57 protein-coding genes and 1 pseudogene (2 of these 58 only partly in view) are annotated in these 54503 nt (G+C 70.7%); 21 read left to right on the top strand and 37 right to left on the bottom strand.

Translation table 11 applies throughout. From position 1 onward, the window contains the following. Positions 1–4086 carry the 3' portion of a DNA repair ATPase gene (locus tag N4G70_RS13530; RefSeq protein ID WP_261712841.1) on the top strand. 792 nt of this gene lie to the left of the window's left edge, so only the last 4086 of its 4878 coding nucleotides appear in the window; its start codon lies beyond the left edge, outside the window; the stop codon is at positions 4084–4086. Here N4G70_RS13530 and N4G70_RS13535 read toward each other — a convergent pair. Further along, positions 4043–4357 carry a hypothetical protein gene (locus N4G70_RS13535; protein WP_261712842.1) on the bottom strand — a complete coding sequence of 105 codons (315 nt, stop codon included), beginning with the start codon at positions 4355–4357 and terminating at the stop codon, positions 4043–4045. The two genes, N4G70_RS13530 and N4G70_RS13535, sit on opposite strands and share 44 nt — an antisense overlap. A gap of 274 nt (positions 4358–4631) precedes the next feature. Between N4G70_RS13535 and N4G70_RS13540 the strand changes: the two genes are divergently transcribed. Continuing rightward, a complete protein-coding gene (locus N4G70_RS13540; RefSeq protein WP_261712843.1) occupies positions 4632–5462 on the top strand; it encodes an SGNH/GDSL hydrolase family protein in 831 nt (276 codons plus the stop codon). 350 nt (positions 5463–5812) lie between these two features. Further along, a complete protein-coding gene (locus N4G70_RS13545; RefSeq protein WP_261712844.1) occupies positions 5813–6064 on the top strand; it encodes a DUF5133 domain-containing protein in 252 nt (83 codons plus the stop codon). A 104-nt stretch (positions 6065–6168) separates the two neighbouring features. Here the strand turns inward: N4G70_RS13545 and N4G70_RS13550 are convergent, their stop codons facing one another. From N4G70_RS13550 to N4G70_RS13565, 4 genes are all read right to left on the bottom strand, one after another. Then, positions 6169–6438, bottom strand: coding sequence for a hypothetical protein (locus N4G70_RS13550; protein ID WP_261712845.1), 270 nt, complete (start codon positions 6436–6438; stop codon positions 6169–6171). Between the two features lie 206 nt (positions 6439–6644). Beyond that, complete coding sequence (locus tag N4G70_RS13555) at positions 6645–7676, bottom strand: NAD(P)/FAD-dependent oxidoreductase (RefSeq protein ID WP_261712846.1); 1032 nt, start codon at positions 7674–7676, stop codon at positions 6645–6647. After that, positions 7673–8188 (bottom strand): isoprenylcysteine carboxyl methyltransferase family protein, encoded by a 516-nt coding sequence (locus tag N4G70_RS13560; protein ID WP_261712847.1) that lies wholly within the window; start codon positions 8186–8188, stop codon positions 7673–7675. Before N4G70_RS13560 ends, N4G70_RS13555 begins: the two co-directional genes overlap by 4 nt. 8 nt (positions 8189–8196) lie before the next feature. Beyond that, the gene (locus N4G70_RS13565) at positions 8197–9336 is read right to left on the bottom strand and encodes a type III polyketide synthase (RefSeq protein WP_261712848.1); all 1140 of its coding nucleotides are present in this window, start codon (positions 9334–9336) and stop codon (positions 8197–8199) included. A 45-nt stretch (positions 9337–9381) separates the two neighbouring features. Between N4G70_RS13565 and N4G70_RS13570 the strand changes: the two genes are divergently transcribed. Next, on the top strand, positions 9382–10242 hold the full coding sequence (locus N4G70_RS13570) for a UbiA family prenyltransferase (RefSeq protein ID WP_261712849.1): 861 nt from the start codon (positions 9382–9384) through the stop codon (positions 10240–10242). 106 nt (positions 10243–10348) lie between these two features. On the opposite strand, the pseudogene N4G70_RS37015 reads toward N4G70_RS13570, so the two are convergent. Both N4G70_RS37015 and N4G70_RS13575 read right to left on the bottom strand, forming a co-directional pair. Continuing rightward, a pseudogene (locus tag N4G70_RS37015) lies at positions 10349–10423 on the bottom strand (cupin); the annotation flags it as partial. A 106-nt stretch (positions 10424–10529) separates the two neighbouring features. Next, entirely contained in the window at positions 10530–11051 is a 522-nt protein-coding gene (locus N4G70_RS13575; RefSeq protein ID WP_261712932.1) for a hypothetical protein, read from the bottom strand. A gap of 255 nt (positions 11052–11306) precedes the next feature. Here N4G70_RS13575 and N4G70_RS13580 point away from each other — a divergent pair, with 255 nt between their 5' ends. From N4G70_RS13580 to N4G70_RS13590, 3 genes are all read left to right on the top strand, one after another. Further along, positions 11307–11975, top strand: coding sequence for a DUF4097 domain-containing protein (locus N4G70_RS13580; protein WP_261712850.1), 669 nt, complete (start codon positions 11307–11309; stop codon positions 11973–11975). Between the two features lie 237 nt (positions 11976–12212). Further along, complete coding sequence (locus N4G70_RS13585) at positions 12213–13154, top strand: RimK family alpha-L-glutamate ligase (RefSeq protein ID WP_261712851.1); 942 nt, start codon at positions 12213–12215, stop codon at positions 13152–13154. Then, complete coding sequence (locus tag N4G70_RS13590) at positions 13151–14473, top strand: MFS transporter (protein ID WP_261712852.1); 1323 nt, start codon at positions 13151–13153, stop codon at positions 14471–14473. Before N4G70_RS13585 ends, N4G70_RS13590 begins: the two co-directional genes overlap by 4 nt. Before the next feature lie 64 nt (positions 14474–14537). On the opposite strand, the gene N4G70_RS13595 is transcribed toward N4G70_RS13590, so the two are convergent. The 4 genes from N4G70_RS13595 to N4G70_RS13610 all read right to left on the bottom strand — a co-directional run bounded on the left by N4G70_RS13595 (position 14538) and on the right by N4G70_RS13610 (position 17907). Next, positions 14538–15071 (bottom strand): hypothetical protein, encoded by a 534-nt coding sequence (locus N4G70_RS13595; protein ID WP_261712853.1) that lies wholly within the window; start codon positions 15069–15071, stop codon positions 14538–14540. Between the two features lie 112 nt (positions 15072–15183). Further along, complete coding sequence (locus tag N4G70_RS13600) at positions 15184–15741, bottom strand: hypothetical protein (RefSeq protein WP_261712854.1); 558 nt, start codon at positions 15739–15741, stop codon at positions 15184–15186. Between the two features lie 447 nt (positions 15742–16188). After that, positions 16189–16812, bottom strand: a complete 624-nt coding sequence (locus N4G70_RS13605; protein WP_261712855.1) for a GNAT family N-acetyltransferase — start codon at positions 16810–16812, stop codon at positions 16189–16191. 264 nt (positions 16813–17076) lie between these two features. Next, entirely contained in the window at positions 17077–17907 is an 831-nt protein-coding gene (locus tag N4G70_RS13610) for a hypothetical protein (RefSeq protein ID WP_261712856.1), read from the bottom strand. 596 nt (positions 17908–18503) lie between these two features. On the opposite strand from N4G70_RS13610, the gene N4G70_RS13615 reads away from it, so the two are divergent. Next, a complete protein-coding gene (locus N4G70_RS13615) occupies positions 18504–18665 on the top strand; it encodes a hydrophobic protein (RefSeq protein ID WP_261712857.1) in 162 nt (53 codons plus the stop codon). 220 nt (positions 18666–18885) lie between these two features. Then, complete coding sequence (locus N4G70_RS13620) at positions 18886–19413, top strand: DUF4396 domain-containing protein (protein ID WP_261712858.1); 528 nt, start codon at positions 18886–18888, stop codon at positions 19411–19413. 161 nt (positions 19414–19574) lie between these two features. Here the strand turns inward: N4G70_RS13620 and N4G70_RS13625 are convergent, their stop codons facing one another. Beyond that, the gene (locus tag N4G70_RS13625) at positions 19575–20288 is read right to left on the bottom strand and encodes a LysE family translocator (protein ID WP_261712859.1); all 714 of its coding nucleotides are present in this window, start codon (positions 20286–20288) and stop codon (positions 19575–19577) included. A 322-nt stretch (positions 20289–20610) separates the two neighbouring features. Here N4G70_RS13625 and N4G70_RS13630 point away from each other — a divergent pair, with 322 nt between their 5' ends. Next, positions 20611–21042: an Hsp20/alpha crystallin family protein gene (locus N4G70_RS13630; protein WP_261712860.1), complete on the top strand. Its 432-nt coding sequence runs from the start codon at positions 20611–20613 to the stop codon at positions 21040–21042. A 181-nt stretch (positions 21043–21223) separates the two neighbouring features. Then, complete coding sequence (locus N4G70_RS13635; RefSeq protein ID WP_261712933.1) at positions 21224–21619, top strand: DUF2267 domain-containing protein; 396 nt, start codon at positions 21224–21226, stop codon at positions 21617–21619. 45 nt (positions 21620–21664) lie between these two features. Here the strand turns inward: N4G70_RS13635 and N4G70_RS13640 are convergent, their stop codons facing one another. The 4 genes from N4G70_RS13640 to N4G70_RS13655 form a co-directional block, all read right to left on the bottom strand. Beyond that, the gene (locus N4G70_RS13640; protein ID WP_261712861.1) at positions 21665–22840 is read right to left on the bottom strand and encodes a PP2C family protein-serine/threonine phosphatase; all 1176 of its coding nucleotides are present in this window, start codon (positions 22838–22840) and stop codon (positions 21665–21667) included. A gap of 334 nt (positions 22841–23174) precedes the next feature. Continuing rightward, the gene (locus N4G70_RS13645) at positions 23175–23579 is read right to left on the bottom strand and encodes an arsenate reductase ArsC (protein WP_399035317.1); all 405 of its coding nucleotides are present in this window, start codon (positions 23577–23579) and stop codon (positions 23175–23177) included. Positions 23580–23882: 303 nt separating this feature from the next. After that, positions 23883–24656 (bottom strand): aquaporin, encoded by a 774-nt coding sequence (locus N4G70_RS13650; RefSeq protein ID WP_261712862.1) that lies wholly within the window; start codon positions 24654–24656, stop codon positions 23883–23885. Then, positions 24653–24985, bottom strand: a complete 333-nt coding sequence (locus N4G70_RS13655) for an ArsR/SmtB family transcription factor (RefSeq protein WP_399035367.1) — start codon at positions 24983–24985, stop codon at positions 24653–24655. The genes N4G70_RS13650 and N4G70_RS13655 overlap by 4 nt, the downstream gene beginning before the upstream one ends. A gap of 394 nt (positions 24986–25379) precedes the next feature. Between N4G70_RS13655 and chrA the strand changes: the two genes are divergently transcribed. Beyond that, on the top strand, positions 25380–26579 hold the full coding sequence (chrA, locus tag N4G70_RS13660; RefSeq protein ID WP_261712864.1) for a chromate efflux transporter: 1200 nt from the start codon (positions 25380–25382) through the stop codon (positions 26577–26579). A gap of 92 nt (positions 26580–26671) precedes the next feature. On the opposite strand, the gene N4G70_RS13665 is transcribed toward chrA, so the two are convergent. Together N4G70_RS13665 and N4G70_RS13670 are read right to left on the bottom strand one after the other, a co-directional pair. Further along, complete coding sequence (locus tag N4G70_RS13665; RefSeq protein WP_261712865.1) at positions 26672–27301, bottom strand: hypothetical protein; 630 nt, start codon at positions 27299–27301, stop codon at positions 26672–26674. A gap of 113 nt (positions 27302–27414) precedes the next feature. After that, entirely contained in the window at positions 27415–28281 is an 867-nt protein-coding gene (locus N4G70_RS13670) for an SGNH/GDSL hydrolase family protein (RefSeq protein WP_261712866.1), read from the bottom strand. Positions 28282–28779: 498 nt separating this feature from the next. Here N4G70_RS13670 and N4G70_RS13675 point away from each other — a divergent pair, with 498 nt between their 5' ends. Further along, positions 28780–28956: a hypothetical protein gene (locus N4G70_RS13675; RefSeq protein ID WP_261712867.1), complete on the top strand. Its 177-nt coding sequence runs from the start codon at positions 28780–28782 to the stop codon at positions 28954–28956. A gap of 511 nt (positions 28957–29467) precedes the next feature. On the opposite strand, the gene N4G70_RS13685 is transcribed toward N4G70_RS13675, so the two are convergent. From N4G70_RS13685 to N4G70_RS13695, 3 genes are all read right to left on the bottom strand, one after another. Next, entirely contained in the window at positions 29468–29929 is a 462-nt protein-coding gene (locus N4G70_RS13685; RefSeq protein ID WP_261712868.1) for a hypothetical protein, read from the bottom strand. A gap of 206 nt (positions 29930–30135) precedes the next feature. Beyond that, a complete protein-coding gene (locus N4G70_RS13690; RefSeq protein ID WP_261712869.1) occupies positions 30136–30663 on the bottom strand; it encodes a GNAT family N-acetyltransferase in 528 nt (175 codons plus the stop codon). Between the two features lie 363 nt (positions 30664–31026). Continuing rightward, positions 31027–31242, bottom strand: a complete 216-nt coding sequence (locus tag N4G70_RS13695) for a hypothetical protein (RefSeq protein ID WP_261712870.1) — start codon at positions 31240–31242, stop codon at positions 31027–31029. Between the two features lie 380 nt (positions 31243–31622). Here N4G70_RS13695 and N4G70_RS13700 point away from each other — a divergent pair, with 380 nt between their 5' ends. After that, entirely contained in the window at positions 31623–32105 is a 483-nt protein-coding gene (locus N4G70_RS13700; protein ID WP_261712935.1) for a hypothetical protein, read from the top strand. A 12-nt stretch (positions 32106–32117) separates the two neighbouring features. Here N4G70_RS13700 and N4G70_RS13705 read toward each other — a convergent pair whose 3' ends face one another. Continuing rightward, positions 32118–33137: an NAD(P)-dependent alcohol dehydrogenase gene (locus N4G70_RS13705; RefSeq protein ID WP_261712871.1), complete on the bottom strand. Its 1020-nt coding sequence runs from the start codon at positions 33135–33137 to the stop codon at positions 32118–32120. Positions 33138–33203: 66 nt separating this feature from the next. Continuing rightward, positions 33204–33650, bottom strand: coding sequence for a nuclear transport factor 2 family protein (locus N4G70_RS13710; RefSeq protein WP_261712872.1), 447 nt, complete (start codon positions 33648–33650; stop codon positions 33204–33206). Positions 33651–33798: 148 nt separating this feature from the next. Here N4G70_RS13710 and N4G70_RS13715 point away from each other — a divergent pair, with 148 nt between their 5' ends. Next, positions 33799–34368 (top strand): TetR/AcrR family transcriptional regulator, encoded by a 570-nt coding sequence (locus N4G70_RS13715; protein WP_261712873.1) that lies wholly within the window; start codon positions 33799–33801, stop codon positions 34366–34368. Positions 34369–34423: 55 nt separating this feature from the next. Here N4G70_RS13715 and N4G70_RS13720 read toward each other — a convergent pair whose 3' ends face one another. The 3 genes from N4G70_RS13720 to N4G70_RS13730 all read right to left on the bottom strand — a co-directional run bounded on the left by N4G70_RS13720 (position 34424) and on the right by N4G70_RS13730 (position 37335). Further along, on the bottom strand, positions 34424–34987 hold the full coding sequence (locus N4G70_RS13720; RefSeq protein ID WP_261712874.1) for a dihydrofolate reductase family protein: 564 nt from the start codon (positions 34985–34987) through the stop codon (positions 34424–34426). 192 nt (positions 34988–35179) lie between these two features. Further along, positions 35180–36088 carry an alpha/beta fold hydrolase gene (locus N4G70_RS13725; protein ID WP_261712875.1) on the bottom strand — a complete coding sequence of 303 codons (909 nt, stop codon included), beginning with the start codon at positions 36086–36088 and terminating at the stop codon, positions 35180–35182. Between the two features lie 422 nt (positions 36089–36510). After that, on the bottom strand, positions 36511–37335 hold the full coding sequence (locus N4G70_RS13730; RefSeq protein ID WP_261712876.1) for an SDR family NAD(P)-dependent oxidoreductase: 825 nt from the start codon (positions 37333–37335) through the stop codon (positions 36511–36513). A gap of 129 nt (positions 37336–37464) precedes the next feature. Here N4G70_RS13730 and N4G70_RS13735 point away from each other — a divergent pair, with 129 nt between their 5' ends. Next, entirely contained in the window at positions 37465–38064 is a 600-nt protein-coding gene (locus N4G70_RS13735; protein ID WP_261712877.1) for a TetR/AcrR family transcriptional regulator, read from the top strand. 63 nt (positions 38065–38127) lie between these two features. Here the strand turns inward: N4G70_RS13735 and N4G70_RS13740 are convergent, their stop codons facing one another. Further along, positions 38128–38565, bottom strand: coding sequence for a MarR family winged helix-turn-helix transcriptional regulator (locus N4G70_RS13740; protein WP_261712936.1), 438 nt, complete (start codon positions 38563–38565; stop codon positions 38128–38130). A 224-nt stretch (positions 38566–38789) separates the two neighbouring features. Here N4G70_RS13740 and N4G70_RS13745 point away from each other — a divergent pair, with 224 nt between their 5' ends. Together N4G70_RS13745 and N4G70_RS13750 are read left to right on the top strand one after the other, a co-directional pair. Then, a complete protein-coding gene (locus N4G70_RS13745) occupies positions 38790–39920 on the top strand; it encodes an NADH:flavin oxidoreductase (RefSeq protein WP_261712878.1) in 1131 nt (376 codons plus the stop codon). 262 nt (positions 39921–40182) lie between these two features. Beyond that, a complete protein-coding gene (locus N4G70_RS13750; protein ID WP_261712879.1) occupies positions 40183–42660 on the top strand; it encodes a glycoside hydrolase family 9 protein in 2478 nt (825 codons plus the stop codon). Between the two features lie 202 nt (positions 42661–42862). On the opposite strand, the gene N4G70_RS13755 is transcribed toward N4G70_RS13750, so the two are convergent. After that, the gene (locus N4G70_RS13755) at positions 42863–43231 is read right to left on the bottom strand and encodes a helix-turn-helix domain-containing protein (protein WP_261712880.1); all 369 of its coding nucleotides are present in this window, start codon (positions 43229–43231) and stop codon (positions 42863–42865) included. Positions 43232–43313: 82 nt separating this feature from the next. Here N4G70_RS13755 and N4G70_RS13760 point away from each other — a divergent pair, with 82 nt between their 5' ends. Then, on the top strand, positions 43314–44003 hold the full coding sequence (locus N4G70_RS13760; RefSeq protein ID WP_261712881.1) for an NADPH-dependent F420 reductase: 690 nt from the start codon (positions 43314–43316) through the stop codon (positions 44001–44003). A gap of 49 nt (positions 44004–44052) precedes the next feature. Here N4G70_RS13760 and N4G70_RS13765 read toward each other — a convergent pair whose 3' ends face one another. Next, positions 44053–44448 carry a PPOX class F420-dependent oxidoreductase gene (locus tag N4G70_RS13765; protein ID WP_261712882.1) on the bottom strand — a complete coding sequence of 132 codons (396 nt, stop codon included), beginning with the start codon at positions 44446–44448 and terminating at the stop codon, positions 44053–44055. A 383-nt stretch (positions 44449–44831) separates the two neighbouring features. On the opposite strand from N4G70_RS13765, the gene N4G70_RS13770 reads away from it, so the two are divergent. Next, positions 44832–45932, top strand: coding sequence for a C40 family peptidase (locus N4G70_RS13770; RefSeq protein ID WP_261712883.1), 1101 nt, complete (start codon positions 44832–44834; stop codon positions 45930–45932). A gap of 15 nt (positions 45933–45947) precedes the next feature. Further along, positions 45948–46850 (top strand): hypothetical protein, encoded by a 903-nt coding sequence (locus tag N4G70_RS13775; RefSeq protein ID WP_261712884.1) that lies wholly within the window; start codon positions 45948–45950, stop codon positions 46848–46850. A gap of 78 nt (positions 46851–46928) precedes the next feature. Here the strand turns inward: N4G70_RS13775 and N4G70_RS13780 are convergent, their stop codons facing one another. From N4G70_RS13780 to N4G70_RS13815, 8 genes are all read right to left on the bottom strand, one after another. Continuing rightward, positions 46929–47354, bottom strand: coding sequence for a DUF3592 domain-containing protein (locus N4G70_RS13780; protein ID WP_261712885.1), 426 nt, complete (start codon positions 47352–47354; stop codon positions 46929–46931). A gap of 63 nt (positions 47355–47417) precedes the next feature. After that, entirely contained in the window at positions 47418–48239 is an 822-nt protein-coding gene (locus N4G70_RS13785) for a YihY/virulence factor BrkB family protein (RefSeq protein ID WP_261712886.1), read from the bottom strand. A gap of 194 nt (positions 48240–48433) precedes the next feature. After that, positions 48434–48832 (bottom strand): hypothetical protein, encoded by a 399-nt coding sequence (locus tag N4G70_RS13790; RefSeq protein WP_261712887.1) that lies wholly within the window; start codon positions 48830–48832, stop codon positions 48434–48436. Positions 48833–49051: 219 nt separating this feature from the next. Beyond that, complete coding sequence (locus N4G70_RS13795) at positions 49052–49978, bottom strand: NADP-dependent oxidoreductase (protein ID WP_261712888.1); 927 nt, start codon at positions 49976–49978, stop codon at positions 49052–49054. A 195-nt stretch (positions 49979–50173) separates the two neighbouring features. Continuing rightward, positions 50174–51643 carry a cation:proton antiporter gene (locus N4G70_RS13800; RefSeq protein WP_261712889.1) on the bottom strand — a complete coding sequence of 490 codons (1470 nt, stop codon included), beginning with the start codon at positions 51641–51643 and terminating at the stop codon, positions 50174–50176. A 1-nt stretch (position 51644) separates the two neighbouring features. Next, on the bottom strand, positions 51645–52829 hold the full coding sequence (locus N4G70_RS13805; RefSeq protein ID WP_261712890.1) for an acyl-CoA dehydrogenase family protein: 1185 nt from the start codon (positions 52827–52829) through the stop codon (positions 51645–51647). Beyond that, a complete protein-coding gene (locus N4G70_RS13810) occupies positions 52826–54433 on the bottom strand; it encodes an amino acid adenylation domain-containing protein (RefSeq protein ID WP_261712891.1) in 1608 nt (535 codons plus the stop codon). Before N4G70_RS13810 ends, N4G70_RS13805 begins: the two co-directional genes overlap by 4 nt. Next, positions 54430–54503 carry the final stretch of a thioesterase II family protein gene (locus N4G70_RS13815; protein ID WP_261712892.1) on the bottom strand. It continues 691 nt past the right edge of the window, so only the last 74 of its 765 coding nucleotides appear in the window; its start codon lies beyond the right edge, outside the window; it ends in the stop codon at positions 54430–54432. Before N4G70_RS13815 ends, N4G70_RS13810 begins: the two co-directional genes overlap by 4 nt.

A 54503-nucleotide genomic window follows, 5' to 3' on the forward strand; every position in this document is an offset into this window, starting at 1 on the left:
CTCCGGGTGCGCCCGTACAGGGAGGAGGCGTGGCGCCACCTCGTCTTCACCCGCGCCACCAGCACGGTCGTACGCCTCGACGGCATCGGGCAGGCCTGCCACCGGCTGCCCGAGGACCAGGGGATCGTCTTCCCGGGCGGCTATCACCTCGTCACCGGGGACTCCAAGACCTTCGACACCGCCACCGAGGGCCTGGAGTTCGAGCGGATGCTGCGCTCCCCCAACGGCGAGGACGTGCTGTACGCGTTCCACGCCCACGCCGAGGGCCGCAGCCTGCTCCTGCCGTACAACGTGATCCGCCGGACGGTCACCACCCCGCTGTCCTGCCACGGGTACGCGCTCTTCGACGACGGCACGCTCGTGGTGCTGCGCGCGGACCCCGCGGGGGCCGACGCCGAGCCGGGCCGCGTCCACCCGGTGCAGCGCTGGCATTCTCCGTATGTCTCCGACACCTACGCCGCCGCCCACCCGGCCGGCGAGGGCGCGCTGGCCCGTATCGGCAACGCGGACCTCGTGCGCGGCATCTCCGACTCCCTGTCCGTCGCGCGCACGATCGTCACCACCGCCGCGCCCACGACCGGGGTGTACGAGTCACTCCTCGCCGGCTGTACCCGGGCCATGGACCAGCACCACTGGCTCGGTGAGCCGGCGGTGGGTGACCTGCTCGGGCCGCTGCGGCAGATCCGGACCACCGCCGAGCAGGTCCTGGCCGAGTTCGAGACCGTCCAGGCTCTCACCCGGCAGGCCTGCGACGCACTGGACGGGGCCGCCGCGCAGATCACCTCTCTGGTACGCCGCGTCCGCGGCGAGGCTCCCCGCGCCGCCGCCGACTGGGTGGCGCGGCTCACCGAACTGCGGCGCGCGCAGGGCCACTTGATCACCCTTAAGGAACTGCGCTACGTCGACGCCCTGCGTATCGACGCCCTGGCCGCGGACCTCTCGGCCGACATCACCACCTTCGCCCAGCGCGCCGTGGCCTTCCTGGCACGCGAGGACGCGTTCGCCGACCACCACCTCGACATCGAGCGGCTGACGTCGCAGGCGGAGGGGATCGCCACGGTCGCCGACGCCGTCCCGGTCGCCGAGCGGCTCGACACGCACACCGATCACCTGAGGACCGTCACCGAGGTGGTGACCGGCCTCGACGTGGGTGACGCCACCGTCCGCACCGGCGTCCTGGAGCGGATCGCGGACGTTCTCGGCGCCGTCAACCGGGCCCGCGCCACCCTGCACGCCCGCCGCCGCGATCTCCAGGCCCAGGAGGGGCGGGCCGAATTCGACGCGGAAATGGCCCTGTTGGGGCAGTCCGTCACCGCCGCCCTCGCCGCCGCCGACTCACCGGAGAGCTGCGACGAACAGCTCGCGGGGCTCCTGCTGCGGCTGGAGAACCTGGAGTCCCGGTTCGCGGAGTCCGAGTCCTCTCTCACCGATCTGGGCGCCCGGCGCGCCGAGGTGTACGAGGCGTTCTCGGCCCGCAAGCAGACCCTTCAGGACGCCCGCGCCCGCCGCGCGGAACTCCTGGCCGACTCGGCGGTCCGTGTCCTGGAGACCATCGCCCGCCGCCTCGCGGGACTCGACGACACGGACGCGGTCAACACCTACTTCGCCTCCGACCCGATGGTCGCCAAGGTCCGCCGGACCGCCGAGGAACTGCGCGAACTCGGCGACCGGGTACGGGCCGAGGAGTTGGAGGGGCGTATCAAGGCGGCCCGCCAGGAAGCCGGGCGGGCGCTGCGCGACCGCACCGAGCTGTACTCCGACGGCGGCCGGACCGTGCGTCTGGGCCGGCACGCGTTCGCGGTCAACACCCAGCCCCTCGATCTCACCCTGGTGCCGCACGGCGACGGCCTGGCCTTCGCGGTCACCGGCACCGACTACCGCTCCCCCGTCACCGACCCCGCGTTCACCGCCACCCGCCCCTTCTGGGGCCAGACGCTGCCGTCCGAGAACGGGGACGTCTACCGCGCCGAGTACCTCGCCGTCCGGCTGCTGACCGAGCACGGCCCGGCCGCACTGGCCGACGCCGATCTGCCCGCGCTCGTCCGCGCCGCCGCCGAGGCCGCGTACGACGAAGGGTATGAGCGCGGCGTCCACGACCACGACGCCACCCTGATCCTGAGCACCCTTCTCCGGCTGCACGAGAGCGCGGGCCTGCTCCGCCATCCGCCCTCGGCCCGCGCCCAGGCCCAGCTCTTCTGGGCCCACCGCACGACGAACGCGGACCGCGCGGCCTGGACCCGCCGCGCGGCTTCGCTGGCCCGCGCCCGTGCCGCCTTCGGCCTCACCCCGGCCATCAACGACCTGTGCGCCGAACTGGCCCTCGCCATGGAAGGCTCCGCGCAGGCGGCCGAGTACCTCTTCGAGGAGCTGACCCGCGCCCCCGACGGCTTCGTCACCAGCGCGGCGGCCCGCACCCTGATCGACAAGTTCCGCCGCTCGGTGGGCACTTCGGCGTACGACGACGACCTGGCCGCCCTCACGTCGGCGGCGGACCGGCGCCAGCTCGTCGAAGCCTGGCTGACTTCCTATGCCACGGCCTCGGGTGAGCCTCTGGACGACGGCGATCTCGCGGAGGCGGTGGCCGTCGAGCTCTGCCCGGACCTCGTCCGCTACGACTCCGACGCGGACGTCACGGCAACGGTCGAGGGACTCCTCGGAACCCACCCCCGCATCACCCGGACCCGGTCCCTGACCGTCCGCATCGATGAACTCCTCGCCAGAGTGGGCGAGTTCATCGAGCGGAACTCCGCCGGGTTCCGCGACTACCAGCACCGGCGCACCGCCCTCGTCTCCGCCGAACGCGCCCGTCTACGGCTGAGCGAGTACACGCCGAAGGTCATGTCGTCCTTCGTCCGCAACCGCCTCGTCGACGAGGTCTACCTCCCCCTCATCGGCGACAACCTCGCCAAGCAGCTGGGCACCACCGGCGACACCAGGCGGACCGACAGCAACGGCCTGCTGCTGCTCATCTCCCCGCCGGGATACGGCAAAACGACCTTGATGGAGTACGTCGCCGACCGGCTCGGCCTGGTCCTGGTCAAGGTCAGTGGCCCGGCTCTGGGCCACGCGGTCACCTCGCTCGACCCGGCCGAGGCGCCCAACGCCACCGCCCGCCAGGAGGTCGAGAAGCTCAATTTCGCTCTGGAGGCGGGCAACAACACCCTGCTCCACCTCGACGACATCCAGCACACCTCACCGGAGCTGCTCCAGAAGTTCATCTCGCTGTGCGACACGACTCGTCGCATGGAGGGCGTCCGGGATGGCGCCACCCGCGGCTACGACCTGCGCGGCAAGCGCTTCGCCGTCTGCATGGCGGGCAACCCGTACACCGAGTCCGGGCAGCGCTTCCACATCCCCGACATGCTCGCCAACCGGGCCGATGTGTGGAACCTCGGCGAGGTGCTGACCGGCAAGGAGGACGTCTTCGCGCTGAGCTTCGTCGAGAACGCGCTCACCTCCCACCCCGTCCTCGCCCCGCTCGCCGGCCGCGACCGCGCCGACCTCGACCTGCTCGTACGCCTCGCAGCCCGTGACCCGGCCGCCCGCGCCGACCGGCTCACCCATCCCTATGGCCCGGCCGAACTCGACCGCGTCCTGGCGGTGCTGCGGCACCTGCTCACCGCCCGGGCCACCGTCCTCGCGGTCAACGCCGCCTACATCGCCTCGGCCGCCCAGTCCGACAGCACCCGCACGGAGCCCCCGTTCCAACTCCAGGGCTCGTACCGGAACATGAACAAGATCGTCGCGCGGATCGACCCCGTCATGAACGACACCGAACTCTCCGCGCTCATCGACGACCACTACACCAGCGAGGCCCAGACCCTGACCACGGGCGCCGAGTCCAACCTACTCAAACTGGCCGAGCTGCGCGGCACCCTCACCGCCGAGCAGGCCGCCCGCTGGACGGAGATCACATCGGTTCACGTACGCACCCAGGCGCTCGGCGGCCCCGAGGGCGACCCGCTCACGCACGCGGTGGCCGCGCTCGGCCTGCTGGCGGACCGCCTCGCCGCCATCGAATCCGCCATCACCCGCGCCGGCCTCAGGACGCCGCGCGGCCCCGGCGTCCGCCACTCCCGCGGATGACGCCCACGGCCCACCGCAGGCACTCCACCGCCAGACCGAGAACGATCAGCGTCAGACAGACGTGCGCCGCCATCCAGGACCCGGAGGTGACGCCCCGTGCCCACGAGGCGATCCACGGGCCGGCGTCTCCGAGATCCCACAGCGGGCGCCGCGGAAACTCGGCACCGACCGCCTGACCGAGGCACCAGCTCGCCCCCGCCAGAGCCGCCAGACAGACGGCGGCGATCGCAAGTCTCCCCAGCACCGGACGCCGCTTCACCACCTGATCCATGCCGCCCCCCTTCAAGGTCCCGTCACTATACGGGCGGTGCCGCTGTGCGCCCGGGCGGGTCCGTCGGGAGTTGGATGCCGCATCTCTGCCGAAGGAGACCGCCGGCCGGTCCCGTTCCACCGATCGGCGCCATCGCAACGCGGGACCTGAAAGAAGCCTCGGCCCGGGTGCCTACGGTGTGCAGCACGGTGGCCCGGGCGGAACCCCGGCGGGCCGGTGCACCGGATGGCCGAGGCCGCCGCACCCACGCCGGGCCCGCCTCGTTGTGCGGACCATGACGTTCACCCCCCGCCGCTCGCTGCGGCTCACCATGTTGCTGTCGGCGCTGCTGCTCACCGGAAGCGGCGTAGCGGCCGCGCAGGCCGTGGCACCGCCCCAGGGCGGTTATGTCGCTCTCGGCGACTCCTACTCCTCCGGTCTGGGCGCCGGCGACTACCGGGGCGGAGGGTCGTGCCGACGCAGCGCCCGCTCCTACGCGCAGCTCTGGGCCGCCGCCCACCCGGCCAGGCGCTTCGACTTCACGGCCTGTTCCGGAGCGACGAGCCGGGATGTCCTCACCAGCCAACTGGGGCCCTTGAACGAGGGAACCGACCTCGTCAGCATCACCGCCGGCGCCAACGACGCCGGTTTCGCCGATGTGATGACGGTCTGCTCCCTGAACGGCGACGACGCCTGTCTGAGCAGGGTGGCCCAGGCCCGTACGTACATCGAGAAGACCCTGCCTGCCGCGCTGGACACCACGTACGGCGCCATCAGGAAGAAGTCACCCAAGGCCCATGTCGTCGTCCTCGGCTACCCCCACCTCTTCGCCCCGCACCGCACCTGCGCGCGCGGCATGACCGAGCCGAAGCAGGCCACGCTCAACGCCGCCGTGGATGTCATCAACCGTGTGATGTCCCAGCGGGCCGCCCAGCACGGCTTCACCTTCGGCGATGTCACCCGGCGCTTCGCGGAACACGGTGTCTGCTCCACCTCCCCGTGGATCCACCCCCTCACCCTCCCGGTCAGCGAGTCCTACCACCCCACCACCGACGGTCAGGAGCACGGCTACCTCCCCGAGTTCACCGGGCTCGCCCCACGCGCGGGCGCGCACCGCGGCGTGTGACGTTCGGCGAGAAGGTTTCGGGAGAGGGCGTTGCGTGGCCCTGCCGTTCCGTGCCGAGACGACCTCCGGCACGCCCATCACCCATCAGGGCCGCCGGAGAGCGCTCGTCGTGTGCCTGGGCGTTGATTCCCGCCCTGGGCGACATACAGGGAGGATCCCGCAATACCGCCGCTCCCTGCACTACCTTCCTTCGCATGGTCACGGCCGAGGGCTGCCCCTCCGTCCCCGCTCGGCCGCCCGCCGACGGGCCGCCTCGGTCACGGGGTCGGCATGGGCGGCCTTGGCCATGCATACAGACCGAACGAGTGGGAATGCGCTAACCAATAGCTGTGACGAGAGGGCGTGCCGCGGTGCTTGAACCCCATCCGAAGACTCTACGGATTCTCCTTGCGCGTTACGCCGAGGCCCGCATCACTCAGGCGCAGACCAAAAGCGCGTCCGCGGCCAGGGAGATCGACGACGTCGTCCACGCGCTCTGCGCCGCGACCTCGACGACCTGTGTGGAGGATGCCATCGCCGCTGCCGACCTCCTCCTCGCGGCGAGCAGCAGCTGCCAGAGCCCCGCGGGTGTGGCCATGGACCAGGCGGATCTCGCCGCGTAACGGGTTCTTGGATCTTCGGATCACGCTCCGGCTCCGACTTCGGCTCCGGGCAGAGCCTGATCGACGACCGGAAGCCGTGCTCCTCCCCCAGAAGCCGTGCCGCCCTACCCCGGGCGCCCTGCCGCCTTCTTCACCCGGGATTCGACGTCCTGCCGGCCCTCGCCATGGTCGTTCGCATAGGCGGTGACGGCCGCCTGCATGTCTCGCGCGAGATCCCGCCATGCCCGCCACGCCGTCTCGTACGTCTGCGACTGCCGCGCCGACCACGGACGGGTTCCCGGCGGCCCGTACTGCGCCCGCAGGCTCTCCGCCTGGGCGTGCGCGGCCTCAACCGCGCGGTGCATCTCGACGAGTTCCTCGGAGGTGTGCGCCACGGTCGCCGATCATAAGCGGGCACACCCGGCGCCCCGGGCACGACCCTCACGACTCGGCGGGCAGTACGCGGACAAGCGGGGGCCGGGTCTCGCGGTAAGAGGAGGGTCCATCGACCTCCCCAGGCGTCCTGACCCTCCCCCGACCCAGCAGCCCCCGCCTACCCCGCTTTGTCGTGCTCACGCGCCCGGTCTGAGCAGCCCGTGCCTCATGCCAGCGCGTTCACCGCTGCCGCGAAGACGCGGGGCAGCCGGGTGGCGGCGGGCACGATGAGCGGGGCGAGTGTGGCGTGCCGACGGGTCCTGACCAGCAGCTCCGTCAGGAGGCGGTGGCGGCGGGTCACCCGGCTCCAGTCGTCCTCGTAGCGGCCGGGGGTGCCGCGGTGGACGTTGCGGACCAGGGCTTCGGCGGCGCTGAGGGCGAGGGAGACGCCTTCTCCGGTCAGCGCGTCGATGTACCCCGCCGCATCACCGACGAGCAACACCCGCCCGTGGCAGCGGGTCCGCGACCGCTGGCGCAGCGGACCCGCTCCGCGTACCGAAGTGACCGCCGCCGATTCGGGAAGGCGGGCCGCCAGTTCGGGGAAGGCCGCGAACTGGGCACTGTAGGGGGCCCGCCGGGACGTCAGCAGTGCCACGCCGACCAGTTCGGGGCCGAGGGGGGTGACGTACGCCTCTCCGTGCGGTCCCCAGTGCACCTCGACGTACGAGGACCAGGGCGCCACCGCGTAGTGGCGGCGCAGCCCGTATCGGGGCGCCGTGGCGCTTCTCATGTCCAGGCCGAGGGAACGGCGGAGCGGCGAGTGGAGCCCGTCCGCGGCGACCAGCCACTTGGCGCGCAGTCCGGTGCCGGGCACGGTCACGCCCGTGCCGTCCTGCTCCACCTCGCCGACGCGCAGCGGCAGTACGGGAACTCCCGCGTCCATGACGGCCTGGTGCAGGGCGCCGTGCAGCCCGGTGCGGCGAGCGCCGAGGCCGGGGCCCTCCCGGAACTCCGCCTGGGCCCGAAGCGGCCCTTGCACATAGCTGATTCCGGTGATCGGCAGCCCGGGAACGTTCAGGCCCAGCGCGCCGAGTGCGCGTACGGCGCCGGGCATCAGGCCCTCTCCGCACGCCTTGTCGACGGGCGCCGGGCGGGGTTCGGCCACCACCACGTCGAGGCCGGCGCGTGCCGCGTGCAGGGCGGTCGCGAGTCCGGCCGGCCCGCCTCCGGCGATCAGCAGGTCATGGCAACGGTTCACGCCGCAACGGCCCCGGCCAGGGCGCTGTTCTCACAGCGGATGCGTACCGCGAGCAGCAGGGCGTTGGCGGCGGTGAACGCCGCCGCGGTCAGCCAGGCGGTGTGGACGAGCGGCAGCGCGAAGATCTCCACCACGACGGCGACGTAGTTGGGGTGGCGCAGGAACCGGTACGGGCCGGTGGCGACCAGACGGGTGTCCGGGATGACGATGACCCGGGTGTTCCAGTACGGGCCGAGTGTGGTGATGCACCACCAGCGCAGGGCCTGCGCGAGAAGGGCCAGCGCCAGCATGGGCCATCCCAGGGCGGGCACGAACGGCCGGTCGGCGAGGGCGGGTTCGGCGAGACAGCAGACGAGCAGGCCCGTGTGCAGGACGACCATGACCGGGTAGTGGCCCCGGCCGTGTTCCACGCCGGCGCGGGCGAGGGTCCAGTTCGCGTTGCGGCGTGCGACGACCAGTTCGGCAACGCGTTCGGCGACGACGGCGAGAACGAGCAACGTGTACCAGTGCATCGGATCCCTCACCACCGGAGCAGGACGAGTTCGGAGCAGAACCCGGGGCCCATAGCGGTGAGCAACCCCCAGGTGCCGGGCTCGGGTTGGTGGTCCTGCCACGTCGTTTCGAGAATGTGCAGCACGGACGCGGAGGACATGTTCCCCACCGCGGCGAGGGAGCGCCGGGAGGCGTCCAGGGTGTCGCCGGGAAGGCCGAGGGAGTCGGCCACGGCGGACAGCACCTTGGGTCCTCCCGGGTGACACATCCAGGTCCCGATGTCGTCGGTGGTGAGCCCGTGTTCGGCGAGGAAGGCACGCACATGTCGGCCGAAGTGGTCCCGCACCATGGCCGGGACACCGGCGTCGATCACCACCCGGAATCCACTGGCGCCGATGTCCCACCCCAGGAGTCGTTCGGTGCCCGGGTACAGGTGGCTGCGGGTGGCGACCACCGACGGCCCGGACGTGCCCGTCGCCGCACCGGCGCCGGCGTCGCCGCGTGCGACCAGTGCGGCCGCGCCGTCACCGAACAGGGCGCCGGCCACGAGGTTGGCGCGGAAGGCGTCGCGCTGCTGGAGTGTGAGCGAGCACAGTTCGACGCTGAGCAGTACGGCCGTGTCGTGGGGATGTCCGCGCAGGTAGTCGTGCACCCGGGCCAGTCCCGCCGCGCCCGCCACGCACCCCAGGCCGAACACGGGCAGCCGCTTGACGTCGGGCCGCAGCCCCAGCCGTCCGGCAAGGCGGGCGTCGAGTGAGGGGGCGGCGATCCCGGTGATGGAGGTGCACACCAGAAGATCGACGTCGGCCGGTTGAAGCCCGGATGCCCGCAGCGCGCCCGAGACGGCTTCCTCACCGAGTTCGAGGCCCACGGTCACCCAGGCGTCGTTGCTGCGCCCGAAGTCGCCCAAGTCGGCGTACCGCTCGATCGGCAGCGCGAGATGGCGCGTACGGACACCGGCCGACGCGTGCAGACGACGCAGCACTCCGCGCTCGGCGCCCGGCCCCAGGCACAGGTCGCCGATCGGCTCGGTGAGGTCGTCCTGGGCGTACCGGTGGGCGGGCAGGGCCGTGCGGACCGCGGCGATCGTCGTCGTACCCGGCGGAGAGGTGCGGCACGGCGCGGTGGAGGGGGCGGGAATCTCGTTGACGACCACAGGGACACGCATGTCGGCATGCCTTCCTCGTACCGCATGCTCCATTAACGTCCCTTCGTGTCTCTCCACCCGCTCGGTGCCCTTTCCTCCGCGCCACGCCGCGTCCCGATGCTGCTGCGCGCCTGTCACCTGGAGCCCGCGGTCGCCGTGACCGTGCTCGTGACCGCGCTGGCCGTGACAGCCGGCCGCGGGGTGGCGGGTTCGGCGGCCGTGGCCGCGGCCGTGCTCACCGGCCAGCTTTCGGTGGGATGGTGCAACGACGCGGCCGACGCCCGCCGGGACACGGCCTGCGGGCGCCGCGACAAACCCGTGGCCACCGGGGAGCTGCCGCCGTGGGCGGCCGCCGCCGCGGCCGGTACGGCTCTCGCCCTGTGCGTGCCGCTGTCCCTGCTGAGCGGTGCCGCCGCGGGAGCGGTCCATGTGGCGGGGGTGGCAGCGGGCTGGGCCTACAACCTGGTCCTCAAGCGCACGGTGCTCTCGCCGATCCCGTACGCCGTGGGCTTCGGTTCGCTGCCGGCCTTCGTCACCCTGGGCCTGCGCCCCTCGGTCTGGCCTGCCTGGTGGGCGCCGGCGGCGGGCGCCCTCCTCGGCGTGGCGGCCCATGTGGTCAACGTCCTGCCCGACATCGACGACGACCTCGCGTCCGGGGTACGCGGCCTCCCCCAGCGCCTGGGCCCCCCGGCCTGCCGCGTACTGGCCCCGCTCGTCACCCTCGCGGCGCTGGGCGTACTGATCGCGGGTCCGCCCGGCGCGGCGGGGCCCGCCGACTGGGCACTGGGCGCGGCAGCGGCGGCCGTCACGGCCTCAGGTACGGCCCTGCCCACGGCGAGCGGGAGCCGATGGCCGTTCCGGGCGGCGATCATCGGGAGCACGATCGCCGTGGCGCTGCTTCTGCTGCGCGGCGCGGACATGGCGTGAGCCGGCCAAAACGCCACCCGGAGAGGGCCGCCCCACGTCAACTACCGCCGCGAGAACGGCAGTTGCCCATATACCAGCCCCGGCCGCCCGCAGCACCCGTAGCCGCTCAAGAGCGGAGTGCGTGCCCTGTCGTCGCGTCGACATGCGCCGGGATCTCCTCGTGCCGGTCACCGACCGTAGGCTGAACAGGCCGCGTTCCAGGCCGTGGAGGGCACGACGAACGGCGCCGGGGTGGTGGGCGACACCGCATCCCTGGACTCCCTCCACAAGTCCGTGACTGCCCATCGTCACAAGTCCGTGACTGCCCATCGCCGGCAGCCGCCGTCCCCCTCGTCGGTGTCCGTGCCGCACGAGACCACCCCGAGGCTCGTCACTCGGCGCAGCAGATCCTCTCCGCCTGGCGCCTGCGCGTGGTTCCGCTGGTGGGAGAGGACCAGGATGAGGGCCTGGTGGTCCTGGTCGGCGAGGTGCAGGCTGATGCGCCTGCCCCCGTCCTTGAGGGCGGCGAGGGCCAGGAGCTCGGTCACGGCGGTGATGTCGTCGGCCTTGGCTCCGGTCGGGCGGTAACCCCACTCCGCCAGCTTCGCGTTCACGTGGCCGGCCGCTTTCGCGGGCGCCCAGGGGGCGTTTTCCAGCACCCAGTTCGCTGCCCTGCGGTTCGCGATCCGTGTCGACAGCCGCGGCCGCATCGGTACGGGGCCGGCCGGCGCGGCCCCTTCGGGGCGGGGCGGCTCGACGGGCCGCTTCGGCGGAGGCGGGGTCTTCGGCGGATAGTCCGGGCGGTGTCCGTCCTCGGCATCCAGCGGCATCGCCACAACTGCCTCCCTCTGGGCGGGTATTGAGGCGCGGGCCCCGTGTCCCCCATCGTAGGCGCCGGGATGTTCGCGGCGTGGCAGGAATCGCCCGAACCCTTCAGCCCGGGCGGATCCAAAGCTGGGGCACTGACTGAAGCCCGCTGAAACCCCGTTAAGGCCCGGCTGAAACCCGCCCCGCGCATTCTCTGTCCATCGACGCGGCGACCAGCCGCGCAAGAGGCCGAAGACAACCAGTCGCGGGAGCACACCATGCAGAAGTTCGACACCACCACCCCGGTCACCGCCATCCTCACGATCCCCGCGGGACGCGTTCGGATCGTCGCCGCCGACCGGGCGGCCCTCTCGGTCGACGTTCAGCCCGCGGACGCCACCAAGAGCCGCGATGTGCGGGCAGCGGAGCAGACCACGGTCGTCTACGGCGACGGCGTCCTCCGGGTCGAGGCCCCGGCGAAGAACCAGTACTTCACCTCCCCCGGCTCCCTCGACGTGACGGTCGAGCTGCCCTCGGGGTCGCGTATCGAAGGGAAGGCGGGCGCCGCCGAGCTCCGCGCCGTCGGCCCCCTCGGCGACGTCGCTTTCGACGGCGCGCACGGCACGGTCGAACTCGACGAGACCGCGAGCCTGCGTCTGACCGTCCACGCCGGGGACGTCTCGGTCGGCCGGCTGGCCGGGGACAGCGAGATCACCGTCGCCAAGGGCGACATCCGCATCGCCGAGGCCGTACACGGCAAAGTCACCCTGCGCACGGAGGCCGGCACGATCGCGGTCGGCGCCGCGCGAGGGGCATCCGCCACCCTTGACGCCGGCACCACCTACGGCCGCATCGACAACGCCCTCAGCAACACTGTGGGCCCGGCCGCCGAGTTGAGCATCCACGCGACCACCTCGTACGGCGACATCACCGCCCGGAGCCTCTGAACGACGGTGGCGGCCGGAGGTCGCCGTGTGGGCGACCGGTGATCGCGACGCTGAACGCGGTCATGGGAACACGGCCACATTTGGGCGAATTGGCAGGTTTTCCGATTACTCAATGGCACTGTGGTCCACCTGTCGACGACAGGTGTCCGGTGGCCCGTTGAGGGTGCCACGCGACGCGGTATCCGCGCGGGCCACCGGACAGGTTCGGTGGCCGATGATGTCTTGAGGAGCGCCTTGATGACCGTAACCGAAGCCCTGGCCAAGGACTTTTCCGAGTGTCGGGCGGCCACTCCGTTCTGGCTGCTCCTTGGCGGTGGGCTCGACCAGGATCGGATCACCGCCGAACTGGTGGGCGGTTTCGAGCGCGTTCTGGGCGACCGCAGTGCGGTGGTCCGCACCAGCGAGCTCGTACTGGGCGTGTCCGACGGGCGTCTGACACTGCGTGACCTGCGGGGAACCCCCGTCGCGCCGCCGGAACTCGCCTATGCGCGCCTGTCCACACCCAGACTCTCCACGGACCGCGAGATCACTTTGCTGCGGCATCTGGAGGCCATGGGCACGGTCTTGCTGAACCCGATCGACGCCGTGCTCGCCTGCGTGAACAAGTTCTGGCACCTGCAACAACTCGCGGTCGCCGGGCTGCCGGTGCCCGACACCCTCAGCTACGTCGACGCGTCGATGACCGACGTCCTGCGGGCGGGGGTGCCGGAGCCCTGTGTCGTGAAGTCGGTACGAGGTCATCGCGGGCGCCGTGTCTTCCTGGCCCGCGACACGGCGATGCTGCACGACATCCAGGGCAGCCTCAACGAGGACGCGCCCTACCTGTTCCAGGAGTACGTGCGGTACTCGCACGGGCGGGACCTGCGGGTGGTCGTCGTCGGCGGGAAGGCCGTCGCGGCTCAGGTCCGGGTGGCGGCCGACGGCGGGCTCAAGTCCAACCTGGCACTGGGCGGAACCTCCACGCCCTGCACCGGACTGCACCCGGCCGGGGAGGCTCTGGCGGTCGCGGCGGCGGAGGTGCTGGGGCTCGGAGTCGCCGGGGTGGACCTGCTCTTCGAGCCGGACGGCAGCTTCACGATCTGCGAGGTGAACGCCAATGTCGGATGGCGTGAACACCTGCATCAGATCGTGCCGGCCATCGCCGAGGCCTGCGATGCGCGGCTGCGCTCGGGCAGGTGACGCAGACCGTCGAGGGCCCTGGCCATCGCGCCTCGGCGGACGGCGACAACAGCCGGCGGATGCTCAGGTCACTGCGGCACCGGGAGTTCAGGCTGCTCACCGTCGGCCAACTCGCCTCCCACACCGGGACGTGGATGCAAAAGGTGGCGCAGGCATGGCTGGTCCTCGATCTGTCGCACGGTGACGGCACGGCGCTCGGCGTGATCACGGCGCTCCAGTTCCTGCCGCTGCTGCTCTTCGGTCCTTGGGGCGGGGTCCTCGCGGACCGCTGTTCGCTGCGGCGGATCCTGCTCATCACCCAGTCGGTGCTGTGTCTGGTCTCCCTGCTGCCGGGAATTCTGGCCCTGACCCATGCGGTGAGCCTGCCCGCCGTCTACGCCCTGGCGCTGGCGATGGGGCTGACCCTGGTCGCCGAGAAGCCCGCGTTGCAGTCGTTCATCGCCCAGACCGTGCCCACCGCCGACCTTCCCAACGCGGTGGCACTGGACACCGCGGTGTTCAACCTCGCCCGCATCACGGGCCCCGCCCTGACCGGCCCGGTGATCGGCGTCTTCGGCGTCGCCCCCGCGTTCTTCCTCAACTCCTTTTCCTACCTGGTCGTGGTCGCCGCCCTGCTCAGGATGAAACCGAGGCAGCAGGATCCGGACACGGCCCCCGTGCCGACCCGGCGCCCCAAGGGCCAGGTGCGGGAGTTGCTGCGCTACGTACGGGGCCGGGCGGATCTCGGGGCGCCGCTCGTCCTGGTCGGGGTGGTGGCCGGGTTCGGCATGAACTTCCAGATCACCACCGCGCTGATGGCGAGCGACGTCTTCCACACCTCGCCCGTCGCCTTCGGCCTCGGCTCCACCGCTTTCGCGGCCGGCGCGGTCACCGGCTCCGTGGTGGCCGCGCGCCGGGGTCCGTGCGGACCGGGCTACCTGGTGAGCACGGCGCTCGGCTTCGGCGTCCTGGAAGTCGTCACGAGCACGACGCCGAGCCACGCGGCCTTTCTGGTGATGCTGGTGCCCACCGGCGCGGTACTGATCCTGTTCATGACCGCCGCGAAGTCCGCGCTCCAGCTGGGCACGCACGACGCCATACGGGGCCGGGTCATGAGCCTGTACACACTCGCCTCCCTCGGCACCACACCGCTCACCGCGCCGTTGATCGGCTGGATCTCCACCGTCGCGCACCCTCGGGCGGGGCTGGCCGTAGGCGGCCTTGCCTCGGCCGCGGCCGCGATGACCGTGGGCCTGCGCGGTCAGCGGCACACCCGGCCATGGGCCGCGCTGCTCCTACGGCCGACCCGCAGCGCCCTGCGGGCCATCGGAAAGACCTGACGGCCGGACCTGACGGCCGGACCCGGGGGCCGGACCCGGGGGCCGGCTCCGCCCAGCCGGGCGCTCAGGTGCTGAGCAGCCGATTGAAGAACGAGCGGTACTGCTGGAGTGCGACCCGTAGATCCTCCGTCGGAACCTCCTCACCCCGATGCCACTGGCCTTCGAGATCCCGCTTGTGGGACGAGAAGGTCGTGGCGAGGGCCTGCATCGTCTCGGCCACCAACTGGTCGGCCGCGTTGACGGAGTCCTTCGGGTCATCGACGAATCGACTCTGGATCTGCTGCCACCTCGCGCGGAACTCTTCCTGCTCCGCACCCAGCAGCGGTTCGTTCTCGTCGGCCGCTCCCCTGTCGCCTGTCTCATCGGCGGGCTCGTCGACGGGCTCGTCGGTCGCCCGGTCCCCGGGCTCGTCGAGGGGCTCCTGCCGGACGTCGCCCTCCCGCTCTTCCGGGCTGCTGGTGGCCTCCCCGGGGTACGCCGGTGGGGTCTCGGCGAATTCCGACGACTCGCTCTCGATGTCCTGCCGCCCGCTACCAGCCAGGTCCTCCGTCGACAGAGGGCCGCCGTCATCGGGTCGGGGTGTTTCGGCGTTGCGCATCTCTACACATCCATCCGTATGTCTGTCGGTCCCGCACCGCGGCGGGCCACGCTTCCCGGCCGGTGTCCGCCGAAGCGAACCCGCCGCACCTGTGCCGCCGTTGTCGGCGAGGTCATGCCGCGCTCTTGCCCGGCTGGTCCCCGTTGTGGAGCAACTCCTCGAAGAGCGCGCGATAGTGCACCATCGCGCCGCGCAGCTCCTCCGTCGTCGCTTGATGACTGCTGCTTCGTTCATTGACGTCATGGGCGGCGCGATAGTGCTCCAGCGTCCGACCGTGCTCGACCGACAGATCCTTGAGCTGCTGCTCATAGCCTTCGGTCGGATAGCCCCGCTCCCCCATGAGCGTGGTGACGAGCCGGTCGGCGTCGTGGACCGCGTCGTCGGGCCGGTCGACGAACTGTTCCTGCACACGGGCCCAGTCCAGGGAGTAGCGGTCGCGGACCTCGGCGGGCAGGGGCCTGATGTCCAGCGCGTCGTGGCGTTCCTGGCGCTCGCGCAACTCGTGCTCGCCGGCCCGACGACTGTTCTGCGCCTCTACGGTGCGCTCGTACTCGGGGCCGAACCGCTCCTGCAGTCTGCGGCGGCGCGCCATGGCCACGCGCGCTGCCACCGCGCACGCGATGAGCACCAGCGCGACGGCGACAATGATGATGATGACGGTGAGGGACATCGAGTCCTCCGCTCGTTGGCCGGCCCGGCGCGGCCCCGCGAGCCCGGCCGACGCCCTCACGCGGGGCCCGCGGCCGCACCCTCACCCAGGGGTGGACACACACCAAGACCTACGGATGTCGTATCGCGGACCTTCTTCTCCATCGCTGGCGCCGTCGTCCGCCGACGGCGCGCCCGGCACGGGACGGGACCGCCCCTCCTCGCCCCGCAGGATCACCCTGACGTCCGCGAGGGTGGGCTAAGTCGGGAGAGTCGTGATCGCACACGGCTCCCATAGCTGTACGGCAGTCACCTCCGCCCCATACGGACGCTCTGCCTCCGCTTCCCATCGTGCTCCTCGCGGCTCCCCAGAACAAGGAGTCGCGTCACCGCGAACGTGACGGGACGGCGCGACCACGGCTCACCGGTCCGTGGGAGCGCCCAAGGAGGAGGGGGTGCCGTCACACCCTCATCCGCGGGGACCGGCACCCGGGAACTGTGTGGCATCCGGATCGGAGGAGGACGGTTCGGCTTCCCTCGCGAACCCCGCCGGGCGGGAGCCGGCTGCACGGAGGACGCCGAACCACTGCTCGGCGCCGTATGCCTCGAACCGCTCCACCTCGGTGAACCCGAGTTTCGCCGCCAGGCGCATCGAACGGACGTTGGCGGTCTGGGTGTAGAGCACCACCGGCTCACCCGGAAGCATACCGGCGAACCAGTCCAGTGCCGCGGCGCATGCTTCGGTGGCATAACCGCGTCCCCATGTGTCCGGCAGGAACAGGTACCCGAGCTCGGTCTCCCCGGCCGCCAAGCGGTGCTTGGGACGCTCAAGGTCCTGGGGGTCGAGCTGGATCGTGCCGATCGTCGTTCCGTCGAGCTCGACCACGAAGAAGCCCGGGCGCCTCCCGGGCACCTCGGGCACCTTGCGTTCGAGTTCGGCACGCGGCCGAGGGCCGCCGAGGTAAGTGCCCACCTCTGGCGAGGCGTTCAGCTCGATGACGGCCGCGCGGTCCCGGACCTCGGTCTCGCGGAGTACCAGCCGCTCGGTCCTGATCGGGGCCGGTGGCCAGGGCAGGGATCTGTGCTGGGCCATGCCGGCCAACCTAATGAACGGGTTCGGAAGCGATCAAGACTCGCCGGGGCCGGGGGCCCGTCGCGCCAACCCGGGCCACACCGCCCCAGCCCGCACCACGCCAACCCGGGCCCACCCAGCCCGCGCCGAACCAGGCGGAGGCAGCCGACCATCCGCCGCCTACCCAGACAGGCTCACCGCGACAGGGTGACGTGGAAGGACGTGCGGCCGGGGCGGCTGGTGACATCGACCTCTCGCGATGGCGGGCCGGGGTCCGTCGGCGCCCTAAATGCCGAAGTCGAAGGGGGTCTCTTCCGCAACACTCACCGGTTCCGAAACGTTGCGAACACCTGATGTGTCCAACTCCCAGGCTGTCCAGTCGAGTTCATCCAGATGTACGGGATCCGGGGCCCGCCCGCCCTTGCGCCCGGTTACGCGGCGGCGCCTACCCGGACCGCGCCGGACGCGCGAGGGGGTGATTGACGGCGCCGGGGGTTCCAGACCCTTCGTGGCGAGGTCGGCTGCGGACGTCAACTCCACTTCCGGAGCGGGGTGTTGGGCGATACCGACGCAGTCTCGCACCACGTCGACCAGCTCATGCAGACGGTGCACATGAATATGGTGCACGGCCTCGCCGACAATCCGGCTCGCGTCGTCCGCGAGGGCCAGGAAGGTGGGGTGGAAGGCGTACTTCCCCAGCTTGACCCCTGCCTCCAGCGTCTTGTCGCCGCGGGCCAGATCGGTGACGAGGGTGGCCGCCCAGCCGGCGGGCGCGGCGTTCGGAAGCATCAACCGCCCGAGCACGTCGATGGCGTCGGCCATCTGGACCTCGCCTGAATGCTGTACACCTGAATACTGGTCACCTGAATGCTGTGCACCTGACGGCCGCTCGCCGAGATGTCGTACGTCGAGTTGCTGTACGTCGGACCGGCCGCGCACGCCGAGGGGCCCGAGGTCGGCCGCCGCCCAGCTGTGCGCCCGCACGTGCAGGGCTAGTTTGAGGGAGTTGCGAACCAACTCCTCCTCGGCTGCGAGGCCGACGGGGCCAACGGGGCCAAGGGGTGCGCGTCCGGGCACGTCGGTCGGGCCGGATGCGGTGGGCGCGCTGTGCCCCATGGACGCGTGCGACTCCCCGGGCACGTGGGACTCCCCGGGCGCATGAAGCCCTACGGGCGAATCCACTCCCGCCATCGCCCGTGTCTGCCCGACCAGCACCCCCAAGGCCCGGGCCTTTCGTTCCGGGTCCAGCGGATTTCGCCGCAGCTCCCGAGCCGCGTAACGGGCGGCCCGCAGGACCGCGCGGGCCTGCCGGTCGAACTGCTCGGGCGTAACAGGCCACCGAGGTTTCCCCATACGGTCATGCACGCCGCTCCCCCTCCCAGGCCCACCCGGACGGCAAGCGGGACGGGCCAATAGCCCCAGAATGCCCCGAACCGAGCCAGTGGGTCCAGGCACGGAACGACCTCGCTACGGCAGCGAGGCAGCGGCCCGAGGGCCGGACGCGGGCCGCGATGGACCCCTCACGCGAGACCCGATTGATCCTTCCTCCGCCCCCGCGTCCCGCGGCGGCGGGCCCGGCCCGTCCGTCCCAGGTGGGTGCCGGCAACGCGGGGACCAAACCGCATGCCCGGCCAAGATTTCCGTAAACAGGCAGGTCGTAGCCGTGTGGTCGGGGCGCGGCAGGGCATTCGATGGCTCGGAGGTTGATAACTATGGTTCCCCTGCTTCTCGTTCTTCTCCTGGCTCTGATCCTCTTCGGCGCGGGCTTCGCGCTGAAGGCCCTGTGGTGGATCGCCGTCATCGTGCTCGTCGTCTGGCTCGTCGGGTTCATCGCCCGCCCGAAGTCAGGCAGCGCACGCTGGTACCGCTGGTAGACGCCGGCTACGTACCCATACGCAGGTGGGCTCCCCGCCCGAGTGGTTGAGGCGGGGAGCCCACCTGTGTCATGTCCAGCCGACCACCAACGCCCCACGACTACCCCGACGACTTGTCCGCCCGCCCTGGAAACATCGTGACGCGATACCCCCCAGGGGTATATAGTCCGTGGTGTGGGGCGGGGAACGGACCCCACTGACGGGATTGGGGATGAAGGTCATGGACCACGGCACGCATCACGCCGGCACCGCGCACGACCACGCCGCGCACCAGCACGCGGGGCATGGCGAACACGACCACGCCGGGCACGGCGGAACGTCCTGGAGGATGGCGGCGCAGGCCACCGTGCACTGCCTGACCGGGTGCGCCATCGGCGAGATCCTCGGCATGGCCGTCGGTACCGCCCTCATGTGGGGCAACGCCGCCACCATGGTCCTGGCGATCATCCTGGCGTTCGTCTTCGGCTACTCCCTCACCCTGTTCGGGATCCGCAGGGCGGGCCTGGACTTCAAGACCGCGATCAAGGTCGCGCTCGCCGCGGACACCGTCTCCATCGTGGTGATGGAACTGGTGGACAACGGCATCATCGCCCTCGTCCCCGGCGCGATGGACGCCCATCTCGACGAGACGCTGTTCTGGACCTCGCTGCTCGGCGGATTCGTCATCGCCTTCCTGATCACCACCCCGGTCAACAAGTGGATGATCGGCCGGGGCAAGGGCCACGCCGCCGTACACGCCTACCACTGACGCCACCGCCATCAACGGCTCGGCCGGGGCGCCCCTGTGACAGCGGGGGCGCCCCGGCCGCGTCTACTGGCGCGTCCTCAGGGTCCGGAAGGGACCCCTGAAGGGTCCGGAACGTTTCCGAGCGGAGGCCGTCGACGACACCTGCCGGCAACACCACGACATCAGGCGGTCGCCGCGACGCCGATGCCGATCGCGATGAACAACCAGCCGGTTGCCAGTTCCCGGCGTCGGCGGAACGCGGGGCGGTCCAGGAGGGCGCGCAAGCGTGTGGCCATGGCGACCAGGGCAAACCAGTAGCCGACACCCATGAGGATGTCCAAGGTGCCGAGGAGGAAGATCTGCCGACTCCTCGACCCGCTCCCGTTGACGAACTGCGGCAAGACGCTGAGGAAGAACAGCGCCGCTTTGGGATTGAGCACATTGGTGAGCAGGCCCTGACGGAAGCCGGACCACCAACGGCCTCGGGCCGGGGCTGCGTTCGTGGACTCCTCCCGCCCGCAGGCTGGGGCTGCGTTCGCGGACTCCTCCCACCCCGGACGCTTGGTCAGGCAGACCGAGGGCGCTCCCCCGGCGGAACGCCGACGGGCGGCGGCCCGGCGTGCGGCCAGTACGGCCCGGACGCCGAGGTGGACCAGATAGGCCGCGCCGAGCAGCTTGATGGCGTCGTACGCCACGGGTGAGCGCGCGGCGATGAGCGAAAGGCCGGTCGCGGCGGCGAGCATGTGCACGCACAGTCCGGCCTGAGCGCCGAGGCCGGCGGCCCGGCCCTTCGCCGGGTGTTCGGTCGCCGACCGGAGCACCACGAGGAAGTCCGGCCCGGGCACGACGTACGCCGCCAGCACCACACCGAGGAATCCGACGAGGTCGACCGTCATCCGCTCTCCGTCCGTTCATCCCCTCAACGACCGTCCACAGCAAGCCAGTTCACCCAGGGGGCGAGGCGAGCGGTGCAGACGTCGCTCCGGCACCGGCCCCTCACGCCTGCCCCGCCACACGCGATCCGAACCCGGACCGGCGGTGAACGTCGAGGAGGCATGGACCAGACGGAGATCGGCCGCTACTGCCACAAAACACCCTCATACGTCACGTCGTCCAATAGACGACAAGGGGGTTTGTCATCCATTGGATGACGTGCTACAACGGTGGCAGTGAAGCGCATTGGCGGGTCCAACCCAAGCCTTCTGGAGGTGTTTCGCGATGTTGATGCGCACTGACCCCTTCCGTGAACTCGACCGGCTCGCCCAGCAGTTGACCGGTGCAGGCACCTGGACGCGCCCCTCGGCGATGGCGATGGACGCCTACCGGGAGGGCGACGAGTACGTGGTGGCCTTCGATCTTCCAGGCGTCAGCGCGGACGCGATCGACATCGACGTCGAGCGGAACATGCTGACCGTCAAGGCCGAGCGCCGCCCCGTGACCAAGTCGGACGACGCCCAGATAGAGCTCTCCGAACGGCCGCTGGGCGTGTTCTCCCGCCAGCTCGTGCTGGCCGACACCCTCGACACGGAGCGGATCGAGGCCGACTACGACGCGGGCGTCCTCACCCTGCGCATCCCGATCGCCGAACGGGCCAAGCCCCGCAAGATCTCCGTCGGCGGAGAGTCCACCCGCAAGGAGATCTCCGGCTGAACCAGCCATCCCGGGAAGCACGCCGGAGAGATCCCGGGGGTCACGCGAGGGCGCGGGGCGGGCACCTGGTCTCCGCCCGGCCCGTCCCGCACCCCTCGGACCGGGAGAACCCCGGAACCCCGGATGGATCGCGCAACGAGAGAGCGAAGAGAACATCGGGCCCGGAGAGGCGGTGGCTGGTGTGACCCTGCGATGGGAGGCGTTCCTCGACCAGGTCAAGGAACGCGGCGATTACAAGAGCGTTCAGGAAGCGGACCGCGCGGCCCGTGTCGTTCTCGCCCTGCTCGGCGCCCACCTGGTCGGCAGCGTACGGGCCGAGCTGGCAGCACGTCTGCCGGAAACCTTCGCCCTGATCCTCCTCAACCCGCTGCAAAGTGCCGAACCGCTCTCACCGGAGCGCTTCGTACGGGCCACCGCGGCCTGGATCGAGGGGGCCACCGAAGCAACCGCGGCCTGGGACGTCAGCGCCGTGCTCAGCACCGCGGCCGACGCGGCGGGCGATGCGCTGATGCAACAGATCCTGCTCCAGCTCCCCGCCGGGTACGACCTCCTCTTCGGCCGCCCCCAGCGGACCTGACGACATCGCGCCTATCCGAGCGGCACCGACGATCGACGAGAGCGGTCAGTCACGCGGGGTGCTGCCGTGCCAGTCCAGTATGACGACGGTGGCGTCGTCCTTGAGGTTGCCTCGGCAGGCGTCCAGTACCGCCGACGTCAGGACGCGCACGGCCTCCCGGGGGTGGGAGGACCGGGTGTCGCGTACCAGGGAGGGCAGATCGACGGCTGCGGCGCCACGTTCCTGCATGCCGTCGGTGAGCAGGATCAGACGATCACCCGGGTGCAGTCGCAGGTTCTGGAGCTGGTACGAGGTGGGCGCCGCCACGCCGAACGGCAGGTTCACGGCGAGCTCGACCTCCTCGGCCTCGGAAGCACCCGCCCTCAGGCGCAGGGGCCAGGGGTGTCCCGCGTTGACCAGTTCGCACATGCCCGTCTCCAGGCGGACGCAGAGCAGTTGTCCGGTGGCCAGGCCGCGACCGCTGGCCAGCAGGGCTTCGTGGGCGCGCTGAGCCTGGTGGAGGGCGTCGCAGCCGGTTCGGCGAGAGCCGCGCAGCGCGGCTGTGACCAGCGTGGCCAGGAGGGCGGAATCGGTGTCGTGCCCCATGGCGTCGGTGATGGACAGGTGCAGCGTGTCCCGGTCCAGCGTGTAGTCGTAGGTGTCGCCACCGATGTCGTCGGCCGGGACCAGCCCTGCGGCCAGGGTGAACTGAGGGGCCTCGCAGCAGGAGGCCGACGGGAGCAGCTGGTGCTGGATCTCGGCGGCCAGGCTGGTCCGGGTGGTGCGCCGCCCCACGTGATAGAGGTCGGTGAAGCGGCGGTCCGTCACGATGATGTACGCCAGCGCGTGCGCCGCCTCGCTGATCTGTCCGAGCACGGCGTCGTCGGCGTACTGCAAGGTCACTTCCAGCACACCGATGCAGTCGCCGCGATTGGTCACCGGCGAGATCACGCGTCGGCCGCCCTGGCCGTCCGGTTCCACGTGCTGGCGCTGCCGACGCAGCACGGTCTCGTAGACGCTGCCTTGCAGATCGAGTTGCTCGGCGGGGTCCGCCCACCCTCCCTCGGCGGGCGCGCTCAGGCGCAGCAGCCGCTGCCCCACGAGGTCGACGAACAGGAATGCCACACATTCCGCGCCGAAGCGCTTGCGCAGGTCGTGGGCGATGACGCCGACCGACTCCCCGGGCGGCGCGGATTCCGCAGCTGCCAGAAGCTCGCCCAGTTCCAGATCTCTACCACCCATGGCAACCTCCCATCACCTGTCGCCTCTCATTCCCCGGGATTCGCCGACCTCACCCCGCAAGTCCGCGACTCCCTGATCAGGTGCCCTTTTCAAATGAGGTTGACCGGCGTGGATCCTGTGTGGCAGGGCTGCGGCCTCGTTGCGTCAACTCTGATCACGGGCACGGCAGTTGGAGACCATGCGGGATGCGGTTGGGTTCACCGTAGGCGACGATGACCAAGAGGCCGGTGACCAGCGACCGGGACCGGCGGCCGGTGACTGGCGGCGGTGGCCGGCGGCCAGCGGCCCGGCGGTCGGTGGTCGGTGGCCAGCGTGGTGGTCGTCGCGGTGGGCGTCAGGCCGTGGACTCGACCCCGAGTTCCGTGAGCAAGGCCCGGACGCGTTGCTCGATCCGGTCGCGAATCGGGCGGACGGCGGCCACACCCTGTCCCGCCGGGTCGGCCAGCTTCCAGTCGAGGTACCGCTTGCCGGGGAAGACCGGGCAGGCGTCGCCGCAGCCCATGGTGATCACCAGGTCGGACGCACGCACCGCCTCGGTGGTCAGCGCCTTCGGCACTTCGGCGGAAATGTCGATGCCGGTCTCCCGCATGGCCTCGACCACAGCGGGGTTCACGGCGTCGGCCGGGGCGGAACCGGCCGAGCGGGCCACGACCCGGGCCCCGCCGAGGTGGGCGAGGAAGGCGGCGGCCATCTGCGAGCGGCCGGCGTTGTGCACACAGACGAACAGCACGGACGGCACGCGGACGGATGGGGGCGAGGCGGAGGGGACTGAGACGGACCGGGCTGGGGCGGACGGGCCTGGGGCGGTCGGGCCTGAGGGAGTGCTCACGAGTCGCTCTCGAGTTCTTCGTTGGCGCAGGTGCGCGGATGGGCAGGTGGCAGGTGGGCATGGGCAGGTGGGCGGGTGGGCTGCGCACCTACGGGACGTGGGGGTACAGGGCGGCGCGGCAGGTACGCGAAGGTGGCGGAAGTGCGCGTCGTACGACCGGAGGTGCCGGGACCGACGGGCCCGCGGATACGGGCGCGGCGGACCGGAGGCGGCTCAGCGGTCGGAGGCGACCAGATCGTCCTCACGCTCGTGACCGTCGTGGGGAACCTGGGGAACCACCACCTCACCCTCCCCCATGTCAGGGGCGTGTCGGCCGAACAGGACGGCGACCAAGCCCAACCCAACGACAAGACCGACGAGTTGGGCACCGACGAACGGAAGCACGGAGCCCGGGGCTATGCCGGCGAAGGTGTCGCTGAACATGCGGCCGACCGTGACAGCGGGGTTCGCGAAGCTGGTCGAAGACGTGAACCAGTACGCCGCGCCGATATAGGCGGCGACCGCGACCGGCGCGACATGTGCGCGGCCGGTGCGGGCCAGGCCGAAGATCAGCAGGACGAGCCCGGCGGTCGCCACCACCTCACCGAGCCACAGATGCGGAGCCCATCGATCATGGGTGGACCAGGCGACGAGGCGCTCGGCGAACATGGCGTCGGCCAGCACCGCGCCGCCGATCGCCCCGGCGGTCTGGGCGCAGACGTAGGCGCCGACCTCGCGCACAGTGAGACGCTCCCCCGACCGGCGTCCGCTCCACCAGGCCGCCAGGGTGACCGCCGGATTGAAGTGGGCGCCGGAGACCGGGCCGAGCAGGGTGATCAGCACGCCCAGTCCGAAGACGGTGGCCAGGGAGTTGGCCAGAAGCTGCACTCCGATGTCCTGGGAGAGCTTGGCGGCCTGGATGCCCGAGCCGACCACCACCGTCACCAGGGCGCCGGTCCCCGCGAACTCGGCCGCCGCGCGGCGGACCAGCGGAGCCGCCGCGGTCATCCGGCCTTCTCCGGCGTCATCGCCGCAGGGGCGACCGGGGCCCGGAGCAGCGAGGACAGCCTCGCCAGAGCAGCGGGCAGAACCCAGTAGTAGACCCAGGTCCCCCGCCGCTCGGAGCCGACAAGGCCGGCCTCGCGCAGCACCTTCAGATGGTGGGAGATCGTCGGCTGGGACACGTCGAACGGGCCGGTCAGGTCACAGACGCACGCCTCGCCGCCCTCGTGCGAGGCGATCAGCGAGAGCAGTCTCAGCCGTACGGGGTCCGACAGCGCCTTGAACATCCGCGCCAGGTCGACGGCTGCTTCTTCCCCCAGCGGCTCGCGCACGATCGGCGAACAGCAGACCGTGTCCTCGCACTCGCTCTTGTCCTTGTCCCGCTGGAGGACGACCAGCTCCGATTTCGACATATGTCTATGTTGACAGTCATCTAACTGGAGAGCAAGCTCGCTGGACCCCCAGGTGAGGCCTGGATGATGACGGCGACCCCCCGGCGGGCCGGACCCCCGGTCAGGCGGTCGGAAAGCGCACAGGCATGCCTCCCCCGCCCCGCCCTCGGCCATCACACGTTCACACACTCCCGCTACTCTCACCCCGGCCTTGCCGGACCCGGCGCGCACCCAGAGCGGGGTGGTCGCGCGCGCGGAGCCGGACACGGACACGGGCACGACTGCGAGTTGCGCCTGTGACCGCGACCGTGGGACGGACAGAGGGAGGAAGCCTCACGTGGGTGACGGGCACCAGGAGCGGCAACAGGAGCAGCACCGGCAGACGGGAAGGGTCGGGCTGGCCACGATCGCCCGGGAGTGGGGGCGGATCGGGTGCGTCGGCTTCGGTGGCCCGCCCACCCACATCGCTCTGCTGCGCCAGTTGTGCGTCGAGCGGCGCGGCTGGATCGGGGCCGCCGAGTTCGAGGACGCCATCGCCGTCACCAACCTCCTGCCCGGCCCGGCTTCGACGCAGTTGGCGATCTTCACCGCCCGGCGGCTGCGCGGCCCGGTCGGCGCCTTGGTGGGCGGGTTGTGTTTCATCGTCCCCGGCCTCGTCCTCATTCTCGTCCTGGCGGCGCTCTTCCTCGCCGGCAGCCCGCCGTTGTGGGTGCGCGGTGCCGCCGCCGGGGCCGGAGCGGTGGTGGCCGCGGTCGCCGTGCGGGCCGCCGTGGCGCTGGTGCCCGCCAGTTGGCAGCGCGCCGGTGCGGCTCGCGCGGCCCGGGCCCGCTGGCTCGTCTACGTCCTCGGCGGGGCCGCCGCCGCTCTGGCCGGTCCGTGGCTGGTGCTCGCCCTGATCGCCGCCGGATGCGTCGAGAGCGTGATCCGTACCCGTTCCGCGGCGAAACCGGACCGTGCCAGGGCCTGGCCGCTACCGCTCGTCCTCGCCACCGCCCCGGCGGCCGCGGGGGGTCTGTTGGCGCTCGCCTGGGTCGCGTTCAAGGTGGGCGCCCTGTCCTACGGGGGCGGCTTCGTCATCATCCCGCTCATGCAGGCCGATGCCGTGCACCACTACCACTGGATGACCGACGGCCAGTTCCTCAACGCGGTCGCCCTCGGTCAGATCACGCCCGGCCCGGTGGTCCAGACCGTCGCCGTCGTCGGCTACGCCGCCGGCGGGATCCCCGGTGGCCTGCTGGCCGCAGCCGTCGCGTTCGCCCCCTCGTTCCTGTTCGTGATCCTCGGCGGGCCCCACTTCGACAAGATCCGCGCGAACGACCGGGTACAGGGCTTCTTCACGGGCGCCGGCCCCGCCGTGATCGGTGCCATCGCCGGCTCGGCGATCCCACTCGCGCTCGCCCTCCAGCACGCGTGGCAGTTCGCGGTGCTCGGCGCCGGCACGATCTGGCTCGTCGCCGCCAGACGCGGCGTCGTGAGCACCCTGCTCGTGGCAGCCGCACTCGGCATGGTCGCCGCAGCGGCAGGGTGGCCGACCTGACGGGCATCCGGGCCGTACCGGAACATTCGGGGCTCGGCCTCGGGTACCCGGCTCCGGAAGGTCGACCGTGACGGCCCATCCCCCGGCCCCGCTCAGTCCAGCTCCAGTCCCAACGCCGGTTCCACGGGCGGAGGAAGCGGGCTGTACACCGCACGCCGGGCGTTGAAGTGCGCGAGGTGAAAGACATGGCCCCTCACCCCCAGCTCCAGCGGAGGGGGGTCGCCGACCGGAGGATGGTGGACGAAACCGTACGTCTCGTACTCCACATCCCTGAAGTGCACAGGCAGGGAGCCCCTGTTGGCGCGGTCGGCCCACTGCTGCGCCTCCTCGCGCGAGGCCCACAGAGGGCGCTCGGTGGCATCGGGCCGCCGACTGTCGATCCCCTGCACGGCGCTGAGCAGCGAGGGGGCGTAAATGCCCTTCACCCGGTAGTTCTCCAGGTGCAACGTGCGGATGACGACCGAGACGTAATGCCACCGATTGTTGCGCCGACGCCCCGTCACCCGCATTCTCTGGCCGCCGTCGCCCCAGAGCGGTGGCGTCAGCCAGACCAGCGCGCCGGGGCTGAAGTGGCGCAAGCCGGAGCGGATCTCCAGTCCGCCCTCACCGTGGCTGGTCTCCCGGGCCACGTTGGCCACCAGGCACCAGGCCAACGGGCCGTCGCCAGCTGCCTGTTCGGGCATGGGCTGTAGGTCTTCGTCGTCGTCCCCGGTGGTCGTCATGGAGGCCATTGTGGCCGGGGCCGACTTCGGGAGCGAGCCGATTTCGTACGCCGCGACAACCGTCCCGACTCCCCCGCTCCGGGGCCACGGCGACGGCGCCGAACGACCGCGGTTCAGCCCATCTTCAGGACGCTCAGCGTGCGCTCGGCCATGCGCCGCTCCCCGAGGGCATTGGGATGTACCGGCACGATGTTCTGCCCGAAGAGGAGCGGTTCGATCCAGCGCGTTCCAACGGCCTTGCAGGCGTCGTGTCCCTCCGAGACCTGCGAGAAGTCGACGTAGGCCGCGCCGGTTTCCTGGGCCGCGCGCTCGATGGCGGCATTGAGGTGAGCCTGGATGTCGCGCAGGTAGGGCACGTCCCCGGAGGCGATCGGAAGCTTCGCGAAGCAGGACGGGTCGGCGGTGGACGGCGTGATCCAGGGGTAACCCAGGGCGGCTATACGGGCGTTGGGCGATTTGGCGCGGATGTCCTGGAGCGCCTTCTTGAGCGCGGGGTACGTATGCGCGTCGATCTGGTCCTGGAACGAGGTGCCGTTCTTGTCCTTGCAGGGGCTGCCCTTGCCTCCGCTGAGGATGCCCGCGGTTCCGCACGTCGTCACGGCGTTGATGAAGGTGTTGTTGTCGTTGCCGCCCATGGTGAAGGTCACCAGGTCGGTGTCGGCACTCAGTGCGTCCAGTTGGGGGGCCACGCCCGGGTACTGGGAGCCGGCGAAGTCCTTGGTCTGCGCGGCGCCGCAGGTCACGTCCTTGAGGTGGGCGCCCGTGCTGGAGGCGAGGACGTGGGGGTAGTTCGCGGTGGAGCGCAGACAGAGCAGGTTGCCGGTGTCGATGGGCAGGACCCCGGAACCGGCGCTGTAGCTGTCGCCGAGGGCGACGTAGTTCAGAGGCGAGGCGGCGTGGGCGTCGCCACCGGTGGCGAGACCGGTGGCCAACAAACCCGCCGCGATTGACGCGGCCATGACATTACGCACCTTGGACATGTGCTCTCTTTTCTTTGCGGTGGGTTTGCTGTGGGTTTGCGGCGGGTGCGGCATGGTGGGTGCGAGTGCCGTCGTTGGACGCACCGTCGGGCCGCGCGCCATCCGTCCGCGCACCCTCGGCCGTGGAGTACGGAATGCGGGGTTACCGCGAGGTACTACCGCTAGGTAATCTGAGCCTTCGCCGACTCGCCGTCAACACAGTTGGCAACAGTTTCTGCATCCGCGTAGGCAGCGGGACTGCCGTGCCCCTCCGGCTCCCAAGGCGGCGACCCTCTTCCGGCCATCGCCCGCGTCCCTTGCGACGCACCACGCCAACACGCGTTCACTCCCCCGGCTCCGCGGCGGCGCCCATCGAGGATCCAGCTCTCCCCCTGACTGCCCGTCAAGGCCGGGAAGACCGCCGCTTCAGGGCGTACGGATACGCACCGTGTTTGGCGTCCCGCTTTCCGGCTACAAGCTGTAGTGACAGGCCGTCATCAACCGACGGAAGGAAACAACATGACGCTCGCTACGGCGTTCATCCTCGTCGCGGTTCTCGCTGTCGTGCTTCTGCTCGCGGTCGCGCCCTCGGCGCCCGCCAGGCGCAACCCGTCACCCCGCCCTCGCCGGCGCCAGGTCCGCAGGCGCTTGTCCACGGTTCCCGGCCAGCGCACCATTCGCCGTCACGCCCGCTGATCGACAGCCGCCGGACGTTCACGACCCGGACTGCTCCCCTGACCCGTAGGCGGCGTACGTTCGCGACTCGGCCCCCGACCACGTGGTTCGGGGGCCGGCATGGCGCGACGGGGCCGCAACGGACCGGAAGGCCGAGTGGCCCTGCGTCGCCACACCCCGCCGGACACCCGAAGAGCCCGACTCTCACCAGCCCGCGCTGCCGCGACGGCAGCCGCCTCGTGACCGCCATGATCCGATTGAACAGATCGGTCAGCGGCTCACCCACCCCCGGGACGAACTCGCTTATTCCGTAGGTCACTTGGGTATTCCGTAAGCCACTTGAGGCGGAGCGGGGCGGCTCGTCCTCCCGTATGGACAGCGCAACGCGGACGAGCGATGCATCGCCCGACTGAAGCAGCGACGCGGCCTGGCCGGGCGGACGGACAAGCTCGCCATTCCCTACCAGGCCGTAGTCCTCCTCACCGCCAGCCTCCCCATCCGGGCCCGGTGATGACGATGAAGTGGCGACCTTTCAGTCGTCGAAGAAGAGCTCAAGGTCCTCGACCGACCCCGGCCCGGTGAGGAAGCCCTCGGCCTTCGCGATCTGGTCCTCTGATGGCAGTTCGCCCTTCAGGAGTCCCCGCATCCAGATTTCTCCCTGCTCGCCGACCGCGTAGATGCCGGACAGCAGCTCGGTCATGCCGGCAGGATGCGCCGGGATGCGTCCGGCGACGGGTTGGAGCACCCAGCCGCCTGACCGGGCTGCGAGCCGCAGCACCCCGGCCCAGTTCGCGATCCTCCCGATGCGCACGTGCCACGAGTCCTCGGTGAACGGAGCCATCCGCCCCCCATGGAGAGGGTTGGTGGCGGCAGCGATGTCCTTGAGGGCTTGCCGTTCCGCAGCGTCACGGACCCAGCGCCCTTCCTGCGCTTCTTCGATGGCGGCCTCCCACCACTTCCACCCGTCGTCGAGTCGAGCCTCGAATGTCTCCATGTGAACAGGTTTCCATGCGCGATCCCGCAAGCATTCAAGGGGCGCTGGTCAGTGGATTGACGCATCAAGGAGACAGACCCCGAGCCACACCGCAACTGAAGCGCCGAGGCCGCCACCGGCGGAACCGTCGCCCAGCTCCAGAAGGACATGCTCGCCGGATTCGACGACGACCCCGCCGGCGAACCACCCGCACCGCCGACCGACATCTACAGGGAGGCGCCGTCCACACCCGACGGGTGTACTGCACTGCTCAGCGGATCGGGCTTGCCCAACTCCAGCTCCCCGACCTTCTGGTCCCCGCTCGTCTCCCCGGTCGGCCGGAACCCCAGCCCCAGGTAGAAGCCCTCGGGGCCGTCGTCGCCCGGGTGCCAGGTGGTGGTCAGTCGGGTGCCACCGCGGCGGCGGATTTCGGCGGCCACCGACTCGACCGCGAAGCGACCGTATCCGCGGCCCTGTTCGCCGGCCGCGATGTTGAGCCGCCACAGTCCCGAACGGATGTCGGCGCCTTTGCCATCGCCCGCGAAGTCGATGTCGAGGAAGGCCATGAGGAAGCCGACCGGCCTCTCACCGTCGAAGATGAGCCGGGGCCAGGCTGTGTCCGGGTATACGTATGCCTCGGCCAGCGACTTCATCACCGGAGCCACCAAGTGCTCCTGGTCGGGGCGGACCTTCAGGCCGATCGCGACGTCGAAGTTGGCGGCAGTGACTGTTTCCAGGCGGAGCAAATTCGTCATGCGGAAACCGTAAGTCTACGGATCAAGTGGTTTTCCTGAGGGCACACACCCCGTCGGCGATGCTCGCCGACCGCCCTTGGTCCCCGGATGCAGATGGGCTTCGATATGCCCCGCGGGGCTGCGGCCCGGGACGGAGTCAAGCGGCGCGATCTCGGCCTGGCTCATGTGATCGCGGCGCCGGAGCCCTCTCCTCAGCCGCCCTGCGGCCTCACCACGGGACGGTCTCGCCGCGGCGATCCAGGAATTGCAGGCCAGTCACCCCGGCCTGCTTTTCGAGGACGTCCACGACCGCCGGGATGCTCTCCCCCGGGCTCAGCGGGGCGTCCGGGCCGCCGAGACGGGTTCGGTTGTGACCGGGGTCGATCAGCAGCTTGGTGTGGCCTCATCGGCGTGACGGGTGGCGTAACTGCGCATCAGTTGGTTGAGCGCCGCCTTGCTGGCCTTGTAGAGGTCGTATCCGTCCTCCGTGTTCCGCGAGATGTTGCCCGTGTCTTCTCCGGCGGTCAGCACCGCGATGTCGTCCTGATGGGCTTGCTCGCCGAGGAGTTCGCCCGACTTCACCCGCCGAGCGAGTGACATCCTCCGCCCCCGCTATCAACCTGGGTCATACAACGCGGAGTTGAACGCCAGGCGCAGTCGTGGCCAGAAGTTCGGACAGAGGTACTGACGCGGCTCGTCAGCGTTCCTAAGATCTGTCACATCGCCGCACCCCGACGGAGGCCGGTGGAAGTGACCGAAGAAGCGACCCAACTGGCGATCGCCGTAACGACCGATGGAGCGCCGCCCCACGTAGGCCCCCGATCGGGGCCATTCCGCCGCCCGGGAGGAGGGCCGGTACCACACACCCTGCGCGCCTTGAGTGACTCGCAATCACGCTCACCCCACTAGTACTGATCCAGCACCACCCACCCGAAGGGACCCTCGTGCAGATCCGACGCCGCCCCCTCCTCCTCTCAGGAATGCTCGCCGCCTCCGCGACTCTCGCCCTTTCGGGCACCGCGGACGCCGCCGTCGTGAAGCTCAGCCAGGCCGCCGCCGCCTCCCAACTCGCGGCAGCGGGCGTGACCCACAGCTCTTCCGGCGGGTGCACCACGCGCTCCGATTCCCACTGCACCTCCTACGAGCAGATCAACCAGGCCACCGTGGACGGACTCAAAACCCTGAAGTCGGCGAGCGGGTGCGCCATCAACGTCACCGGCGGCACCGAGGTCGGCCACGCCTCGGGGACGTACAGCCACTACAACGGCTACAAGGCCGACATCGCCCGCAACTCCTGCGTCGACGGCTATGTCACCCGCAGTTTCACCCACATCTCCACACGCGGGGACGGCGCCACCCGTTGGCGCTCCTCGGCGGGCAACGTCTACGCCAACGAAGGCTCGCACTGGGACATCACCTACTGCGGCGGCAACACCTCCTGCACCGCGGCCGCCAGCGCCTGAGGCCACGTCACATCAGGGGTTGCTGATGACCACCTTGCCGAACGGTGCACCGATGGCGTAGTGCCAGTAGGCGTCGACGGCGTCCTCGAAGGCGAAGGTGCGGTCGATCACCGGCCGGATCCGATGCTCTTCGATGAAGGCGTTCATGGCGATGAACTGGGCACGGCTGCCGACCGCCACCGTGCGAATGGTGGCGCCGGAGGCGAAGAGCGCCTGGGGGTCGAGCGGTGTCACGGTGCTGCCGACGAATCCGACACACGCGATCGTGCCCGAGAGCGCGATCGCGCGGACGGACTCGTGCAGCAGCCCGGCGACGTCGAGGATCCGGTCCGCGCCGCGGCCTCCGGTGAGCACACGGACCTCGTCGGCCCAGTCGGGTGTCGCCGAGTAGTCGACGACCGCGTCGGCACCGAGGCATCGCAGCCGCTCGGCTTTGACCGGTCCGCTGGTCGTGGCGATCACGCGCGCACCCAGCGCCTTGGCGAACTGGAGAGCGAAGAGGGAGACGCCGCCGGAACCCTGCACCACCACGGTGTCACCGGGCCGTACACCTGCCCCGTCCCCGGTGAGCGCGTTCCACGCCGTGACCGCCACGCACGGCAGTGTCGCGGCCTGCTCATACGTCAGGTGCTCGGGTATCGCCACGAGCGAGGCCACATCGACCAGGGCGAAGTCGGTGAGCATGCCGTCCAGCGAGCCGCCGCGCTGGTCGAGGTGCTCGATGGCGAACGGCCCGTCCTGCCACGAGGGGAAGAGCGTCGCGGCGACCCGGTCCCCGACACCCACCGTATCGACGCCCGGCCCCACGGCCGCCACCTCACCCGCCCCGTCGGAGACGGGGACGACGTCCGGCTTGACCGGCAGGACGTACGTTCCGTTGAGCACCATGAGCTCGCGAAAGCTCAGGGACGTCGCGCGGACCGCCAACAGGGCCTGGCCCGGGCCAGGTTCGGGGATTTCGTGTTCGCGTACCGCGAGCCCGTCCGGGCCGGCCCCGCTGTGTGAGAGGTGGTAGCTACGCATCAGGCGCATCGGACTGTATCCCTTGATCGAGGTGACGGCAGGTACGTGTGCTGAGATCGACTGACGGCTCGGCGCTCATGCCCCCTCTGGCTCGAACTCGGATGACTCGGGCTCGGTTCCGGACTCCGACTCCGACTCCGACTCGGCAGCCAGCGGAACCTCGCCGGCCGTCTTGCTGAAGCCGAGCGCCTCCACGATCCGACCGTCGGCCACACGCATGACGTTGACGCCGCTCACCCACTCCTCGGGCCCGGCCCCGAAGCGGTAGCTCCACACGATGGTCGCGCGGTCGCCGGCCACGATCACCTCCTGCGGGGTGAACTGTGTCGCCCTGTCGTCGACGAGCGCCGCCCACCACCGGGTGCACGCCTCGCGACCCACGACCCGCTCTCCGCTCGGCGCGGGCTGAACGCTCTCCATGACGCAGTCCTCGGCGATCAGGTCTACGAGGAGGTCCGCTTCCCGGTCGGTGAAGGCGCGGTTGAAACGATCGATGACCTCGGCGGTGCTGCGCACAGGCATGACATCTCCTCAAGTACCCAGTGAGTGCTGGGCAGTTGTCCCGGAACTCGGTTGGTTTCGAGTGGCACCAAACAAGTAGACCGATCGGTCTATGGCTTAAGAGATAGACCGGTTGATCTACCGTGTCAAGTGCTGGCACAATCACGCCATGAACACTGCCGCCAAGCCGGGCCCCCGCGAGCGACTCCTGTCCGCCGCCCAGGAGTTGACGTACACCCAGGGTGTCGGAGTGGGGGTGGACGCCCTGCTCAAGGCGGCCGGAGTCGCCCGTCGTTCGCTGTACGAACACTTCGGGGGCAAGGACGGCCTCATCGCGGAGGTGCTGCGCCGCAGCTCCGCCGAGGATCTCGATCAGTACCGGGCCACCATGGCTTCGGCCGGGGACGAGCCCCGAGCCCGGTTGCTCGCCGTCGTCGACCGACTCAACCTCATCGCCGCCGCGCCCGACTTCCACGGCTGCCGCTACCTCGCCGCCGACCTCGCCCTTACGGAGCCGGAGCACCCCGGACACGAGGTCACCCGGGCCTATCGGCGTTCCCTCCAGGGTCTGTTCGCGGACGAGTTCGTCTCCCTTGGGCATGTCCATCCGGAGTTCTCCGCACAGCAGTTGATGCTCCTCGTCGACGGCCTTCTCGCCGCCGGCGCGACCCGCCCCGACCTCGCACCCGCCGCCTCCCGGGAACTCGCCGAGCACATCATCGACGCGGGCGCCAAGTGAGCCTGGGCGTTGGCTTATTGGCGTTCCGCGCCCGGGGACGAGGGACCTGCGCCCGTCAGCGCACCACGCGGTAGCGGAGGTGGACGACCCTTGCGCCGAACGTGCGGTTCTCGACGAGTTCGAGATCCACCCGGCGCTCGTGTTGAGGGAAGAACGGGATGCCACCGCCGAGCAGGACCGGGTAGACCCTGGCCCGGTACTCGTCGATCAGATCCGCCGCGGCCGCCTCGGCGGTGAGCGTCGCGCCGCCGATCGCGATGTCCCCCTCCCCCGGCTCGGCCCGCAACCGCTCGATCTCCTCCGACAGGCTGCCGGAGGCCAGACGCGCATGGCCCCGCACCGCCGACAGCGTGGTGGAGAACACCACCTTGGGGAGCCGCCTCCAGAGCGCGGCGAACTCGCGCGTCGGGAAGTCGAGGGACGGGTTCTGGTCGACGGTCTCCCAGTACACCATCGTCTCGTACAGCCGCCGCCCCAGCAGGTGGACGCCGAGCCCCCGCACCTCGTCGGTCGCCAGGCGAAAGACCTCCTCGTCGGGCACCGTCCAGTCGAAGCCACCGTCCGGCCCGACGATGTAGCCGTCGAGCGAGACACTCATCGAGTAGGTCACGCGGCGCATCGGCAGCCCTCCTTGACGACAGGCTTCGACAGTACGACCGCAGGACGCCACAGGCCGTAGGACACGGGGCTCCGCTCGGAACACGAGGCCCGAGGGCCGGGGCTCCGGAGCCCCGGAATTCGAGACGCATCGCGATCCTCGTGATCCTTTCGGATGCATCGCGACCCTCGCGGTCCTTTCGGCCGAGTCACCTCAGGCGATCAGCTCGTTGAGAACTCCTCGCCGCTCCACGGGCTCGGCTCGAAGCAGCAGAGAGGACGGGACGACCGGTGCCACGTTTCTGACGAACCGCGCACCGGGCGGGCGCCCCCTCCTTCGCACCTCCCCGATCGCCATGGCCACGACGTCGGGGTCCTCGGAAAGGATCCGCGCACGGTTGCCGACCGTGGTTGCGAGGAGGGTCACGTACTCACCGCTCGCCACGGCGTGGACGGCGGCGGTCCCTGCCGGGTTGCCGGTCCTGTTGCCCGTCGCGTTGCCCGTCATGGTGTTCGCCGTACCGCCCGTCGTGTCGCGCGCCGGGACGACGAGGACGGTCGGGCGACGCAGGGCCGCCCAGTCCGCCGCGAGGTCGCCGTTCACCTCGTCCGTCTCGACGACGACCTCCGCGCAGTCCCGCGCACTCATCCTGACCGAGCGGCCTGGGCCGGCCGGGATCCGCATGGACCACCCATGTCTGCGGAACCGCCTGCGCACCCTCTCCCTGCCCGCGGCATCCAGGACGGAGACGGGGTAGGCGCCGTCGATCAGCACCAGCCCGCCGATCGACTCCGGGTACTCGGCCGCGTAACACAGGGCGATCGTCGCCCCATGGGACCAGCCGACCAGGATCGGACGCCTCAGCGCGGTCGCTTCGATCACACGGTCGACGTCGTCGACCGCGCCTCGCAGCGAGTAGTCCGACGAGGTCCCGGATGCGCCGCGTCCTCTCGCGTCATAGGTGACAGTGCGGTACTGACCTGCGAGCCGGCCGATGACGCGCTTCCACTGGCGCCGCGTGGAAAACCCTCCGTTCACAAAGAGCACCGGGGGGCCTGAGCCGAGCGTGTCGACACCGCGCAGCCGGGTGTCGGCCGCCTCGACCGCGAACTGTCGTGCCATGGGAACCTTCCGTTCGTAGGGCGCAGACGCCGATCGGTGGAGGAGTGGGTGGACAGCGGAGGGGATCGGCCCGCGGGCTCGGACAGCCGTCCCCGCCCAGATCTGGCCCACATCGGACCGGGCTGCCTACGAGTCAACGATGGCCGTACGCGACGCCTCGAACAACGGCCGGTTCGACAACGACCGTTGAACCACGTTCAACGCCGCGGGCCCCTGCCTTCGTCTGCCGACCGTGCTCGCTTTTCGCGCAGTTCCCCGCGCCCCTTAGCGGTACTGGTGCTGGCCTGCACCGGGCATTTCAGCCCGTCCGGCGTTTGAGGACGAGCGCCGTTCAGGCGCGAACGGGGTCTGGGGCGGAGCCCCAGGGGGCGCGGGGCTCCAACTGGCGCCAGGTATCTCCTGGTTGACGGTGCCCGCGCCGCTCAGCCCGGGGCGATACGGCTGAGGCTCTCCCAGGATCGATACAGCTCCGTCCGGGCCCGGCCCATCTCCATGACGTGGTCGAAGGACTGGCTGCCGACTATCAGCCGTCGGGGCGGGTCCGGCAGTGCGGCCAGTTCCATGATGACCGGTGCGGCGGTCTCCGGCTCCGGAGAGACGGCGTCTCCCCACATGGCCTCCATCTCGGTGCGCACGGACTGATACTGCGTCAGGGGTTCGGTGGCCGTGGTGCCGGCGGTGAACAGGCCGGTGTTGTAGCCGCCCATCTGCACGATGGTGACCTTGACCCCGAAGCCTTCGACCTCCATGGCGAGCGCCTCGCTGACCGAGTCCAACGCGGCCTTGCCCGCTCCGTAGAAGCCGACGGTCGCCATGCCACCGCCGGTGCCCATCGAGGTGACCTGAAGGAGCCGCCCCCCGCCTTGGGCGCGCAGATGAGGCAGGACCGCCTGGGTCACCCACAAGGCGCCGAAGAAGTTCACATCCAGATGGGCCCGGATCTGCTCCTCCGTGGCCTCCTCGACCATGCCGTAGAGCATTCCGCCGGCGTTGTTCACGACCACGTCCAACCTCCCGAACGCGGCTACCGCGCGGGCGACCCCGTCGAAAACGCCCTGCCGATCGGCGACATCCAGGGAGAGCGGGACCAAGTGGTCGGGGTACTTCTCGGTCAGGTCGTCCAAGGGGCCGACGTTTCGCGCGGCCGCCACCACACGGTCCCCCGCCGCCAAGGCCGCCTCGGCGAATGCCCTGCCCAGGCCCCTGGATGCACCGGTTATCAACCAGACTCGCGCATGCTGCGTCATGGCACCTCACCCTCAGTAAATGAAACGGCCCGTCTCGGTTCGTTTCCCGTTCGTTGCCGAGGCTAGGGCATTTCCTCCTCGGGAAGCAATACGAATCGTCTCGTTTCACAACGGGGGTACGCTGTCCGCATGCCCGACGAGATGGGGCCGGGCCACTCCCGGCGCAAGGAACGGTCCCGGCAGGCGATCCTGGCGGCCACCCGCGCCCTGGTCGCGGAGGAGCCGTACGAGAAGGTCACCGTCGAGGCCATCGCCGCCCGTGCGGGCGTAGGCAAGCAGACGATCTACCGACGCTGGCCGTCCAAGAGCGCGGTCGTCTTCGCCGCGCTGCTGGCGCTGAGCGAGGATGCGGACGGGGAGTCGATCACGCTGCCCGACACGGGAGACGTCGAGGCGGACCTCAAGCTCGTGATGCGTGCGTCGGTGGAGGAATTCGCCGACCCGTCCTTCGACCGGCTGATCCGGGCCCTCACCGCAGAGGTCGCCACTGATGCCGCGCTGGCGGACGAGTACCGCGAGAAACTGGCCAAGCCACTGGACAAGGCGAAGAAGGCGCGTCTGCGCAGCGCTCAGCGGGCGGGGCAACTCGACGCCGAAGCCGACCTGGACCTGGTCCTCGAAGTCCTCTACGCCCCGCTCTTCCAACGCTGGCTGCATCGCAGCGGGCCCCTGACCGCCGCATACGCCGACTCGCTCGTCGACGTGACCCTCCGGGCTTTCGGCCCCTGAACTCCCGTCACGGCCGGCGGCACAGCGCCCCGACCGTGCCTGCGGGGCAAGGCGACGCGGGGCTCACAAGCCGCAGGCGCCGCCGTCCTCCGTGCGCGGCCAGTGCCGTCCTTCGACCGCTTCGGCGCTGCGGTTGAGGCGGGCCAGGGCGTCCTCCAACTGCCGCACCTCCTCGGGGGACCAGTCGGCCACCACCTGCGCCAGGCAGGACCGGTTGACCTCGCGATCCGCGGCGAGCCGGCGACCGCCCTCAGCGGTGATGCGCAGCTTGCGGGCCATGCCGCCGTCCGGATCCGTGACACGCTCGGCCAGTCCGCAGCGCAGAAGCGCGGCCGTCTGCCGGTTCACGGTGGAGGTGTCGAGGCCGAAGGCATCCGCCAACTGCCCGATGGACATGGGGCCTTGAGTGTCGATCCGGCTGAGCAGCAGGTAGGCCGACCGATCGAGGCGTTCGGGGTCGCGCTCGCGCCGGGCCAGCACCTGGTGCCGCGACAGCAGCATCAGCTCCCGCTCCAGTTTCTCCAGCACCGCGCCTCCCGCTCCTTCCGACCCGCTCCCTCCGGCGCACCATTATCGCGGACCCAGGAACCGGTGAGGCTCCCCAGGGGGTCCGAAGACGGCTCCCCCGGGTGGCCAGGGCCTGCAATATGCATGATACATAAGCTGTGTACTATGCACTTCTGCTGTCATCCCGATGAGCCACAGCCTCAACCCGGAGGATCCGCATGACCGACACCGCACCCACCGCATCCCGCGCGGCCGAGATCCTCTCCCGGCCCATCACGCTGAACGGGCTGACCGTCCCCAACCGCATCGCCATGGCTCCGATGACGCGGATGTTCTCCCCCGGCGGCGTGCCCGGCGAGGACGTGCAGGCGTACTACGCCAGCCGGGCCGCCGCGGGTGTGGGTCTCATCGTCACGGAGGGCACCTACGTCGGTCACGACTCCGCCGGGCAGAGCGACCGCGTGCCGCGCTTCCACGGCGAGGAACAGCTCGCGGGATGGTCGAAGGTCGCGGCGGCCGTGCACGAGGCGGGCGGCACGATCGTGCCGCAGCTCTGGCACATAGGCATGGTCCGCAAGCAGGGCGAGGCCCCGTACGCCGACGCACCCGCCGTCGGCCCCTCGGGCATCCGTGTCGACGGCACCGAGGGCACGGGCAACGCGATGACCCGCGCCGACCTCGACGACGTCATCGGCGCGTTCGCCGACGCCGCCGCGGACGCCGCGCGCATCGGCTTCGACGGCGTCGAACTGCACGGCGCCCACGGCTACTTGCTCGACCAGTTCCTGTGGGAGCGCACCAACCGCCGCACGGACGAGTACGGCGGCGACGCGGTGGCCCGTACGAAGTTCGCCGCGGAGATCGTGGCGGCCGTCCGCGAACGCGTCCCGGCCGACTTCCCAGTGGTCTTCCGCTACTCGCAGTGGAAGCAGGAGGCCTACGACGCCCGGCTCGCGCAGACCCCGCAGGAGCTGGAGGCGATCCTGGCCCCGCTGGCCGCGGCCGGCGTCGACGTCTTCCACGCCTCCACCCGGCGCTACTGGCTCCCGGAGTTCGAGGGCTCGGACCTGAACCTGGCGGGCTGGACCAAGAAGCTCACCGGCCGCCCGACCATCACCGTCGGCTCGGTCGGTCTCAACGGCGACTTCATCCGCTCCTTCGCCGGCGAGGGTGCCGCACTCGGCGACATCGACAACCTCCTGGACCGCATGGAGCGCGACGAGTTCGACATGGTCGCCATCGGCCGGGCGCTGCTCCAGGACCCGCAGTGGGCGGCGAAGGTCCTCGGCAACCGTTTCGACGAGCTGAAGCCCTACGACCCGGCGGCGCTCACGTCGCTCAGCCGCTAGCCGCAGCCGGCTCGCGGACGCCACGTTCGCCGAAGCCGACGTGTGAGGGAAAGTGCCGGTCACGGCCTCGCGTTGAGGACTGTGACCGGCACGGTCATGTGGGGGCGGCTACGGGGGCAGGCCGAGCCCCGAACTGCCGACAACGTCAATTCCCTTTGCCTGCACGCCTCTTGACGTGTTCCGTCCAACCTGACTTCATGAACTGGGAGCGCTCCCACGCACCACTGCCCCCGTCCCCACACTCCCCGAGGAAGGCTCCCCCGTGCCTCCTACCCCCTTCACGCGCGGCGCGGCACGTCGTGCGGCCGCGGTGCTCGCCGGGTTCGCCCTGGCAGTCGGCGGCCTGACCGCCGCCGCACTTCCGGCGCACTCGGCCGACGCGGCCGCCGCCGCCCAGCCCGCCGACTCTCCCGTACGGGTCAACCAGCTCGGCTATCTCCCCGACGGGCCCAAGCGGGCCGTCGTGGTGAGCTCCGCGAGTGCGCCGCTGGCCTGGCAACTGCGCGACGCCTCCGGCGCCGTCGTCGCCTCGGGTGCGACCGCGGTGCACGGCGCGGACCAGGCCTCCGGCCAGTCCACGCACCTCGTGGACTTCGGCGCGTACACCGGTAGCGGCACCGGTTTCATCCTGGTCGTGGGTGACCGGTCCAGCCACCCGTTCGACATATCGGCGTCGCTGTACGACGGGCTGCGCGCCGACAGCATGTCGTTCTTCTACCAGCAGCGCAGCGGCATCGCGATCGACGCCGCTCTCGTGGGCAGCGCCTACGCGCGCCCCGCCGGGCATCTGGGCGTGGCCCCGAACAGGGGCGACACCAGCGTTCCCTGCCAGGCGGGGGTGTGCGACTACCAGCGGGATGTGCGCGGCGGCTGGTACGACGCTGGTGACCAGGGCAAGTACGTCGTGAACGGCGGCATCGCCACCTGGGAGCTGGTCAACTCCTTTGAACGTGCCCGGCGTTCGGGCGGTGAGGCTGCCCTCGGCGACGGGACCCTGCGCGTTCCGGAGCGCGGCAACGGAATCCCGGACGTCTTGGACGAGGCCCGCTGGGAGCTGGAGTTCCTGCTGCGGATGCAGGTCCCCGCGGGTAAGCCGATGGCCGGGATGGCCTTCCACAAGGTCCATGACGCGCAGTGGACCGCACTGCCGACAAGGCCCGAACTCGACGACGCGCAAAGGGAGTTGCACAAGCCGTCGACCGCCGCCACGCTGAACCTGGCGGCCACGGCCGCGCAGTGTGCCCGGGTGTACGCGCCCTACGATGCCGCGTTCGCCGCTCGCTGCCTGGACGCGGCCCGCCGCGCCTGGGCGGCCGCCAAGGCCAACCCCGACGTCCTCGCCCCGGCGACCGACAACACCGGCGGTGGCGCGTACGAGGACGCAGACGTCTCCGACGAGTTCTACTGGGCGGCGGCCGAACTCCTGGCTACCACCGGCGAGTCGCAGTACCGGGACGGCGTCACCTCCTCCCCGCACCACACCGAGCCGGCCGACGGCTTCTGGTGGGGCGGCACCGCGACACTCGGCCGGATCACCCTCGCCACCGTCCCCGGCGTGGCCCTGCCCGCCGACGACCTGGCTCGACTGCGCGGTGCACTCACCACGGCCGCCGACGCGCAGCTGTCCACCATGGCCGGACAGGGCTACCCGGTGCCGCTGACCGCCACCGGTTACGTGTGGGGCTCCAACAGCGCCGTCACCAACAACGCGATGATGCTGGCCGTCGCGTACGAGCTGACCGGTCAACAGCGGTACCGGGCAGGGGCGTTGGAGTCACTGGACTATCTGCTCGGGCGCAACGCGCTCGACCTTTCCTACGTGACGGGCTACGGCGAGCGCTTCTCCGAGAACCAGCACCACCGCTTCTGGGCGCACCAGAACGATGCCTCCCTGCCGCACCCGCCCAGCGGTTCGGTCGCGGGCGGCCCGAACGCGGGCCTCGACGACCCCGTGGCCAAGGCCAAGCTCCAGGGGTGCGCCCCAGCGGCGTGCTACGTGGACGACATCGGCTCGTACTCCACCAACGAAGTGGCGATCAACTGGAACGCCTCCCTGGCATGGCTGTCGGCGTTCGCGGCGGAGCGGCGCAGCGCCCCGGCCGTGCCTGCGGTGCAGGTGACCCCGGCGACGGTCAGCGTCCCGGAAGGCGGGTCGGCGACGGTCGGTGTACGGCTCTCGGCGGCGCCCACCCAGAACGTCACCGTGACGGTCGCCCGAAGCTCCGGCGACCCGGATCTGACCGTGGCGGCGGGAGCGGCCATGACGTTCACTCCCGCCAACTGGGCAACGCCGCAACCGATTTCGGTGTCCGCCGCCCAGGACGCGGACGCGGTGTCGGGCAGTGCGACCTTCACGGTCGGGGGCCCGGCGGTGCGGGCGGCGACGTTCACGGCGACGGAGGCGGACGACGACGCGACATCGGGGACGAGCTGCTCCGTGACCTACCGGATCGACAACGCGTGGAACGACGGGTTCACGGCGACGGTGACCGTGAAGAACACCGGGGCGTCGGCGATCTCGGGCTGGACCCTGGGCTGGAGCTTCGCGGGCAACCAGCGGATCAGCGGCGCCTGGAACGCCACGGTGACCCAGTCCGGCACGGCGGTGACGGCCAAGGATGCCGGATGGAACGGCACCCTGGCGCCCGGCGGCAGCGCGAGCTTCGGGTTCCAGGCCGGGTACTCGGGCACGAACGCGGCACCGACGGCCTTCACCCTGAACGGCGCTGCCTGCTCCTGAACCGCCTTGGCTCTGCGCATCCGTGTACGTGTACGTGTCCGAGTCGAGAGTGCCGCCCGCTTCCATGAACGGAGCGGCACTCACGACCTCGGACCCCCGGGCCCGCACGGAAGCGGCGGGACGGGCCCAGCGCACCTAAGAGCGACCGGCCGGTGCCGAGGAGCACCGGGACCTGGGCGCGTGATCCACCACCGACACGCATTCAAGGCCGGCTCAAGCCTTGTCGACATGCGGCCTCCTGCGCGGCCATGACCTCGTCCCCGTGCTCGAAGCCCCACGCCCCGAGCGCCTCGATGGGAGCCAGCAACGTCTCACCCAGAGAAGTGAGTTGGTACTCGACACGCGGCGGCGCTCCCGGGTGTGCCCGGCGGGCGACCAGACCGTTGGACTGCAAGCGCCTCAGCGTTTCGGTGAGGACCTTGGAGCTGATCCCTCCGATCTGCTCCCGGAGGTCGCCCGGGCGTCTGGGGCCGTCGCGCAGGGCCCAAAGCACCACGGCGTTCCAGGTGTTGGAGAGAAGGTCGAAGGCGAGGCGGGCACGGCAGTCGGCGAGGAAGACGTCGGTCGTCACGTACCACATGGTGCCTGACGGACCTTCTAGCGTCGTTGCGAACGGGCAAGCGGTCCGAGCAGGTCCTGGGAGGGAATGCGTGATGAGAATCGGCGTACTGGGCACGGGCAACATGGCGGATGCGCTCGCCACCCACTGGGTGCGGGCCGGGCACGACGTGGCTGTCGGAGGTCGGGACATACGGAAGGCGGAACGGCTCGCGGCGCGCGTTGGGGGTGGCGCGAAGCCTGCCGGTCTGCGGGCGGCGGCCGAGTTCGGGCAGGTGGTACTGGCGGCCCTTCCCTACGGTGCGGGTTCGGGTGTCGTGGGGGAACTGCGGGCGGCCCTGCACGGCAAAGGGCTGATCGACTGCTCCAATCCGATCGGGCCGGGTTTTCGGCTGCTGACGCCGGGCGGTGTCTCGGCCGCGCGACAACTGGCCGCGGCGGCTCCGGAAGCCCATGTGGTCAAGGCGTTCAACCTCTGCCACGAGGACGTGTGGCGCATGTCGCCACCCGTCTTCGACGGGCGTCCGCTGGCCGTTCCGGTCTGCGGGGACGACGGAGCCGCCCTCGCGCTGGTGCACGAGCTGGTGCGCGACGCCGGCTGCGAACCCGTGGCCGGCGGCGGCCTCGAACGAGCGGGGCTCCTGGAGGCGACCGCCGCGCTCTTCATCGGGCTCTGGGTGGGTGAGGGAGCCGATGCCCAAGCGATCGCACCCCCACTGTCCTACGCCACCGGACCGGGACATGAGGTCGATCAGGAGTTCCGGGCCACACCTTCTACGCGGTGAAAACCTGACGCTCCACCCGCGACGACCTGCGTGCTGCGCCCGCCCAGAGCTAGACCGTGAAGCCGTTCACGCGTTCCGGGGTGATGCGAACGATCAGCCGGCTCGCGTTCTCGGGCGGCGGGTCCTCGCCCAGGTAGCGCTGCGAGAGCCGCTTCGGCAGCACCTTGTCCGGGTCGGGCAACAGCTCCGCGGTACCTCGGATCTCGGCCGACCGGTAGGGGTTGCTCAGATCGAAGACCGCGAGGCTCACACGTGGGTCGCGCTCGATGTTCCGGGCCTTCTTCCGGTTGGCGGTCACGGAGACGAGTACCGTGTCGCCCTCGCGTACGTACCAGACCACCGAAGTCTGCGGCCCACCATCCGGGTTGACCGTGGCGAGGGTGGCGAAGTTCTTGTCGTCGAGCAGGCCGGTGGTGGCGGAGTCGAAGCCTTCGAATGCTGTCATGTCCCGAGACAACGACGCATCGGCGCCAGTTCTTCCGCCTTTCGCGCTCGGCCTGCGCGATGACGAACTGCTTCACGCCGGATCCGATCGCCCTGGCGCGCGCCGTCGTCCGCCCTGCGGAGGCTCGTAGCCTTCGACGAGATACGTAGGAGCATCGCGCCGCCAGGAGCCACGACGAGCCACGCGTCACGACGGGAATCGGCCAACTGTGGCCGAAGAATCGGACGCGTACACGTTGACAGACATGGGGTCACGAGGATCTACCGTTCATGTGCGGATAGTGTGTCCATGGGCCGAACGGATCTCCGTATGACCCAACTTGACCACCCTGACGGTAGGTCGTGACCCCAACTCTCGTACCCGGCCTCCTGAAAGTGGCGCTGATGAACGTGTCGCCCAGCGGTAGACAACTGCTCAGCCGGGGCGCTCTGGCAGCCCTCGTGGGCGCGGTCACCCTCATACCGGGCCCGAGTTACGCGGCCCCGCACGACCCCGAACCGGTCGCCGGCGGGCCCCTGGAACAGATCCACAGTCAGCTCGATGGCCTCTACCGTGAGGCGGAGGTGGCAACCGAGGCGTACGACGCCGCCAACGAGAAGGCGACCGAGCAGTCCAAGCGAGTGACGTCCCTCCAGAGTGACCTCGCCCGCACCCAGGGCCGGGCGGACGCCCTGCACGGCCTCGCCGGGGCGGCGGCCCGAGCGCAGTACCGCGGGGACTACTTCGGCTCCGCCGGCTTCCAGTTGATACTCAGCGACCATCCCGAAAACGCGCTCGCCGACGCCGCGCAGGCCGACCGGACCCGCGCCACCATCGAGGCCATATACCAGAGCCAGAAGACCGCCCGCGCGGAACTCGACCGGCAGACCGAGGCCGCGACGAAGAACCTGCGTGACCTCAAGAAGAGCCTCGCCGACAAGGCCGGCGCGAAGGAAAAGATCCAGAAGAAGATCGCCGACGCGGAGCGGATCGAGGCGGGCCTGAAGGCCGAACAGGTCGCCGGGCTGGCCCAGTTGGAGAAGCGGAAGGCGGACGAGGCCAAGTCCAAGTGGCCCGGCTCCGGTTCGGACGGCGGGCCGGCCGACAAGGGCGGTTCGGGCAACGGGCCCTCGGGCGGCGCTCCGGCCGTGAGCGGCAGGGCCGGGCAGGCCGTCTCCTTCGCCATGGCGCAGATCGGCAAACCGTACGGGTGGGGTGACGTGGGTCCCTCGTCGTACGACTGCTCGGGGCTCACCTCCGTGGCCTGGGCCCATGCCGGACACCCCATACCCCGTACCTCACAGGCCCAGTGGCAGGGACTGCGCCACGTCGGTCTCGCCTCCGCCCAACCAGGTGATTTGATCATCTACTTCAGCGATGCCACGCACGTGGGCATGTACATCGGAGGCGGACAGATCGTCCACGCTCCGCGGCCCGGGCGGACGATCACGACCGCGCCCGCCGCATCCATGCCGATCCTCGGCGTGGTCCGACCCGGAGGCTGAGCGGATATGTCCCACTTGCCGGTATCCCGTGACGACGGGAATCTGCCCGCGCTCAGCGCGCAGCCGTTGATCCGTCTGGACGCGTATGTCGCCGAGGACGGATCGACCGTGGTCAACGGTCATCTGCTGACCATGGGCGGCACCAGGCCGCCCAATGAGGCGATCCTCGACGCCGTGGCGATGTTCGCCCGCACCCTGGGGGCTCCAGTGGCGGCGACTGTCGTCGACCGCACCGCGCAGCAGGTGGCGCGGCTTCGGGTGCACCCGGACGGCTCCAGCTACACGATCGCCGACGAGGAGGACCTGCCTCCCGGTCGTGAGCGAACCGAAGCGGAGGAGCAGGCGTTCCCCCCGCTCGCCCGTGTCGAGAGGATCATCCAGCACGCGCAGCGGGAGGAGCTGCACGAGGCGTTCGTCCTGGCCAGCGCTCTGCGCGAGCACCTGACGCTACGCCGGGGCGTGGAGGACGATCTCTCGCTGGAGGCGCGGGCGATCGAGGCCTACATGGCGTTCCTGCGCGGCGACTACGCGGTCTCCACCGTGCTCGCCCTCACCGTCGCGCGCATCCGGTGCCGCACCGACCTCAACCGGGCCGCACCCGAGGTGGCCCGCGCCACCGCGGCCTGGCAACGACTCGAGGACGCGAGCCAAGTGGCGACCCGAGGGCAGGAACTCCTGTACATGTGGGACCGGTTGTCCGCTGCGGGTCTGGTACAGCACCAAGCCCACCAGACCATGGCGCTGGCGGTCCGAAACAGGCTCGAACGGGGCGCCCACTACGTGGAAGCCCCGGCGGAGCGTCCGGCTGCGGCCCTCACCGCGGCCCAGGGGCCGGCCGCCCCGGAGGACACGCCGCTCAAGCGCAGCCGACGGGGTCTGCGGCGCTTCACCAGATGGACGGGCCGGGCCACCGGCTGAGGCGCCCCCGCCGATGACGGAGACGGCCATCGCGCCGCAGCCGTCCATGTCCTCGGCCTCCGCGACCGGCTGCGGCGATCAATGCGTCATCAGCAGGATGAGGAAGGCCGACGACGCGCCCACGGTGAGCGCCGCCCCCACCCCGGTGAACACCACGAAGAACGCCTTCGAGTCCCAGCCGGACAGCTCGAATCGGGCGGGGTTCCGCTCGTCGTACAGGACCATGACGCGGGCACCGACGCCGAAGCCCCGGGTGACCTTGCCGCGGCCGAACATGGCGGGGTACGTGCACGCGCGGCCTTCCCGGGTCGTCCACGCCACGACCGGGTGGTGGTACCTGGCGCCCTCGTCACCGTGCCTGGTGTCGTGGCGCACGATGTGCCCCACCGCGGTGATGCCGGTACGGCGGAGCGAGTCGGCGCGGCGGAGTCCGTACACGCCGACACCAAGAAAACTCACGCCGATCACCAGGGGTATGAGCAAGAAGAGCCATTCGCGTTCCATGCCCTGTCCGACGCGAGGGGGGCCGCCACGGTTGCCGGCATGTGTGTGGGCCCGTCCCTCACCTCAGCACGCCCGGTCGCGGCAGCGTACGGCGTTGAACTGGGCCCCCGCGAGCAGCGACAGGTTCGTGAACCACAGCCAGACGAGGAACACCACCACACCGGCCAGCGAACCGTAGAGGCGGGTGTACGAGGCGAAGTGGTCGGCGTAGAGGGTGAATCCGGCGGATGCCGCGCACCAGAGGAGAACCGCGACCACACCGCCAGGCAGACCTCGGCGCACGCCGCGCGCCTCGGGCGGGCCGGTGCGGAAGAGCACGAGGAGCAGGACCGTGACGACGCCCAGGATGATCGGCCAGCGCAGCATGGACCACGTCCCCAGGCTGTCGAGGCCGAGCAGCGCCGCCGCGCGACGGTCGAGCGGGCCCGAGAGCACGATCGCGGCCGAGCCCGTGAGCAGGAGGGCCAGCAGGAGGAGTGCGGTGGCCACGATGGTGTGTGCGGTACGCAGGGCCGGCCTGCTGTCCGGGAGGCGATGCATGGAATGCAGCGCCCGGCGAAAGACCGCGAGGTAGCTCGTCGCCGACCACAGGGCGCTGCCCGTCCCCGTCACCACCAGCACCCACACCCCGGATTGCGCGGTCGTCATCTCCCGCAGCGCGTCGCGCAGGGCGCTCGCGGACTGTGCCGGGGCGTACGACGTGAGGTCGTCGATCAGACGGTCCGTGGCCTGCGGGGCGGCCAGTCCGATGACCGAGACGGTGACCAGCATCGCGGGTACCAGGGCCAGGACGGCGTAGTAGGTCAACGCTGCCGCATGGTCGGACACGTTGTCGTCCCACACCGCCACCCCGGTCGCACGCAACTCACCGCGAAGCCGCTTCACGAGGGCAGTGGCGCGGGCGCGTCTTCCGCTGGGGCGCGGGGAGGGGTCGGGCACGGAACTCTCTCTTCGTGTGGTGGCGGGCGAAGTGTGCGTACCCGCAGTGGCGCGCGTCACGCCGACGGCCACACACACGGCGGTGGGGGATGTGAGGGGCACCTGTGCCCCTCACATCCCCCACCCTCATCCAACTCGCGTCAGAAGCGACCGCCCGTGACACGGGTGAGGGGTCCCTGTCCGCGTCGTACGGACACTCGGCCGAGACTATAGGCACCCGCCAGGGCCGCCAGTACGCCTCCTCCCACGCCTGCCGCGATCTGCTTGCGGTTGCGCACCACCGTCCATGCGGTCGATGCGATGTGGACCGACTTTCCGGGCACCGTGGCCAGCATCTCGCCGCCGGACTTGGCCTTGGAGCGCAACGCCAGCACCTTGCTGCCCGTCGTGTCCTTGGCTTCGGACGCCGCCGACTTGGTGTCGCTCGCAGCCGACGCCGCCTTGGTCGTGGCAGACCGAACTCCGCTGCTCGCAGAGCTCGCCGTGGTCTTGGCCGCAGTGCTCTTCGTCGCCTCGTTCTTCTTCGCTGTTTCCGACATGAGGTCCGTTTAGCCGCTGCTTTCGAATCGAAACGGTCAAGCGCGGCTGAAAACCGGGCTGTTCTACGGATGACCCGCATAGGCATGGGCGGGGAGCACACATCGGCCCCGGTGACCCCACTGATGCAGGACGGTCACGACTACAGGGCGGGCCGCACCCGAGCCGTGGTTCTGCGGACCCGGGCCGACCTGGGCCAGTTCGCGGCCGGGATCAACTCGTCACGGCACGAGTACGATGCGCCCGCGCAGGCCCCGCGAGGCCAGGGCGTCGTGGGCGGCGGCGGCTTCCGCGAAGGGCATCGTCCGGTCCACCCGCAGGGTGAGACCGCCGGCGTCCGCGAGCGCGGCCAACTCGGCGAGCCGCGCCCCGTCGCTGCGTACCTGGACCCGCGAAATCCGGATCCCGCGCTCCTCGTCCGGCCCCGCGCCCCGAAGGCTCACGAACGCGCCGCCGTCCCGCACGGCACCGAGCACTGACGCTCCCAAGGCGGCTGCATCGATCAGACCGTCGACTCCGCCGGGAACGGCTGCGCGGATCGCGACGGTGGGGTCGTCGGAGCGCGGGACGAAGACGTCGGCGCCGAACTTGCGCACCAACTCCTCGTCCTGCGGCCCGGCGACGGCGACGGCCCGCAGACCGCGCGCGGCCGCCAGTTCGACCAGGTAGCCGCCCACGGCACCCGCCGCACCGGTGATCGCCACCGTCGCGCCCTCGGCCGCGCCGAGCAGGTCAAGGGCCTGCCAGGCGGTGAGCCCGTTCAGCGGGAGGGTCGCCGCCTCGGTCGGACGTGCGTGCCGGGGCGCGGCGGCGACCGCCGTGGCGGGCAGGACGACGTACTCGGCATGGGTGCCCGCCTGGGTGTCCGGCCAGTCGGACAGGCCGATCACGGCCTCACCCATGGCGAAACCACGCACACCCCCGCCCAGGGCGTCGATGGTGCCCGCGACATCAAGGCCCGGTATGTAGTAGTCCCGTTCGGGGACGCGCGAGGCCAGGGCGCCGGACCGGATCAAGGCGTCTGCGGGGTTCAACGTGGCTGCCGCGACCCGGATGCGGACCTGGCCGTCACCTGGCTCGGGGGCCGGCACTTCGGCGACGCGGAGCACGTCGGAACCACCATATTCGGACACGATGACAGCACGCATCTTTACGACTTCTCTCTGAAGGCACCCTCACCGGGCAGGTCCCGGCAGGCTGTTCCTGGAACCTGGACGACCGGTTTCTCATTCCGTCGGGCGGCATGAAAAGCGGTCGTCCCAGGCCGGGATGGCGGGCCAGGGTGCCGTGCCGGGCGAGCGCGACGTGCACGGCCGCACCTGGGCCGTCAGTCACCGGGGCCTTCAGTCGCGGTACGCGAGCTCCTTGGGTCGCGCTCCGGTCGTGGCGACCGGTGAGGTGGCGGCCCGCTCTGTGGTTCCCGCCGCTTTGAGGAGGCGCAGGAGCGGGCTGGTCATCATGGTGGTGCCGAGGGCGACGAGGGTGAGGATGGCGAGCATCCGGGCGTCGATGATTCCGGCGTCGTAACCGATCTGGATGACGATGAGTTCGGTCAGGCCGCGGGCGTTGAGCAGGACGCCGAGGACCAGTGCCGGGCGCCGTTGCATGCCGGTGAGCCAGGCGCACAGGCCGGGTCCGGCGACCTTGCCGACGGTGGCCAGGGCCAGCAGGCCCAGGAAGACGAGGACGGTCGGGCCGTCCCAGTCCAGCGCGCTGAGGTCGGCGGTCAGGCCGAAGCCGAAGAAGAAGAACGGCAGCAGGACGATCTTCGCGGTGCTGGTCAGACCCTCCACGACGGGTCCGGTGCGAGAGTTGGGCCAGGCGAGCCCGACCAGGAGAGCCCCGATGAGCTGGTGCACACCGAGCGCTGCCGTGAGCGTCGCGGCTGACGCGACCCCGACGACGAGGACGATTCCCGAGGCCGGCCCGTCCCCCTGCCGCGAGGCCCACCGGGCCAGCAGCCGCTTGACCGGCCCGAGGAACAAGGCCACCACCGCGATCGTGGCGGCCGCGTTGACCAGCAGCATGGTGGGGTCGGATCCGTGGGCGGCGGCCAGGATCCCCGCGAGGACCAGCCACCCCGCCCCGTCACCGACCGCCGCCGCGAACAGACTCAGGCGTCCCGGTTCGGTACGGGAGATGCCGAGGTCGGACAGGAGCCGGGCGAGGACGGGGAACGCGGTGATGCTCAGCGCGCAGCCGACGAACAGGACGAAGGCCACACCATGTCCGCGGGGCCCCGCGTAACGCGCCGCCAGGGGCACGGCGACGAGCGCGCCGAGGGCGAACGGGACGAGCACGGAGGACTGGCTGACCAGGAGGGCCCGGGTAGCCGCACCGCGCAGCCGCATTCCGGCGAGCTCCTGGCCCACGCCGAACATGAAGACGACCAGGCCGAGTTGGGCCAGTCCGTCGATGGGTCCGAGCGTGCCGCGCGGGAAGAGCCAGCCCATCGCTCCGGGCGCCAGGTTGCCCAGGAGGGACGGCCCCAGGGCGAGGCCCGCGCAGATCTCCCCCACCACCGGGGGCTGGCCGAGCCGGCGGGCGAGCGCCCCGCCGAGGTGGGCGGCGGTCAGCACGACGGCGACGGCGAGCAGGAAGTGCCCGGCCGCGCCGAGCTTCGGTCCCGAGGCGGCAGCGGCGACCGCGTCCGTACCGGGCATGGCAAGGGCACTGCCGACGATGACGAGGAGCGGCAGGACGGCGGTCACCGTGATCGCCGTCCCCCGGCGGGACTTGGGCGCCGGCACGGAGGCCCCCTCGCCTCCCGGGGAGGCGGACGGCGCCGTGACGGCGGCGGGTTCGTGGGCCATCTCAGTGCGCCTCGTAGATCATGTCGCGCATCAGCTCGCTGGCTCCGGCCGCGATCGTTCCCGCTGTAGCGTCGCGGTGCACCCGCGCCACCGCCGAGTCCTCCAAGTAGCCCTGGGCGCCGTGGAGTTGGGAGCAGACCTGGGCCGCGGACAGGGCCAGTTCGGTGGCGCGGAGCTTCAGCACCGACGCGGTGCGCGTGTCGAGCCGTCCCTGGGTGTGCAGCCACGCGGCGTGGTAGGCGTAGCGGCGCACCATGTCGAACTCGCCGTACAGCTCGGCCAGTCGGTGCCGTACGGACTGATGTGTCCCCAGGGGGACGCCCTTGATCCGGCGGGAGCGGACATGGGCGTCGACGAGGCGCAGGGTGTGGCGTGCGCCGCCGACCGCCAGCAGGCCCGCCACCAGACGTTCGAAGTCGAGGGCGCGCATCAGTTGGGTGAGGGCCCGGTCGCGACGGCCGAGGAGGGAGTGCGCCGGCAGTTCGACGCCCTGGAAGGTGATGGTGGCCAGGTCGGCGGAGCGCCAGCCGAGCATCGGCTGGGGACGCCGTGTGATGCCGGGGCTTTCGGCGTCGACGAGCAGCATGCTCGCTCCGGTCAGCCCCCGTTCGGGACCGGAGCCGGGGGCCGGCAGGCGGGTGCGGGCGAGCACGACGAGCAGTCCGGCGCCGGTGCCGTTGGCGACATAGCTCTTGTGGCCGTCGAGTACGAAGCCCTCGTCCCCACCGGCGCCCTTCGGCGCGGCATAGGTGCGCAGGTCACGGAGGTCGGAGCCCGCGTCAGGTTCGCTGATGGCCAGCGCGGTCACCCGCTCGCCCCGGTAGGCGGGCGGCAGATGGGCCGCTTGTTGCTCGGCCGAGCCGAACATGAGGATGTACGAGAGGGCCATGTACGCATGGACTCCAACGGCGGCCCGGATGCCCGCGTAGCCGCTCGCTCCCAGCTCCTCCAGGAGGACGGCGCTGCGCAGGAACTCCTCGCCCGTGTGCCCGATCTCCAGCAGGCCTGCCGTACCGAGCGCCTTCCACCCCTCGGCTCCCACGCGGCGCCGCTCCTCCCACGCGTCGGCGTCGGGCAGCACGCACGCGGCGAGCCGCTCGCGCACCTGGAGGCGGAAGGCGTCGTGTTCGGCTGTGAGGAAGGGGAACTCGCGTGCCAGGTCCCGGTCCGGGAGGGAGGTGGTCATGACGCCACTCCTGCGGCGACGGGACGGCTGTCCAGGGTGGCGAGCAGGGCGCGCCGGTCGACCTTGCCCGTCGTGGTCAGCGGGAGTTGCGTGCACAGCCGGAGGTCGGCCGGGACCATGTAGGGCGGCAGGACGGCTCTCAAGTGCGCGCGGAACTCACCGGGTTCGCGCTCGGCCGTGTCCGGCACGACGAAGGCGATGAGTTCCTGTCCGCCCTGTGCGTTCGGCCGGGTGGTCACGAAGCTCTGGCGCACGGCGTGGTAGGCGTCCAAGTGGTAGGAGATCTCGCCGAGTTCGATGCGGTAGCCGTGGACCTTCACCTGGTCGTCGAGGCGGCCCTGGAACACCAGATGGCCCCGCTCGGACAGGCACGCGCGGTCGCCGGTGCGGTAGAGGCGCCGCGGTTCGCCGTCGAGGTCGAGTTCGGTGAAGTGGCGGGCGCCGGTCTCGGGTGCCCCGAGGTAGCCGGGGGTGAGGCCGGGCCCGGCGAGCAGGATCTCGCCGGTCTCCCCGGGCTCGCACAGCCGCCCGTCGTGGACCACGTAGGCGCGGGTGTTCTGGATGGGCCGGCCGATGGGGAGGCTGGTCTCGTCCAGCGGGAGCGTGCGGACCGGGTGGTAGGTGGCGAAGGTGGTGCACTCGGTGGGTCCGTAGACGCTGACGATCCGGTCGGGCCCGTACCGTCGCAGGGCGGCGGCCATGTGGGTCAGGGAGTGCGCCTCGCCGCCGGTCAGAACGGTGGTCACGTCCGCCAGGATGTCCGGGGCTTCGTCCACGACCGTGTTGAACAGGGCGGTGGTGAGGAAGAGGACGTTCACCCGGTGCTCGGACAGCACCTTGCCCAGCCGGCTGAGGCGGACGAAGTGGTCCGGGTACAGCACACAGGTGCCGCCGTTCAGCAGGGCGCCCCAGATCTCGAAGGTGGCCGCGTCGAACGAGGCCGGTGCCAACTGGAGCAGGACGGTGTCCTGGTCGAGTGTCGCGTAGCGGGCGCCGTGGACGAGCCGGACGATGCTCCGGTGCCTGATGGGTACGCCCTTGGGGGCGCCCGTCGAACCGGAGGTGAAGTTGATGTAGGCGATGTCGTCCGGTGATCCCCGGTGTGGCACCGCTTCTTGACGGATCGTCAGTGAATTCAGGTCGACCGGGATCACGTGTCGTCCCGGCAGCCGTGCGGCGACCTTGCCGGCTTCGGAGGCCCGGGTCAGGACATGGCGACCGTCGGTGCGCTCCAGCAGGGTGTGCAGTCGTCCGTCGGGCCAGGACGTGTCGGCGGGGAGGTAGGCGGCTCCGCACTTGACCGTGGCGAGCAGGGCGATGATGAGTTCCGCCGAGCGGGCGATGAGCACGGTGACGGTGTCGCCCGGGCGGACTCCCTCCTCGCGCATGCGCGTGGCAAGGTCGTTGGCGAGTCCGTCCAGGGTGCGGTAGTCGAGGCGGCCACCGGCGTGGACGAGTGCGACGGCCTCGGGGCGGCGGCCCGCCTGTTCCTCGAACAGTTCCTTGACCCCGCGTTCGGGATACGCGGTGGTGGTGCCCTGGTTCAGCGCCCGGTGGGCTGCCAGTGCCGTGGGTGTCGGCGTCGGACGGTGCGGTGCGGTCATCGGGACCCCTCCAGGCGCGCGTTGATCGTTTCCAGCAGTCGGTCCCGGTGGGTGTCCAGGAAGAAGTGGC

The sequence above is a fragment of the Streptomyces sp. ASQP_92 genome (assembly GCF_025399895.1).
Lineage (GTDB): Bacteria > Actinomycetota > Actinomycetes > Streptomycetales > Streptomycetaceae > Streptomyces.

Bases quoted from the DNA above. Each gene is read 5' to 3' on its own strand.
- N4G70_RS13720 (WP_261712874.1), bottom strand. From the start codon at position 34,987: ATGCGCCGCGTGACCTACTCGATGAGTGTCTCGCTCGACGGCTACATC.
- N4G70_RS13740 (WP_261712936.1), bottom strand. From the start codon at position 38,565: ATGCTGCTGTCGCGGCACCAGGTGCTGGCCCGGCGCGAGCGCGACCCC.
- N4G70_RS13565 (WP_261712848.1), bottom strand. From the start codon at position 9,336: ATGCGTGTCCCTGTGGTCGTCAACGAGATTCCCGCCCCCTCCACCGCG.
- N4G70_RS13810 (WP_261712891.1), bottom strand. From the start codon at position 54,433: ATGACCGCACCGCACCGTCCGACGCCGACACCCACGGCACTGGCAGCC.
- N4G70_RS13790 (WP_261712887.1), bottom strand. From the start codon at position 48,832: ATGTCGGAAACAGCGAAGAAGAACGAGGCGACGAAGAGCACTGCGGCC.
- N4G70_RS13540 (WP_261712843.1), top strand. From the start codon at position 4,632: ATGACGTTCACCCCCCGCCGCTCGCTGCGGCTCACCATGTTGCTGTCG.
- N4G70_RS13575 (WP_261712932.1), bottom strand. From the start codon at position 11,051: ATGCCGCTGGATGCCGAGGACGGACACCGCCCGGACTATCCGCCGAAG.
- N4G70_RS13615 (WP_261712857.1), top strand. From the start codon at position 18,504: ATGGTTCCCCTGCTTCTCGTTCTTCTCCTGGCTCTGATCCTCTTCGGC.
- N4G70_RS13715 (WP_261712873.1), top strand. From the start codon at position 33,799: ATGAACACTGCCGCCAAGCCGGGCCCCCGCGAGCGACTCCTGTCCGCC.
- N4G70_RS13705 (WP_261712871.1), bottom strand. From the start codon at position 33,137: ATGCGCCTGATGCGTAGCTACCACCTCTCACACAGCGGGGCCGGCCCG.
- N4G70_RS13630 (WP_261712860.1), top strand. From the start codon at position 20,611: ATGTTGATGCGCACTGACCCCTTCCGTGAACTCGACCGGCTCGCCCAG.
- N4G70_RS13585 (WP_261712851.1), top strand. From the start codon at position 12,213: ATGACCGTAACCGAAGCCCTGGCCAAGGACTTTTCCGAGTGTCGGGCG.
- N4G70_RS13620 (WP_261712858.1), top strand. From the start codon at position 18,886: ATGGACCACGGCACGCATCACGCCGGCACCGCGCACGACCACGCCGCG.
- N4G70_RS13650 (WP_261712862.1), bottom strand. From the start codon at position 24,656: ATGACCGCGGCGGCTCCGCTGGTCCGCCGCGCGGCGGCCGAGTTCGCG.
- N4G70_RS13800 (WP_261712889.1), bottom strand. From the start codon at position 51,643: ATGGCCCACGAACCCGCCGCCGTCACGGCGCCGTCCGCCTCCCCGGGA.
- N4G70_RS13805 (WP_261712890.1), bottom strand. From the start codon at position 52,829: ATGACCACCTCCCTCCCGGACCGGGACCTGGCACGCGAGTTCCCCTTC.
- N4G70_RS13765 (WP_261712882.1), bottom strand. From the start codon at position 44,448: ATGACAGCATTCGAAGGCTTCGACTCCGCCACCACCGGCCTGCTCGAC.
- N4G70_RS13665 (WP_261712865.1), bottom strand. From the start codon at position 27,301: ATGACGACCACCGGGGACGACGACGAAGACCTACAGCCCATGCCCGAA.
- N4G70_RS13690 (WP_261712869.1), bottom strand. From the start codon at position 30,663: ATGACGAATTTGCTCCGCCTGGAAACAGTCACTGCCGCCAACTTCGAC.
- N4G70_RS13725 (WP_261712875.1), bottom strand. From the start codon at position 36,088: ATGGCACGACAGTTCGCGGTCGAGGCGGCCGACACCCGGCTGCGCGGT.
- N4G70_RS13535 (WP_261712842.1), bottom strand. From the start codon at position 4,357: ATGGATCAGGTGGTGAAGCGGCGTCCGGTGCTGGGGAGACTTGCGATC.
- N4G70_RS13675 (WP_261712867.1), top strand. From the start codon at position 28,780: ATGACGCTCGCTACGGCGTTCATCCTCGTCGCGGTTCTCGCTGTCGTG.
- N4G70_RS13760 (WP_261712881.1), top strand. From the start codon at position 43,314: ATGAGAATCGGCGTACTGGGCACGGGCAACATGGCGGATGCGCTCGCC.
- N4G70_RS13595 (WP_261712853.1), bottom strand. From the start codon at position 15,071: ATGCGCAACGCCGAAACACCCCGACCCGATGACGGCGGCCCTCTGTCG.
- N4G70_RS13795 (WP_261712888.1), bottom strand. From the start codon at position 49,978: ATGCGTGCTGTCATCGTGTCCGAATATGGTGGTTCCGACGTGCTCCGC.
- N4G70_RS13670 (WP_261712866.1), bottom strand. From the start codon at position 28,281: ATGTCCAAGGTGCGTAATGTCATGGCCGCGTCAATCGCGGCGGGTTTG.
- N4G70_RS13770 (WP_261712883.1), top strand. From the start codon at position 44,832: ATGAACGTGTCGCCCAGCGGTAGACAACTGCTCAGCCGGGGCGCTCTG.
- N4G70_RS13605 (WP_261712855.1), bottom strand. From the start codon at position 16,812: ATGGCCCAGCACAGATCCCTGCCCTGGCCACCGGCCCCGATCAGGACC.
- N4G70_RS13580 (WP_261712850.1), top strand. From the start codon at position 11,307: ATGCAGAAGTTCGACACCACCACCCCGGTCACCGCCATCCTCACGATC.
- N4G70_RS13710 (WP_261712872.1), bottom strand. From the start codon at position 33,650: ATGCCTGTGCGCAGCACCGCCGAGGTCATCGATCGTTTCAACCGCGCC.
- N4G70_RS13600 (WP_261712854.1), bottom strand. From the start codon at position 15,741: ATGTCCCTCACCGTCATCATCATCATTGTCGCCGTCGCGCTGGTGCTC.
- N4G70_RS13685 (WP_261712868.1), bottom strand. From the start codon at position 29,929: ATGGAGACATTCGAGGCTCGACTCGACGACGGGTGGAAGTGGTGGGAG.
- N4G70_RS13640 (WP_261712861.1), bottom strand. From the start codon at position 22,840: ATGGGTGGTAGAGATCTGGAACTGGGCGAGCTTCTGGCAGCTGCGGAA.
- N4G70_RS13730 (WP_261712876.1), bottom strand. From the start codon at position 37,335: ATGACGCAGCATGCGCGAGTCTGGTTGATAACCGGTGCATCCAGGGGC.
- N4G70_RS13735 (WP_261712877.1), top strand. From the start codon at position 37,465: ATGCCCGACGAGATGGGGCCGGGCCACTCCCGGCGCAAGGAACGGTCC.
- N4G70_RS13745 (WP_261712878.1), top strand. From the start codon at position 38,790: ATGACCGACACCGCACCCACCGCATCCCGCGCGGCCGAGATCCTCTCC.
- N4G70_RS13695 (WP_261712870.1), bottom strand. From the start codon at position 31,242: ATGTCACTCGCTCGGCGGGTGAAGTCGGGCGAACTCCTCGGCGAGCAA.
- N4G70_RS13780 (WP_261712885.1), bottom strand. From the start codon at position 47,354: ATGGAACGCGAATGGCTCTTCTTGCTCATACCCCTGGTGATCGGCGTG.
- N4G70_RS13610 (WP_261712856.1), bottom strand. From the start codon at position 17,907: ATGGGGCACAGCGCGCCCACCGCATCCGGCCCGACCGACGTGCCCGGA.
- N4G70_RS13560 (WP_261712847.1), bottom strand. From the start codon at position 8,188: ATGCACTGGTACACGTTGCTCGTTCTCGCCGTCGTCGCCGAACGCGTT.
- N4G70_RS13625 (WP_261712859.1), bottom strand. From the start codon at position 20,288: ATGACGGTCGACCTCGTCGGATTCCTCGGTGTGGTGCTGGCGGCGTAC.
- N4G70_RS13700 (WP_261712935.1), top strand. From the start codon at position 31,623: ATGCTCGCCGCCTCCGCGACTCTCGCCCTTTCGGGCACCGCGGACGCC.